At 66.7% G+C, this 53,049-nt stretch carries 61 protein-coding genes and 3 tRNA genes (1 of these 64 only partly in view); 42 read left to right on the forward strand and 22 right to left on the reverse strand.

Annotated elements, in window-relative coordinates:
* The first annotated feature begins 248 nt into the window (after window positions 1-248).
* Window positions 249-1,298, forward strand: a complete 1,050-nt coding sequence (locus tag GBZ48_RS05605; protein WP_174470140.1) for a glycosyltransferase family 2 protein — start codon at window positions 249-251, stop codon at window positions 1,296-1,298.
* On the opposite strand, the gene GBZ48_RS05610 is transcribed toward GBZ48_RS05605, so the two are convergent.
* From GBZ48_RS05610 to GBZ48_RS05620, 3 genes are read right to left on the reverse strand one after another with little or no spacing between them, the layout of a single operon-like run.
* On the reverse strand, window positions 1,260-2,099 hold the full coding sequence (locus GBZ48_RS05610; RefSeq protein WP_174470141.1) for a glycosyltransferase family 2 protein: 840 nt from the start codon (window positions 2,097-2,099) through the stop codon (window positions 1,260-1,262). The genes GBZ48_RS05605 and GBZ48_RS05610 overlap by 39 nt on opposite strands.
* Before the next feature lie 4 nt (window positions 2,100-2,103).
* A complete protein-coding gene (locus GBZ48_RS05615) occupies window positions 2,104-3,108 on the reverse strand; it encodes an MraY family glycosyltransferase (RefSeq protein ID WP_174470142.1) in 1,005 nt (334 codons plus the stop codon).
* 31 nt (window positions 3,109-3,139) lie between these two features.
* Window positions 3,140-4,123 (reverse strand): NAD-dependent epimerase/dehydratase family protein, encoded by a 984-nt coding sequence (locus GBZ48_RS05620; protein ID WP_174470143.1) that lies wholly within the window; start codon window positions 4,121-4,123, stop codon window positions 3,140-3,142.
* 168 nt (window positions 4,124-4,291) lie between these two features.
* Between GBZ48_RS05620 and GBZ48_RS05625 the strand changes: the two genes are divergently transcribed.
* On the forward strand, window positions 4,292-4,630 hold the full coding sequence (locus GBZ48_RS05625; RefSeq protein ID WP_109050879.1) for a hypothetical protein: 339 nt from the start codon (window positions 4,292-4,294) through the stop codon (window positions 4,628-4,630).
* Between the two features lie 22 nt (window positions 4,631-4,652).
* Window positions 4,653-4,799, forward strand: a complete 147-nt coding sequence (locus GBZ48_RS05630) for a hypothetical protein (RefSeq protein WP_174470144.1) — start codon at window positions 4,653-4,655, stop codon at window positions 4,797-4,799.
* 67 nt (window positions 4,800-4,866) lie between these two features.
* On the opposite strand, the gene GBZ48_RS05635 is transcribed toward GBZ48_RS05630, so the two are convergent.
* On the reverse strand, window positions 4,867-5,298 hold the full coding sequence (locus GBZ48_RS05635) for a GNAT family N-acetyltransferase (RefSeq protein ID WP_174470145.1): 432 nt from the start codon (window positions 5,296-5,298) through the stop codon (window positions 4,867-4,869).
* 165 nt (window positions 5,299-5,463) lie between these two features.
* On the opposite strand from GBZ48_RS05635, the gene dcd reads away from it, so the two are divergent.
* The 3 genes from dcd (at window position 5,464) to GBZ48_RS05650 (ending at window position 7,896) form a co-directional block, all read left to right on the forward strand.
* Window positions 5,464-6,018, forward strand: a complete 555-nt coding sequence (dcd, locus tag GBZ48_RS05640) for a dCTP deaminase (RefSeq protein ID WP_014248468.1) — start codon at window positions 5,464-5,466, stop codon at window positions 6,016-6,018.
* A 51-nt stretch (window positions 6,019-6,069) separates the two neighbouring features.
* Window positions 6,070-7,362 carry a UDP-N-acetylglucosamine 1-carboxyvinyltransferase gene (gene murA, locus GBZ48_RS05645; RefSeq protein WP_109050877.1) on the forward strand — a complete coding sequence of 431 codons (1,293 nt, stop codon included), beginning with the start codon at window positions 6,070-6,072 and terminating at the stop codon, window positions 7,360-7,362.
* Window positions 7,363-7,425: 63 nt separating this feature from the next.
* The gene (locus GBZ48_RS05650; protein ID WP_109050876.1) at window positions 7,426-7,896 is read left to right on the forward strand and encodes a DUF2948 family protein; all 471 of its coding nucleotides are present in this window, start codon (window positions 7,426-7,428) and stop codon (window positions 7,894-7,896) included.
* A gap of 31 nt (window positions 7,897-7,927) precedes the next feature.
* Here GBZ48_RS05650 and GBZ48_RS05655 read toward each other — a convergent pair whose 3' ends face one another.
* Complete coding sequence (locus GBZ48_RS05655) at window positions 7,928-8,284, reverse strand: hypothetical protein (protein ID WP_174470146.1); 357 nt, start codon at window positions 8,282-8,284, stop codon at window positions 7,928-7,930.
* Between the two features lie 133 nt (window positions 8,285-8,417).
* On the opposite strand from GBZ48_RS05655, the gene GBZ48_RS05660 reads away from it, so the two are divergent.
* The gene (locus GBZ48_RS05660; protein WP_174470147.1) at window positions 8,418-8,990 is read left to right on the forward strand and encodes a type 1 glutamine amidotransferase domain-containing protein; all 573 of its coding nucleotides are present in this window, start codon (window positions 8,418-8,420) and stop codon (window positions 8,988-8,990) included.
* Window positions 8,991-9,106: 116 nt separating this feature from the next.
* Here GBZ48_RS05660 and GBZ48_RS05665 read toward each other — a convergent pair whose 3' ends face one another.
* Window positions 9,107-9,775, reverse strand: coding sequence for a LuxR C-terminal-related transcriptional regulator (locus GBZ48_RS05665; protein ID WP_174470148.1), 669 nt, complete (start codon window positions 9,773-9,775; stop codon window positions 9,107-9,109).
* Between the two features lie 456 nt (window positions 9,776-10,231).
* Between GBZ48_RS05665 and GBZ48_RS35950 the strand changes: the two genes are divergently transcribed.
* From GBZ48_RS35950 to GBZ48_RS05730, 13 genes are all read left to right on the forward strand, one after another.
* Window positions 10,232-10,885: a LuxR C-terminal-related transcriptional regulator gene (locus tag GBZ48_RS35950; protein WP_343049312.1), complete on the forward strand. Its 654-nt coding sequence runs from the start codon at window positions 10,232-10,234 to the stop codon at window positions 10,883-10,885.
* An 81-nt stretch (window positions 10,886-10,966) separates the two neighbouring features.
* Complete coding sequence (locus GBZ48_RS05675) at window positions 10,967-11,848, forward strand: urease accessory protein UreD (RefSeq protein ID WP_343049361.1); 882 nt, start codon at window positions 10,967-10,969, stop codon at window positions 11,846-11,848.
* A gap of 125 nt (window positions 11,849-11,973) precedes the next feature.
* Window positions 11,974-12,276: an urease subunit gamma gene (locus GBZ48_RS05680; RefSeq protein WP_109050871.1), complete on the forward strand. Its 303-nt coding sequence runs from the start codon at window positions 11,974-11,976 to the stop codon at window positions 12,274-12,276.
* Between the two features lie 13 nt (window positions 12,277-12,289).
* A complete protein-coding gene (locus GBZ48_RS05685; protein ID WP_109050870.1) occupies window positions 12,290-12,595 on the forward strand; it encodes an urease subunit beta in 306 nt (101 codons plus the stop codon).
* Window positions 12,596-12,621: 26 nt separating this feature from the next.
* Window positions 12,622-14,331, forward strand: a complete 1,710-nt coding sequence (gene ureC / locus GBZ48_RS05690; protein ID WP_174470150.1) for an urease subunit alpha — start codon at window positions 12,622-12,624, stop codon at window positions 14,329-14,331.
* A gap of 158 nt (window positions 14,332-14,489) precedes the next feature.
* The gene (gene murI, locus GBZ48_RS05695; RefSeq protein ID WP_174470151.1) at window positions 14,490-15,332 is read left to right on the forward strand and encodes a glutamate racemase; all 843 of its coding nucleotides are present in this window, start codon (window positions 14,490-14,492) and stop codon (window positions 15,330-15,332) included.
* Window positions 15,332-15,814 carry an urease accessory protein UreE gene (locus GBZ48_RS05700; protein ID WP_174470152.1) on the forward strand — a complete coding sequence of 161 codons (483 nt, stop codon included), beginning with the start codon at window positions 15,332-15,334 and terminating at the stop codon, window positions 15,812-15,814. Before murI ends, GBZ48_RS05700 begins: the two co-directional genes overlap by 1 nt.
* The gene (locus tag GBZ48_RS05705) at window positions 15,771-16,517 is read left to right on the forward strand and encodes an urease accessory protein UreF (RefSeq protein ID WP_174470153.1); all 747 of its coding nucleotides are present in this window, start codon (window positions 15,771-15,773) and stop codon (window positions 16,515-16,517) included. The genes GBZ48_RS05700 and GBZ48_RS05705 overlap by 44 nt, the downstream gene beginning before the upstream one ends.
* The gene (gene ureG / locus GBZ48_RS05710) at window positions 16,514-17,158 is read left to right on the forward strand and encodes an urease accessory protein UreG (protein WP_098739331.1); all 645 of its coding nucleotides are present in this window, start codon (window positions 16,514-16,516) and stop codon (window positions 17,156-17,158) included. The genes GBZ48_RS05705 and ureG overlap by 4 nt, the downstream gene beginning before the upstream one ends.
* Before the next feature lie 111 nt (window positions 17,159-17,269).
* Window positions 17,270-18,172 carry a PRC-barrel domain-containing protein gene (locus GBZ48_RS05715; protein ID WP_246307001.1) on the forward strand — a complete coding sequence of 301 codons (903 nt, stop codon included), beginning with the start codon at window positions 17,270-17,272 and terminating at the stop codon, window positions 18,170-18,172.
* Window positions 18,173-18,247: 75 nt separating this feature from the next.
* A complete protein-coding gene (locus GBZ48_RS05720) occupies window positions 18,248-18,700 on the forward strand; it encodes a YgaP family membrane protein (RefSeq protein WP_174470155.1) in 453 nt (150 codons plus the stop codon).
* A gap of 320 nt (window positions 18,701-19,020) precedes the next feature.
* Window positions 19,021-19,806 carry an enoyl-ACP reductase FabI gene (gene fabI, locus GBZ48_RS05725; protein WP_109050864.1) on the forward strand — a complete coding sequence of 262 codons (786 nt, stop codon included), beginning with the start codon at window positions 19,021-19,023 and terminating at the stop codon, window positions 19,804-19,806.
* A 226-nt stretch (window positions 19,807-20,032) separates the two neighbouring features.
* Window positions 20,033-20,443, forward strand: coding sequence for a bacteriohemerythrin (locus GBZ48_RS05730; protein WP_098739335.1), 411 nt, complete (start codon window positions 20,033-20,035; stop codon window positions 20,441-20,443).
* A 21-nt stretch (window positions 20,444-20,464) separates the two neighbouring features.
* On the opposite strand, the gene serB is transcribed toward GBZ48_RS05730, so the two are convergent.
* Window positions 20,465-21,370: a phosphoserine phosphatase SerB gene (gene serB, locus GBZ48_RS05735; RefSeq protein ID WP_174470156.1), complete on the reverse strand. Its 906-nt coding sequence runs from the start codon at window positions 21,368-21,370 to the stop codon at window positions 20,465-20,467.
* A 133-nt stretch (window positions 21,371-21,503) separates the two neighbouring features.
* On the opposite strand from serB, the gene miaA reads away from it, so the two are divergent.
* The 5 genes from miaA (at window position 21,504) to ilvC (ending at window position 27,600) form a co-directional block, all read left to right on the forward strand.
* Window positions 21,504-22,532 (forward strand): tRNA (adenosine(37)-N6)-dimethylallyltransferase MiaA, encoded by a 1,029-nt coding sequence (gene miaA / locus GBZ48_RS05740; protein WP_174470157.1) that lies wholly within the window; start codon window positions 21,504-21,506, stop codon window positions 22,530-22,532.
* A 17-nt stretch (window positions 22,533-22,549) separates the two neighbouring features.
* A complete protein-coding gene (locus GBZ48_RS05745; RefSeq protein ID WP_209798481.1) occupies window positions 22,550-23,761 on the forward strand; it encodes an aminotransferase class I/II-fold pyridoxal phosphate-dependent enzyme in 1,212 nt (403 codons plus the stop codon).
* 328 nt (window positions 23,762-24,089) lie between these two features.
* The gene (locus GBZ48_RS05750) at window positions 24,090-25,853 is read left to right on the forward strand and encodes an acetolactate synthase 3 large subunit (RefSeq protein WP_174470158.1); all 1,764 of its coding nucleotides are present in this window, start codon (window positions 24,090-24,092) and stop codon (window positions 25,851-25,853) included.
* A 36-nt stretch (window positions 25,854-25,889) separates the two neighbouring features.
* Window positions 25,890-26,396 carry an acetolactate synthase small subunit gene (ilvN, locus tag GBZ48_RS05755; protein ID WP_109050858.1) on the forward strand — a complete coding sequence of 169 codons (507 nt, stop codon included), beginning with the start codon at window positions 25,890-25,892 and terminating at the stop codon, window positions 26,394-26,396.
* Window positions 26,397-26,580: 184 nt separating this feature from the next.
* Window positions 26,581-27,600: a ketol-acid reductoisomerase gene (gene ilvC, locus GBZ48_RS05760; RefSeq protein ID WP_098739341.1), complete on the forward strand. Its 1,020-nt coding sequence runs from the start codon at window positions 26,581-26,583 to the stop codon at window positions 27,598-27,600.
* Between the two features lie 55 nt (window positions 27,601-27,655).
* Here the strand turns inward: ilvC and GBZ48_RS05765 are convergent, their stop codons facing one another.
* Window positions 27,656-28,387 carry an ArsR/SmtB family transcription factor gene (locus GBZ48_RS05765; RefSeq protein WP_174470159.1) on the reverse strand — a complete coding sequence of 244 codons (732 nt, stop codon included), beginning with the start codon at window positions 28,385-28,387 and terminating at the stop codon, window positions 27,656-27,658.
* Window positions 28,388-28,512: 125 nt separating this feature from the next.
* Between GBZ48_RS05765 and GBZ48_RS05770 the strand changes: the two genes are divergently transcribed.
* Window positions 28,513-29,433 carry a DMT family transporter gene (locus GBZ48_RS05770; RefSeq protein ID WP_174470160.1) on the forward strand — a complete coding sequence of 307 codons (921 nt, stop codon included), beginning with the start codon at window positions 28,513-28,515 and terminating at the stop codon, window positions 29,431-29,433.
* 13 nt (window positions 29,434-29,446) lie between these two features.
* On the opposite strand, the gene mrdA is transcribed toward GBZ48_RS05770, so the two are convergent.
* The 5 genes from mrdA to GBZ48_RS05795 form a co-directional block, all read right to left on the reverse strand.
* Window positions 29,447-31,333: a penicillin-binding protein 2 gene (gene mrdA / locus GBZ48_RS05775; protein ID WP_098739343.1), complete on the reverse strand. Its 1,887-nt coding sequence runs from the start codon at window positions 31,331-31,333 to the stop codon at window positions 29,447-29,449.
* 16 nt (window positions 31,334-31,349) lie between these two features.
* On the reverse strand, window positions 31,350-31,862 hold the full coding sequence (gene mreD, locus GBZ48_RS05780; RefSeq protein ID WP_174470161.1) for a rod shape-determining protein MreD: 513 nt from the start codon (window positions 31,860-31,862) through the stop codon (window positions 31,350-31,352).
* A 71-nt stretch (window positions 31,863-31,933) separates the two neighbouring features.
* A complete protein-coding gene (gene mreC, locus GBZ48_RS05785; RefSeq protein WP_109050853.1) occupies window positions 31,934-32,803 on the reverse strand; it encodes a rod shape-determining protein MreC in 870 nt (289 codons plus the stop codon).
* Between the two features lie 93 nt (window positions 32,804-32,896).
* Entirely contained in the window at window positions 32,897-33,937 is a 1,041-nt protein-coding gene (locus GBZ48_RS05790) for a rod shape-determining protein (RefSeq protein ID WP_012974729.1), read from the reverse strand.
* 364 nt (window positions 33,938-34,301) lie between these two features.
* Window positions 34,302-34,853, reverse strand: coding sequence for a TIGR00645 family protein (locus tag GBZ48_RS05795; protein ID WP_174470162.1), 552 nt, complete (start codon window positions 34,851-34,853; stop codon window positions 34,302-34,304).
* A 200-nt stretch (window positions 34,854-35,053) separates the two neighbouring features.
* On the opposite strand from GBZ48_RS05795, the gene phoU reads away from it, so the two are divergent.
* Window positions 35,054-35,761, forward strand: a complete 708-nt coding sequence (phoU, locus tag GBZ48_RS05800) for a phosphate signaling complex protein PhoU (RefSeq protein ID WP_098739348.1) — start codon at window positions 35,054-35,056, stop codon at window positions 35,759-35,761.
* A 135-nt stretch (window positions 35,762-35,896) separates the two neighbouring features.
* A complete protein-coding gene (hisE, locus tag GBZ48_RS05805; protein WP_098739349.1) occupies window positions 35,897-36,223 on the forward strand; it encodes a phosphoribosyl-ATP diphosphatase in 327 nt (108 codons plus the stop codon).
* A gap of 42 nt (window positions 36,224-36,265) precedes the next feature.
* Here the strand turns inward: hisE and GBZ48_RS05810 are convergent, their stop codons facing one another.
* The gene (locus tag GBZ48_RS05810) at window positions 36,266-37,795 is read right to left on the reverse strand and encodes a class I SAM-dependent methyltransferase (RefSeq protein WP_174470163.1); all 1,530 of its coding nucleotides are present in this window, start codon (window positions 37,793-37,795) and stop codon (window positions 36,266-36,268) included.
* A 239-nt stretch (window positions 37,796-38,034) separates the two neighbouring features.
* Here GBZ48_RS05810 and GBZ48_RS05815 point away from each other — a divergent pair.
* Together GBZ48_RS05815 and GBZ48_RS05820 are read left to right on the forward strand one after the other, a co-directional pair.
* A tRNA-Lys gene (locus tag GBZ48_RS05815) sits at window positions 38,035-38,110 on the forward strand.
* Between the two features lie 23 nt (window positions 38,111-38,133).
* Window positions 38,134-38,209: transfer RNA gene (locus tag GBZ48_RS05820), tRNA-Lys, on the forward strand.
* A 100-nt stretch (window positions 38,210-38,309) separates the two neighbouring features.
* Here the strand turns inward: GBZ48_RS05820 and GBZ48_RS05825 are convergent.
* The 3 genes from GBZ48_RS05825 to GBZ48_RS05835 form a co-directional block, all read right to left on the reverse strand.
* The gene (locus tag GBZ48_RS05825; protein ID WP_174470164.1) at window positions 38,310-38,732 is read right to left on the reverse strand and encodes a bacteriohemerythrin; all 423 of its coding nucleotides are present in this window, start codon (window positions 38,730-38,732) and stop codon (window positions 38,310-38,312) included.
* A 106-nt stretch (window positions 38,733-38,838) separates the two neighbouring features.
* Window positions 38,839-40,653: a M3 family oligoendopeptidase gene (locus GBZ48_RS05830; RefSeq protein WP_174470165.1), complete on the reverse strand. Its 1,815-nt coding sequence runs from the start codon at window positions 40,651-40,653 to the stop codon at window positions 38,839-38,841.
* 60 nt (window positions 40,654-40,713) lie between these two features.
* Window positions 40,714-41,637 (reverse strand): LysR family transcriptional regulator ArgP, encoded by a 924-nt coding sequence (locus GBZ48_RS05835; protein WP_174470166.1) that lies wholly within the window; start codon window positions 41,635-41,637, stop codon window positions 40,714-40,716.
* Window positions 41,638-41,734: 97 nt separating this feature from the next.
* Between GBZ48_RS05835 and GBZ48_RS05840 the strand changes: the two genes are divergently transcribed.
* Window positions 41,735-42,361, forward strand: coding sequence for a LysE/ArgO family amino acid transporter (locus GBZ48_RS05840; protein ID WP_174470167.1), 627 nt, complete (start codon window positions 41,735-41,737; stop codon window positions 42,359-42,361).
* Here GBZ48_RS05840 and GBZ48_RS05845 read toward each other — a convergent pair.
* Window positions 42,358-43,290 (reverse strand): NAD(P)/FAD-dependent oxidoreductase, encoded by a 933-nt coding sequence (locus tag GBZ48_RS05845; protein WP_174470168.1) that lies wholly within the window; start codon window positions 43,288-43,290, stop codon window positions 42,358-42,360. The two genes, GBZ48_RS05840 and GBZ48_RS05845, sit on opposite strands and share 4 nt — an antisense overlap.
* A gap of 157 nt (window positions 43,291-43,447) precedes the next feature.
* Here GBZ48_RS05845 and GBZ48_RS05850 point away from each other — a divergent pair, with 157 nt between their 5' ends.
* On the forward strand, window positions 43,448-43,885 hold the full coding sequence (locus GBZ48_RS05850; RefSeq protein WP_174470169.1) for an Rrf2 family transcriptional regulator: 438 nt from the start codon (window positions 43,448-43,450) through the stop codon (window positions 43,883-43,885).
* 9 nt (window positions 43,886-43,894) lie between these two features.
* On the opposite strand, the gene GBZ48_RS05855 is transcribed toward GBZ48_RS05850, so the two are convergent.
* The gene (locus GBZ48_RS05855; RefSeq protein ID WP_174470170.1) at window positions 43,895-44,260 is read right to left on the reverse strand and encodes a hypothetical protein; all 366 of its coding nucleotides are present in this window, start codon (window positions 44,258-44,260) and stop codon (window positions 43,895-43,897) included.
* Window positions 44,261-44,353: 93 nt separating this feature from the next.
* Here GBZ48_RS05855 and GBZ48_RS05860 point away from each other — a divergent pair, with 93 nt between their 5' ends.
* On the forward strand, window positions 44,354-44,848 hold the full coding sequence (locus tag GBZ48_RS05860; protein ID WP_174470171.1) for a DUF3574 domain-containing protein: 495 nt from the start codon (window positions 44,354-44,356) through the stop codon (window positions 44,846-44,848).
* 186 nt (window positions 44,849-45,034) lie between these two features.
* Window positions 45,035-46,972, forward strand: coding sequence for a propionyl-CoA synthetase (locus GBZ48_RS05865; RefSeq protein WP_174470172.1), 1,938 nt, complete (start codon window positions 45,035-45,037; stop codon window positions 46,970-46,972).
* A gap of 58 nt (window positions 46,973-47,030) precedes the next feature.
* On the opposite strand, the gene GBZ48_RS05870 is transcribed toward GBZ48_RS05865, so the two are convergent.
* Window positions 47,031-47,684 carry a DsbA family oxidoreductase gene (locus tag GBZ48_RS05870; protein ID WP_174470173.1) on the reverse strand — a complete coding sequence of 218 codons (654 nt, stop codon included), beginning with the start codon at window positions 47,682-47,684 and terminating at the stop codon, window positions 47,031-47,033.
* Between the two features lie 173 nt (window positions 47,685-47,857).
* Between GBZ48_RS05870 and GBZ48_RS05875 the strand changes: the two genes are divergently transcribed.
* Window positions 47,858-48,325: a hypothetical protein gene (locus tag GBZ48_RS05875; RefSeq protein ID WP_174470174.1), complete on the forward strand. Its 468-nt coding sequence runs from the start codon at window positions 47,858-47,860 to the stop codon at window positions 48,323-48,325.
* Window positions 48,326-48,335: 10 nt separating this feature from the next.
* Here the strand turns inward: GBZ48_RS05875 and GBZ48_RS05880 are convergent, their stop codons facing one another.
* Both GBZ48_RS05880 and GBZ48_RS05885 read right to left on the reverse strand, forming a co-directional pair.
* Window positions 48,336-48,785 (reverse strand): hypothetical protein, encoded by a 450-nt coding sequence (locus tag GBZ48_RS05880; RefSeq protein WP_246307002.1) that lies wholly within the window; start codon window positions 48,783-48,785, stop codon window positions 48,336-48,338.
* A 96-nt stretch (window positions 48,786-48,881) separates the two neighbouring features.
* Window positions 48,882-49,166, reverse strand: coding sequence for a hypothetical protein (locus GBZ48_RS05885; protein WP_246307003.1), 285 nt, complete (start codon window positions 49,164-49,166; stop codon window positions 48,882-48,884).
* 162 nt (window positions 49,167-49,328) lie between these two features.
* Here GBZ48_RS05885 and GBZ48_RS05890 point away from each other — a divergent pair, with 162 nt between their 5' ends.
* The 7 genes from GBZ48_RS05890 to nuoE all read left to right on the forward strand — a co-directional run.
* Entirely contained in the window at window positions 49,329-49,556 is a 228-nt protein-coding gene (locus GBZ48_RS05890) for a hypothetical protein (protein WP_174470175.1), read from the forward strand.
* A 199-nt stretch (window positions 49,557-49,755) separates the two neighbouring features.
* Window positions 49,756-49,832, forward strand: a tRNA-Asp gene (locus tag GBZ48_RS05895).
* 314 nt (window positions 49,833-50,146) lie between these two features.
* Window positions 50,147-50,515 carry an NADH-quinone oxidoreductase subunit A gene (locus GBZ48_RS05900; protein WP_045580751.1) on the forward strand — a complete coding sequence of 123 codons (369 nt, stop codon included), beginning with the start codon at window positions 50,147-50,149 and terminating at the stop codon, window positions 50,513-50,515.
* The gene (locus GBZ48_RS05905; protein WP_174470176.1) at window positions 50,506-51,051 is read left to right on the forward strand and encodes a NuoB/complex I 20 kDa subunit family protein; all 546 of its coding nucleotides are present in this window, start codon (window positions 50,506-50,508) and stop codon (window positions 51,049-51,051) included. The genes GBZ48_RS05900 and GBZ48_RS05905 overlap by 10 nt, the downstream gene beginning before the upstream one ends.
* Window positions 51,052-51,138: 87 nt before the next feature.
* A complete protein-coding gene (locus GBZ48_RS05910) occupies window positions 51,139-51,768 on the forward strand; it encodes an NADH-quinone oxidoreductase subunit C (RefSeq protein ID WP_109052065.1) in 630 nt (209 codons plus the stop codon).
* 107 nt (window positions 51,769-51,875) lie between these two features.
* Window positions 51,876-53,024, forward strand: a complete 1,149-nt coding sequence (locus tag GBZ48_RS05915) for an NADH-quinone oxidoreductase subunit D (protein WP_244560922.1) — start codon at window positions 51,876-51,878, stop codon at window positions 53,022-53,024.
* Window positions 53,021-53,049, forward strand: partial view of an NADH-quinone oxidoreductase subunit NuoE gene (nuoE, locus tag GBZ48_RS05920; protein ID WP_174470178.1) — the 5' portion only. Its footprint extends 598 nt past the window's final position; only the first 29 of its 627 coding nucleotides appear in the window; the start codon lies at window positions 53,021-53,023; its stop codon lies off the right edge, out of view. Before GBZ48_RS05915 ends, nuoE begins: the two co-directional genes overlap by 4 nt.

Below are 53,049 nucleotides of genomic sequence, written 5' to 3' on the forward strand. Positions count from 1 at the left end.
GTTCAAGCCGCCCAAACTGCTCCACCGTCAACCAGAACTGACCGTCGCTCATCGCAAAGCCCCTTTCCAGGGCGTTGAATCACAACGGCTCACTGACGGAAAGGCTCTTTATGGGTCCGTACCCTAGTATCCGGTTTGGCCGGGTGGTGCCACGGCGCAAAGCCCCAAGACCCTTTTCCAGCTTTCGGTCGGGTGTCGGAATGGCTATAAGCTGGAGAGGGACGCGTGAATAAGGACGCTACCAAGACATGTCACATACCGTCGACGGTGCAAATGATCGGCACAGCCGGATCATCATCGTCAGCTTTAATTGCGCAGACTTCGTCAATCGCGTCATTGGCTGTCTGCTCGACCAGACCGATCCCGCCTTCGAGGTGGTGATCGTCGACAATGCCTCCAAGGATGTCGACGGCATCGCCCTGCCCGCCGATCCGCGCTTTCGCATGGTGCGGATGGACACGAATGTCGGCTTCGCCAAGGCCAACAACGTCGGCGCCGCCGGCGCCACCGTCCCCTGGATCGTCACGCTGAACCCCGACGCTTTCCCGCGCCGCGACTGGATGGAGCGGCTGCAGGCCGCCGCCCATGCGCAGCCCGATGTGGCGATGTTCGGCTCGACACAGCTTTTCTCGCACGATCCCCGGATGATCGACGGCGAGGGCGACCAGTATTCGATCTTCGGCTTCGCCTGGCGGGTCAACTACCGCCGCATGCTCAAGCCACCCTATTACAGCGGAGCGGTCTTCTCGCCCTGTGCGGCGGCGGCCATGTACCGGCGCGACTATTTCGAGGCGGTCGGCGGCTTCGACGAGGATTTCTTCTGCTATTGCGAGGATGTCGACCTCGGCTTCCGCATCCGGCTCAGCGGCGGACCGGCGGCGCAGGTCGGCGACGCGGTGGTGGAGCATGTCAGCAGCGGCGTGTCGAAGCAGTACGGCACCTTCGCCCAGTATCACGGCGTCCGCAATCTGGTGTGGACGATGGTGAAGAACATGCCGCTGCCGCTGCTGCCGCTGGCCTTCTTCGGCCATTCGCTGCTGGTGGTCTATCTGGTCTTCCGCAGCCTGGGCAGCGGGCGCACCGGCGCAATCGGCCGCGGCATCCGCGACGCGCTGCGCGGACTGCCGGGGATGATCGCCAAGCGCAGGGCCATCCAGCATGGCCGCAAGGCGACGCTTGGGCAGGTTGCCCGCATGATCGCCTGGAACCCGCTGCTGCTGAAGACGCGTGGCCGGCCGGGATGCCGGCTGTCGCGCCGGTCAGACCAGCCGCCAGCCGTGGGTATTGAAAAAGCGTAGGGCGGAACGGGCGAACATCCTGATGTGCGCGCCGCCCTTGCGCGCCGCCTTGCCGCCGAAATGCACCATGCGGACATCCGGCACGTAGGCAATCTCGCCCAGCGCTATCGCCCGGCGCGACAGGTCGAAATCCTCGAAATACAGGAAATAGCCGTCGTCGAAGCCGCCCAGCCGGGTCAGCGCGTCGCGCCGGAACAGCATGAAGGCGCCGCTGACCTGCTCCAGCCCGGTCACGACGGCGTCTCGGGTGACGTCGCGCATCTCGTAGCGGTCGAGCCGCTTGGCGAACATCCGCTTCACGGATCCGGGGGCGAAGGCGCGCAACCCCAGATCCAGCACGGTCGGCCGGCGCTTGCACAGGAATTCCTGCTCACCCGACGGGCCGAACACCTTGGGCGTCAGCAGCACGGTGCGCGGATGCGCCTCCATGTAGCGCCAGCCGGCCAGCAGCGCGTCCGGCTCCAGCAGGATGTCGTAATTCAGGATCAGGTGGTAGGGCGCGTCGCCCTGCCGGATCGCCAGATTGTGCCCGGCGCCATAGCCGACATTGCCGTGCCCGGCGATCAGCATCACCGGCGGGCGTCCGGCTGCCGCGTAGCTGTCGAGCAACGCCCGGAACGGATTGGAGCCTGAGTCGCTGCCCTTCGGTGCGCCATTGTCGACGATCCACAGCCGGGTCCGCACCCCGGCTCCCTCGGTCAGCCGGTCGGCGGCGGCACCGATGGTGTCGAGGGAGCGGGCCAGCAGCTCCGGGTCGGGATGATAGAGGACGACGGACAGGTCGAGGAAAGCGGCGCTCATCGGATCAGACCTTCGCCATGCGCGTCAGCGTCGCCAGCAGCAGCGCGACGGCGATCGCCCCCGGCGCCAGCGTCCAGGCGCCGAAGCTGCCGGCGGCCAGCGCGGCGGCGACGAGGATGAGGCTGTAGGCGATGATCGTCAGCACCACACGGTCATGCCGGCCCACGCCCTTGGCGGCCTTCTGATAGAAATGCTCGCGGTGGGCCTGCCAGATCTTCTCGCCGCGCAGCAGGCGGCGCAGCAGCGTGATGGTGGCATCGGTCAGGTAATAGGCCGGCAGGATCAGCGCGGCGGCCCAATCGCCGCGGGCCGCCAGCGAGGCCAGCAGGAAGGCCAGGATATGGCCGAGCGGAATGCTGCCGACATCGCCCATGAACATGCGGGCCGGCCGCCAATTGTGGGTCAGGAACCCCGCCGCCGCCCCGGCCAGCGCCGCTCCGGTGACCCCTATCAACCCGAAATCCCCCATCACCAGCGATACCAGAGCCACGCCGCCGCCGATCAGGACGGTTTCGCTGCCGGCCAGCCCGTCGATGCCGTCCATGAAATTGTAGAGGTTGACGAACCACAGCCACAGAAAGGCCGTCGCTGCCCGGTCCAGGCCCCAGGGCAGCCAGCCCTGCCAGACCAGCTGGTCCGCAGGCAGCGCCAGCAGTCCGAACGCCACCGCCAGCGCCTGCACCGCCAGCCGCAGCAGCGGTGACAGGGTGCGCCGGTCGTCCATCCAGGACACCCCCATCAACGCCAGCGTGCCCAGCAGAACGGCCCCGGTCGCCAGTGGCCGGCCCAGGACGAGTCCGGCGATGGCGAAGACCGGCACCACCGTCAGCATCACCGCCCATCCGCCGCCGCGCGGGGTCGGTGCCTGATGGCTCGACCGGTCGTTCGGGATGTCCATGATGCTGCTGGCGAGGAGATAGCGCAGCACCCGTGTCGACAGGTACCAGCCGACTGCCAGACATAGCAGGAAGACGCCGATCAGCGCGGTCGAATAGGCGGTGGAGGTCATGGCGGCTCGGATGGTGGAGGAGAGGGGAGGGTCAGAGCTTGTGATAGCCCTTGTACCACTCCACAAAGCGGGGCAGGCCGATCTCGATGGGGGTCCTCGGTTCGAAGCCCAGCAACTGGCGGCTCAGCTCTATGTCGGCGGCGGTCTCATGCACGTCGCCGGCCTGCATCGGCTCCATCACCTTCACCGCCTCGCGGCCCAAGGCCTGTTCCAGCACGCCGATGAAGCGCATCAGCTCCTCGCACCGGTTGTTGCCGAGGTTGAAGACGCGGTGCGGGGCGCCGGTCTCCTCGTCCACCGGTGCCGGGCGGTCGAGGGCGGCCAGCACGCCGGCAACAATATCGTCGATATAGGTGAAGTCGCGCTTCATCTTGCCGCCGTTGAAGACGCGAATCGGCCGGCCGGCGGTGATGGCGTCGGCGAACAGCCATGTCGCCATGTCCGGGCGGCTCCACGGGCCGTAGACCGTGAAGAATCGCAAGCCGGTCATCGGCAGCTGATAGAGGTGGCTGTAGGTGAAGGCCAGCATCTCCGCCGCCTTCTTGGTGGCGGCATAGACCGACACCGGACTGTCGACTCGGTCCTCCACCGAGAAGGGCATCTTGCGGTTGGCGCCATAGACCGACGAGGTCGAGGCGTAAACGAAATGCCGCAGGCCCGGCATGCGCCGCGCCGCCTCCAGCAGCGTCACCTGACCGGTGACGTTGGCGTCGACGTAGGCATAGGGGTTTTCGATGGAGTAGCGCACGCCCGGCTGCGCCGCCAAGTGGACGACACCCGTCACATCCTCGAACTGCGGCCACAACCCCTCCACCGTCGCGCGGTCGGAGATGTCGGCCTTGATGAAGCGGAAGCCGTCCCGGCCGGTCAGTCGGGCCAGCCGCGCTTCCTTCAGCGCCACGGCGTAATAGCCGTTCAGGTTGTCGATGCCGAGAACGCTCTCCCCGCGGTCCAGCAGTGCAGCCGCGACATGCGATCCGATGAAGCCGGCGGCCCCGGTGACGAGGATGGTCATGGTCCGACACCCTATGTGACGATGGTCCGCCGGTCTTATGCCCCAGCGGCGGTTGGGGCGCCAGCCTCCATCCACCAGCATCCACCGACCGGTTCGCATGCTTGACAGTCGATCCGCCCTGCCGGTCTACTGCGCGACCGCGACACATCAGGACCGATGGGACGATCGATGCCCCCGAAGAAGAATCCGCTGAATCTGAACCCGCTGCAGCTGCGCACCCTGACCCTGCTGCAGGAGATCGCCCGCCTGGAGAACAAGCCGGCCGAGGACGAGGAGGGTGGCTTCATGATCACCGGCCTGCCGCACGCCCACGGCAACCATTTCCATCTCGGCCATGCCGTCGTTGCCGCAAAGGACGCTACCGGCCTGCAGAACGACGCCGTGTGGACCATCCTGGAGCGCAAGGGCATCGTGAAGCGCACGCCCGCCGCCGCTATCCTGACGGCTACCGGCGTCGAATACGACACCGGCCTGCGCGACCAGATCCTGCACCATTCCGACCACTGACATCCGGGGCGGAGCCGCGCCGATGGACGACACCGCCGAAACCACGACCCCGCCGCCGGTTCCGGTGAAGCCGAAGCCGGCGGCATCGGGCCGCGACGAACGCCTTGCCACCCGCCTGCGCGAGAACCTGCGCAAGCGCAAGGAGCAGGCGCGGCAGCGTGGGGAATAGTGCCTCTTCCGGACCCGTCCCTCTCCCGAAATCGGGGGAGGGACGTGTTCGCTCACGCCAAACCGCTTTAGGCCAGATCCTTCCTGAACCAGATCTGCCTGTGCCCCGGCGGGTAGCCTTCCATCTCCGCCCATACCTCATAACCTTGCTTCGGGTAGAAGCCGGGCGCCTGGAAATCATAGGTGTAGAGCCGCGACCAGCGGCAGCCGCGGGCCTTCGCCTCCGCCTCCGCCGCGGCCAGCAACCGGCTGCCGAGACCGCTGCCGCGCGTGGAGTCGTCCACCCACAGCAGGTCGACATACAGCCACTCCCAGTTGGTGTAGCCGACCAGCCCACCCTTCAGCGCACCGTCCGCATCGCGGGCGGCGGCCACCAGATCGCGGCGGTCATAGGCCCGGCCCAGCGACGCCTCGTTGTAGGCGCGCAGGCCCTCGTAAATTCCAGCCAGGTCGGCCGGGGCGGGGGTGTCCGTCACGGACAGGATGAAGTTCTGGCTCATGGACGCCGAGCTTAGACGCCGCGGCGGCGAAGACCAGCGCCGTGATAAAGAACCGTCCATGCGCGCCAAGCGGTCCACCTTTCCTTGAGCGCCGCCGCGTGCTCGGTTACAAACCAGCCTTCACGACCCCTCCATCCAATCGATACGCCAAGGAGTACCCCCGCGATGGGCATCATGCCGGACAGCTGGATCCGCGAGATGGCCGAGACAAAGGGCATGATCGAGCCCTTCGTCGAGACCCAGAAGCGCGAAGGCGTGATTTCCTACGGCGTGTCGTCCTACGGCTACGACGCCCGGGTCGCCGATGAGTTCAAGATCTTCACCAACGTCGACAACGCCATCGTCGACCCGAAGCGCTTCGACGATTCGAGCTTCGTCGACCGCAAGACCGACGTCTGCATCATCCCGCCGAACAGCTTCGCGCTGGCCCGCACGGTGGAATATTTCCGCATCCCGCGCGACGTTCTGGTCATCTGCCTGGGCAAGAGCACCTATGCCCGCTGCGGTCTGATCGTGAACGTCACCCCGCTGGAGCCGGAGTGGGAAGGCCACGTCACGCTGGAGATCTCCAACACCACCCCGCTGCCCGCCAAGGTCTATGCGAACGAGGGGCTGTGCCAGTTCCTGTTCCTGAAGGGCGACAGCGTGTGCGAGGTGTCCTACGCCGACAAGTCCGGCAAATACATGGGGCAGAAGGGCGTCACGCTGCCCCGGCTCTGAGCGCTCCTCTCTGAACGCCTTCAAAAGCGTATCTGCGAAAGAAACAGGTCCATGGACAAGATCCGCATCCGCGGCGGCCGCCCGCTGAACGGCTCCATCACCGTTGGTGGCGCCAAGAACGCCGCCCTGCCGCTGATGACGGCGTCTCTTCTCACCGACGAGACGCTGACGCTGACCAACCTGCCGATCCTGGCCGACATCAACACGCTGTGCAATCTGCTGCTGCAGCACGGCGTGGCGATCCACATGGCCGGGGCGGGCGGCGATTGCGCCGGCCGCGCCGTGGACTTCACCGCGCGCGACATCACCAACACCACCGCCCCCTACGATCTGGTGCGCAAGATGCGCGCCAGCGTGCTGGTGCTGGGTCCGCTGCTGGCCCGCTGCGGCGAGGCCAAGGTGTCGCTGCCCGGCGGCTGCGCCATCGGCGCGCGTCCGGTGGACCTGCACATCAAGGGTCTGGAGGCGATGGGCGCCGACATCCGGATCGATGCCGGCTACATCGTCGCCAAGGCCCCGGCGGGCGGTCTGCGCGGTGCGGAATACGTCTTCCCCAAGGTGTCGGTCGGCGCGACCGAGAACCTGCTGATGGCGGCCACGCTCGCCAAGGGCACCACCATCCTTGTCAACGCCGCGCGCGAGCCGGAGGTGACCGACCTTGCCGAATGCTTGGTCAAGATGGGGGCGAAGATCACCGGCATCGGCACCGACCGGCTGGTGGTCGAGGGTGTCGACCGGTTGCACGGCGCCCGCCACATGGTGGTGGCCGACCGCATCGAGACCGGCACCTATGCCATGGCCGCCGCCATCACCGGTGGCCGTCTTGACATCATGAACACCCGTCTCGATTTGATCAAAGCGGCGGTCAAGGCGCTGGCTCCGGCCGGCGTCGCCTTCGAGGAGATCGAGAACGGGATCCGCGTGTCGCGCGCGAACGGTGAACTGCACGGCGTCGATGTGATGACCGAGCCGTTCCCCGGCTTCCCCACCGACCTTCAGGCCCAGATGATGGCCCTGATGTGCACGGCGACGGGTGCCGCGATGATCACGGAGACGATCTTCGAGAACCGGTTCATGCACGCGCCGGAGCTGACCCGCATGGGCGCGCGGATCACGGTCCACGGCTCGTCGGCCCTGGTGCGCGGCGTGGAGCGGCTGACCGGCGCGCCCGTGATGGCGACGGATCTGCGCGCTTCTGTGTCGCTGGTGCTCGCCGGGCTGGCGGCGGAGGGGGAGACGACGGTCAACCGCGTCTACCACCTCGACCGCGGCTATGAGCGGGTGGAGGAGAAGCTGGCCGCCTGCGGTGCGGAGATCGAACGCATCCACGGCGGCGACGAGTGAACGGCGGGGGTGCCCCTCCCGCCATCCCCTGAGGTTGGCCTTTCCCGAGAGGTGCCCCCGAACATGACGGCCCCAGCCATGACCCCGATCCGCCTGCGCGCCGAAGACGAGGAGGATCTGAAGGTCGTCTCCGCCTGCCTGCAGGACGCCATCCTGCCGGTCGGCGACATGTGCTTCCAGCCCGACGAGAAGCGGTTCGTCATGGTCGTCAACCGCTTCCGCTGGGAGGCCGCCGACGGCCCGCGTCCCGGGCCGTCCGCCGATGACGACGTTCTGGCCCCCTATGAGCGGGTCCATTGCGGCCTGAGGGTGGAGGGGGTCACCGGTGCCAAGCTGCGCGGCTTCGACCTGAAGGAACGCGGCCGCATCATGGAGCTGCTGTCGATGGAGACGGTGGAGGGCGGCGTCGCCCTGCATTTCGCCGGTGGCGGCTGTGTCCGCCTCGATGCGCCGTCCTGGCGCGTGATGGTGGAGGATCTGGGCGAGCCCTGGCCCACCGGCTGCAAACCCTGCCACCCCGACGAACCGGCCTGACCGCTTCGAGACGGGTCCGGAGCGCTGGCGATCAGCGCTCCGCAACCTGGGTGTCGGCGTGCAGGCGGCGGATCACGTCCTGCGCGGTCTTCTTGTAGGTCACCGTGTCCTCGTCCTCGCCCGGCGACAGTTGCGAGCGGCGGACGGTGAAGAAGCGGTGGCCGACATCCAGCATGCCGCTGGCCTCGACCAGGATGCTGATGTCCTTGCCGTCGGCGCTGGGCGACACGGAAACGATCTGGCCCAGCTCCTCGCCGAGCAGACCGGTCACTTCGAGCCCGACAAGGTCGTCACCGCCGCGCGGATCCGCGGCCTGTACCGACTCGATGTGGGCGAATGGCAGGGTTGCCGCCAGCGCAAGGCCGGCCAACAGGGTCTGGAACCTCATGATTTCGGCTCCCATCGCTGATGTGTGTCTCGTATGTCACAATCAACATGGGAATTGCGGGACAGTTCCCAGGGAACCATCCAGGGGTAATCCGGTTGCTGCGGGATGACCGACAGTGAAGGAGGCCCCCTCGATGGCTCAGAAACTCGATGGAAAGACCGTTGCCGTGCTCGCCACCGACGGCTTCGAACAGGTGGAACTGACCGAACCGGTGAAGGCGCTGATCGATGCCGGCGCCACCGTGCATGTGGTCGCCCCCAAGGGCGGGCGGATTCAAGGCTGGAATCACCATGACCGCGGCGACATGGTCGATGTCGACGTGACGCTCGACCAGGCCGATGCCGGGCGCTACGACGCGCTGCTGCTGCCCGGAGGGGTGATGAACCCGGATTCGCTGCGGCTGGAGCCGAAGGCGATCGAGTTCGTGAAGAGTTTCGTGGAGTCCGGCCGCCCCATCGCCGCGATCTGCCACGGCCCCTGGACGCTGATCGATGCCGGCGGCGTGCGCGGCAAACGCATGACCTCCTGGCCGTCCTTGCAGACCGACCTGCGCAACGCGGGCGCCAGTTGGGTGGACGAGCAGGTGGTGACCGACCATGGGCTGGTCACGTCGCGCAAACCGGACGACATTCCGGCCTTCTGCCGCAAGATGATCGAGGAGTTCTGCGAAGGCCGTCACGCCGGCCATCGCCACGCGGCGGAGTAAGGGCGCAGATTTGCTCCCTGCCTATCCCTCTCCCGCGAAGCGGGGGAGGGAGGAGGGCTATCGAATGTATTGGAGGGGAGGGGGCGCCCTTTCTGACGGAACCCTCTCGGCAGACCCTACGCCGTCACCAGCGGCGACAAGCCGTTCTGGATGGCCCACACCGCGGCCTGGGTGCGGTTCTGCGCGTTGATCTTCCGCATCACGTTCTTGAAATGCATCTTCACCGTCGATTCGGTGATGTGCAGGTTGCGCGCGATGGCCTTGTTCGACTGACCGGCCAGCAGGCAGCGCAGGATCTGCACCTCGCGCTTCGACAGGTCGCCGCTGGGCGGCATGGCAATCGGGGTGGGGGTGTGCTGCGGGCGTTCGTTGGCGGCGGCCATCAGCAGGCCGGCGACATGGGTGGGATAGACCACTTCGCCCAGCATCACCAGCCGAAGGGAGCGCAGCAGGCTCTCGCTCGACATGCTCTTGTTCAGATAGGCGTCGGCGCCGGCCTTCAGCGACTGCGACAGGCTGCGGTCGGCAATGGTGTCGGCGAGCACGGCGATCCGGGCGGAGGTGCCGTCGCGCAACCTCCGAATGCCGGCGATCTCCTCCGGCATGCCATCCTGCAGCGCCAGCACGATCAGGTCAGGTTCCTCGCCGTCGGCAATCAGGTCGAGCGCGTCGTCGGCGCTGGCCGCATGGGCGCTGACCCGGAAGGGGCCGCCGCCGATCAACGTTGCCAGTGCCGCAGAAAACAGCCGGTCGTGGTCAACCAGCATCACAGTCCATGTCGTCATCGATCATCCTCCGCTGAGCCGCCCTTTTTCCGGGCGGCGGCGATCCCCCCTTTTGTTCCGCGCCTGAAGGTCCAGGAAAAGGACCGGACCGGTTGGTCCGGTCCGCACGGACTCCGAACATAGAAAATTAGAACAATATTGTTCGGAACAGCGGGCTTTACGCTTCATGCTGGGATGATTTATACGGTTCATTAACCAACAGCGCAAGGTGAGAACAGGAAAGTCACAGCCAATAGATCGGATTTGCGGTGAAAATGATCGTGGATCCATTCATTCGATATTTAGGGGTAGCTGCGCCAAGGAGCGGCGCGAATGAACCGCTTTCCCGTTGGGGCTTTTTGGTGTTCTTGGCCCTACTGAGAGGCGGTCCGCTGAGAATAAGGGGACACGATGGAGTTCGAGCTTCAAGCGCGCGGTGGTTCGCGTAGCGCGGGCAATCCCACGCGGATTTTTCTGGTGGTCGACGAGCAGCCGATGGTCCGCCATGGCTTTGCGCTGTCCATCGGTGAGATCTGCCCTGGGACGCGCGTGCTGGAGGCCGGGTCGTTGGATGAAGCGCTGAACGTTGGCCGCCAGACTCCCGAGCTGGCCCTTGTTCTGTACGACCCCGGCCCACCGCGTGTGGATGAGGATGACGCGGGCGGCGGCGCCATCGCCGGGCTGCGCCGTCTGAAAGAGGCTCTTGGCGAGGTGCCGGTCCTGATCCTGACCAACTCGGACGAGGTGGCCGACATCGTCGACAGCGTTCGCATGGGCGCCCGCGGCTATGTGCTGAAGACCAGCCCGCCGGAGGTGCTGGAGCATGCCATCTCGCTGGCGCTCAGCGGCGACATCTTCCTGCCGCTGCCGCGTGCCGTGCTGAATGGGGCGCTGGCCGAGGGACCACGTGGCAACGACGACATTCTGGACCGGTTGACCGACCGCCAGCGCGACGTGTTCGAGCTTCTGCTGGCCGGCCATTCCAACAAGGAGATCGCCCGCGGCCTGGGCGTGCTGGAAGGCACGGTGAAGGTGCATGTGCGCGCGATCATGCAGAAGCTTGGCGTGCGCAACCGCACCCAGGTTGCGGTGGTCGCCGCCCGCAACGGCTGCTTCACTGGAGAGGGCTGAAGAGTCCGCATTGCCTGAACGGCCCCGCTTCCGGCAGACTGGCGCCCCTACGATCCAGTGAGGAGCGGGCGCTTGGTTCAGGTGGCGGTGGCCGGCAGGCCGGAAGAGTCGGCGGGCGGGCAAAAGGTGCGCGAGGAAAAGAAGGTCGCCGTCCATGGCGCCGCCACCGTCCGGTTTGAACGTCGCCACGGCCAGACCCGGCTGGCGACGCTTTACCACCATGACCCGCTGCGGGTGCTGATGCCGACGCCGCGCCGCGATGACCTTCCCATCGCGGTGCTCGCCACAACTTCGGGCGGAATGGTCGGTGGCGACCGCATGGACATCGCCCTGTCCGTCGGGGCAGGCGCCAAAGCGCTGATCAGCACCCAGGCGGCAGAGAAGGTCTATCGCTCCACCGGCGCCGACTGCCGCATCGACACCGCCCTGTCGGTGGAGGAGGGCGGCTGGCTGGAATGGATGCCGCAGGAAGCCATCGTCTTCGAAGGCTCCCGCCTGCGCCGCCTGACCCGGATCGACCTGTCGGGCGACGGCCGCGCCATCGCCGGCGAGATGCTGGTCTTCGGCCGCGCCGCCTTCGGCGAGACGGTCACCCGCGGCCTGATCCGCGACGCCTGGGAGGTTGCCCGCGACGGCCGCCTGGTCTGGGCCGACGCCCTGCATCTGGATGACGACATCGCCGAGGCGCTGGTCCATCCCGCCGGCTTCGGCGGTGCCGCCGCCTGCGCCACCCTTCTCCATGTCGCTCCCGACGCCGCCCGCCACCTCGATGCGGTCCGTGCACTGGCCGAGCCGATCGAGGGCGCCCGCATCGGCGCCACCGCGCTCGACGGCCTGCTGATCGTCCGCATCCTCGGCGGCGATGCCCGCGCCGTGCGGCGCGCCTATGCGGCACTGTGGTCGGGCCTGCGCGCCGAAGCCGCGGGCCTGCCCACCCGCCTGCCGCGGCTGTGGGAGGTCTGACGGCAACGTTCAGGCTCCGCTTGCCAGCACTTTCAACCCTCTACGTCATACGACGCACTTGGCGTGCCGCTCCGGCGTGGCATAATCGCCGGCAACGAACAGGGTGGCGAAAGGGCAATCCCCCGATGAACCTGACAGGGCGCGAGAAGGACAAGCTGCTCGTCGCGATGGCGGCTATGGTGGCGCGGCGGCGGTTGGAGCGTGGGGTCAAGCTGAACCACCCGGAGGCGGTCGCCCTCATCACCGATTACGTGGTGGAGGGTGCGCGCGACGGCCGCACGGTGGCAGAGCTGATGCGGGACGGCGCTACCGTGCTGACCCGCGAGCAGGTGATGGATGGCGTGGCCGACATGATCCACGACATCCAGGTCGAGGCGACCTTCCCCGACGGCACCAAGCTCGTCACCGTCCACCAGCCGATCCGTTGAGAGGGGATGCCCGATGAAACCCGGTGAAATCTTCCCGGCGGCCGGCGAGATCGTGCTGAACGATGGCCGTGCCACCGTCGAACTCGACGTCGCCAATGCCGGCGACCGCCCGATCCAGGTCGGCTCGCACTTCCACTTCTATGAAACCAACAGCGCGCTGACCTTCGACCGCGAGCAGGCCAGAGGCTTCCGGCTCGACATTCCCGCCGGGACGGCGGTGCGCTTCGAGCCCGGCCAGACCCGGCGCGTGACGCTGGTCGCCTATGGCGGCGACCGGGTGGTCATCGGCTTCAACCGCAAGGTCAACGGCGCCCTCTGACGGGCCGACAGGAAGGGCGAACGACAATGGCGCACCGCATCGACCGGGCCGAATATGCGGCTCTCTACGGCCCGACCACCGGCGACCGCATCCGGCTGGCCGACACCGACCTGATCGTCGAGGTCGAACGCGACCACACCGTCTATGGCGAAGAGGTGAAGTTCGGCGGCGGCAAGGTGATCCGCGACGGCATGGGGCAAAGCCAGCGCTCGCGCCACCAGGGAGCCGTCGACACCGTCATCACCAACGCCCTGATCATCGACCATTGGGGCATCGTCAAGGCCGACATCGGCATCACCGGCGGGCGCATCGCCGCCATCGGCAAGGCCGGCAACCCCGACATCCAGCCCGGCGTCGACATCATCATCGGTCCGGGCACCGAGGTGATCGCCGGCGAAGGCAAGATCGTCACCGCCGGCGGCATCGATGCCCACATCCATTTCATCTGCCCGCAGCAGGTGGACGAGGCGCTGAACAGCGGCGTCACCACCATGCTGGGCGGCGGCACCGGCCCGGCCGCCGGCACCTCGGCCACCACCTGCACGCCGGGGCCGTGGCACATGGAGCGGATGCTCCAGGCCGCCGAAGGGCTGCCGATCAACCTCGGCTTCTTCGGCAAGGGCAACACCAGCCGCCCCGACGCGCTGCTGGAGCAGGTCGCCGCCGGCGCCTGTGGCCTGAAGCTGCACGAGGATTGGGGCACCACACCCGACTCCATCGACACCTGCCTGACCGTGGCCGACCAGCTGGACGTCCAGGTGGCGATCCACACCGACACGCTGAACGAATCGGGCTTCGTCGAGGACACCATCGCGGCGTTCAAGGGCCGCACCATCCACACCTTCCACACCGAAGGGGCGGGCGGCGGACACGCGCCGGACATCATCCGGGTGGCCAGCCTCGCCAACGTGCTGCCCAGCTCGACCAACCCGACGCGGCCCTTCACCATCAACACGGTGGACGAGCATCTCGACATGCTGATGGTGTGCCATCACCTCAGCCCGCGCATCCCGGAGGACGTCGCCTTCGCCGAAAGCCGCATCCGGCGCGAGACCATCGCGGCGGAAGACATCCTGCACGATCTGGGCGTCTTCTCCATGATCTCGTCGGACAGCCAGGCGATGGGCCGGCTGGGCGAGGTGGTGATCCGCACCTGGCAGACCGCCCACAAGATGAAGCTGCAGCGCGGCCGGCTGCCGCAGGAGACCGGCGACAACGACAATTTCCGGGTCAAGCGCTACATCGCCAAATACACGATCAACCCGGCGCTGTCGCATGGCATCGCCCATGTCGTCGGTTCGGTCGAGGTCGGCAAGCTGGCCGATCTGGTGGTGTGGTCGCCGGCCTTCTTCGGCGTGAAGCCGGACATGGTGATCAAGTGCGGCACCATCGCTGCCGCGCTGATGGGCGATCCCAACGCCTCGATCCCAACGCCGCAGCCGGTGCATTACCGCCCGATGTTCGGCGCCTTCGGCCGGGCGATGCAGGCCAGCAGCGTGACCTTCGTCAGTGGCAAGGCACTGGAACTGGAGGTCGGCCGCCAGCTTGGTCTGCACCGCGAGCTGATCGCCGTCAAGGGCACCCGCACCGTCGGGAAGAAGGACATGATCCACAACGACGCCACCCCGCACATCGAGGTGGACCCGGAGACCTACGAGGTGCGGGCGGACGGACAGCTGCTGACCTGCGAACCAGCCGAGGTCTTGCCGATGGCGCAGCGCTATTTCCTGTTCTGAGGCGCAATTTTTAACTCCCTCTCCCCCCCGGGGAGAGGGTTAGGGTGAGGGGGGAACCGCTTCGAGGATCTCTTCGGCTGCGCCGAACCCCCTTATCCCAGCCTTCTCCCCTCTTAGAAAATGGGCGGGGGAGAAGGAGTCTTAGGCAGGGTCTATTCGTGATCGGTGTATTCGATTCAGGACATGGCGGATTGACGGTGCTGCGCGCCCTGGTGGACGCGGCACCCGGCCGGCCCTTCGTCTATCTCGGTGACCATGCCGCCGCTCCCTACGGGCCGCGCAGCGAGGACGACATCTACCGGCTGACCATCGCCGGGATGGACCGTCTGTTCGACCAGGGCTGCCGGCTGATCGTCATAGCCTGCAACACCGCCGCAGCCGTCGCGCTGCGCCGGCTCCAGCAGGAATGGCTGCCGTCGGCCCATCCCGGCCGCAACGTGCTGGGGGTGCTGGTGCCGATGGTGGAGGCGATCACCCGCGTGCCGTGGATGATCGATACCGTTCCGCCCGACCATCTCGCGGAGCCGCGCAGTGTCGGCATCTTCGCCACCGCGGCGACGGTCAACTCCGGCTCCTTCCCGCGGGAGATCGGCAAGCGCGCCCCGTCCGTCCGCGTTGTGCAGCAGGCCTGCCCCGACCTCGTGCCGCTGATCGAGCGTGGTGCGTCGGACGACGAAATCGAGCCGGCGGTGAACGGCTATGTCCGCGTCCTGCTGGACAAGATGGGCAGCCAGCCGCTGGACACCGTGGTGCTGGGCTGCACCCATTATCCGCTGGTCCGCCACCTGTTCGCCCGCGCGCTGCCGCCGGGGGTGGAGGTGTTGTGCCAGCCGACGCTGACCGCCCGCTCGCTGGAGCAGTATTTCGAGCGTCACCCCGAATACCGTCCTGACCCGGCCGAGCGGGACCTTCGCTTCTTCACCACCGGGGACGCGGCGCTGGTCAGCGAACTGGCCGGCCGCTTCTTCGGCCACCCGACCCCCTTCGAACGGCTTATCTGATGACCGATCCCGCCCGCCGCGCCACCCGAGTCCACGCCCGCGGCCATTGGCCGGTCGAGCAGGCGGCCGGCACCGTGACGCTCGCCTTCGACGACCGCTTCCGCCGCCGGATGGCGATGACTGACGATGCCGGCGGCGCCTTCCTGCTCGACCTGCCGCGGGCGGTGGCGCTAGACGACGGCGACGGGCTTGAGCTGAGCGACGGCAGCTTCCTCCGCGTGGTCGCCGCCCCGGAGGAGCTGATGGAGGTCCGCGTGCCCGGCCCGGTCGAGGCCTTCGCCCGCGTTGCCTGGCATCTCGGCAACCGTCACCTGCCGGTGCAGATCGTCGGCGACACCATCCGTCTGCGCCGCGACCATGTGATCGAAGACATGCTGCGCGGGCTGGGGGCCGAGGTGCGCGGCGTGACGGTGCCCTTCATGCCGGAAGGCGGCGCCTATGGCGGTCATTCGCATGGCGGCGGGCATGGACATTCGCACTGACGTGAGGGATGGCGTTTCCACCCACGCCCTGACACGCCTGCTGGCGTGGCTGTCGCCCAGCTTTCCGGTCGGCGGCTTTTCCTACAGCCATGGCATCGAGGCGGCGGTGGAGCAGGGGCTGGTGCGTGACCGGGCGACGATGATCGTCTGGCTCGACGGCATCCTGCGCCATGGTGCCGGGCGGACCGACGGCATGCTCTTCGCCGCCGCCCACCGCGCCGTGCTGGCCGGCGACGAGGCCGGTTTCGCCTGGGCGGTGGAGCGGGCCGACATCCTGCGTGCGTCGGCCGAGATGGGACTGGAATCGCGGGCGCAAGGGCAGGCCTTCCTGCTGGCGATCCGCGCCGCATGGCCGCTCGACGGGCTCGCGCGCTGGGATGCGGTGATCGCCTCCACCGGACGGCCGGTCGCCTATGCGGTGGCGGTGTCACTAGCCGCCGCGCTGATCGGCGTGGCGGAGGGGCCGGCGCTGACCGCCTACCTCCACGCCTTTTCGGCCAATCTGGTGTCGGCCGGCGTGCGGCTGGTGCCGCTCGGCCAGACCGATGGGCAGCGGGCGCTGGCCGCGCTCGACCCCATCACGCACCGGGCGGCCGACGCGGCGCTGGCGGCCCCGCTCGACGATCTCGGCGGCCGGGCGATGGCCGTCGACTGGACCTCGATGATCCACGAAACCCAATATACGAGGCTGTTCCGCTCATGAGCGCTCTCCCCGCTATCGAAAAGAGCCACGCCGGTCCGCTTCGCGTCGGCATCGGCGGTCCCGTCGGCTCCGGCAAGACCGCGCTGACCGACGCGCTGTGCAAGCGCATGCGCGAGGATTGGGAGGTCGCGGCGATCACCAACGACATCTACACCAAGGAGGACGCGGAGTTCCTCACCCGCTCCGGCGCCCTGAAGCCGGAACGGATCATGGGCGTGGAGACCGGCGGCTGCCCGCACACCGCGATCCGCGAGGATGCCTCGATCAACCTCGCCGCCGTCGACCAGATGAACGCGAAGTTCCCCAACCTCGATCTGATCTTCATCGAATCGGGTGGCGACAACCTCGCGGCGACCTTCTCGCCGGAGCTGGCGGACATCACCATCTACGTCATCGACGTGTCGGCCGGCGACAAGATCCCGCGCAAGGGCGGGCCGGGCATCACCCGCTCGGACCTACTGGTCATCAACAAAACCGATCTCGCCCCGATGGTCGGCGCCAGCCTGGAGGTGATGGACCGCGATGCCCGCAAGATGCGCGGCGACCGCCCCTTCGTCTTCGCCAACGTCAAGGCGGGCGAGGGGGTCGATGCCATCCAGTCCTTTATCGTCCAGCGCGGTGGATTGCCCCTTCCGGGCTGACCTTCCACAACTGGGGGAAGATCGGCGCCCGGGACTCTCTGGCTGATGGAACCTCCGGCTTGACAATGCTGTTCATGCAGCATGAGACGATTCAAGCCGGAGGATGCCCTGATGACGCGCCCCACCCCTGCAACGGCCCTGCTGCTGGCCGCGCTGGGAACACTGTCCTTCGCCGCGCCCGTGCTGGCGGCCGACGACTGCGCGGCCGGGCTTGACCGGCTGGGACAGCAGGCGGCGGCTCTCGAGGCTGCCGGCCCCGGCTCCGCCGCTCCGGTGACCCCGCAGGAAACCGCACAGCTGCGCGCGCTCCAGCAGGCGGCGCAGGCCGCTGCACAGAAGGGCAACGCTCCCGCCTGCCAAGCCATCCTGGGCGAGGCGACGGCGCTCCAGGATTCCATCGCCCATCCGCGCGCCATCGCCGCCGACGATCTTGAGAACGCCAAGCTGCGCAGCCCGGATGGCAAGGATCTCGGCAGCATCTCCGAACTGATCATCGATCCCGGCACCGGGCGTGTCGCCTATGCGGTGGTCGAACTGGGCGGCTTCCTCGGCATCGGCGAGGCCGACTTCGCGGTTCCGTGGGCGCTGTTCACCCCGTCGGGCGAGGGCTATGTCCTGAATGTGCCGAAGGACAAGCTGACCAACGCGCCGCGTTTCGACGACAAGAACCGCCCGAACATGAACGACCGCCAGTGGGCGATGGCGGTTCACACCTATTACGGCGTCGCCCCCTACTGGATGCGCGATTCGGCGACGCTGGCCGCCATCGCCGGTGCGGCTGGCGGAAACGGAGACGTCTCGGCGGCACCGCTGCGCCAGGAGGTGCAGCGCCTGTCTCAGGAAGTGGCGCGGCTGAACAGCGAATTGCAGCAGGCGCGCGGCGCCGCCGGCTCCAGCGGGACGACGCCCGGCGCAGGAATGGGGCAGGGCGGTGCGCCCCAGGCGGCGCCGGATGCCGCCGCGCAGACGCCATCCGGGAACGGCAGCCCCCAGCCGCCGGTTTCCCAACAGTGACGCGATAACGATCCGATGGCGGACGGTCCCTGATTGGGACCCGCCTGACCGGGATCCGCATTCAGGAGGACCGACATGGAACTCTCTTCGATCACCGATACGGCCCAGCGCAACCTGCGCGGCATAGCGGACCATATGGCCGACCGCTTGCCCGGCCCCACCGGCAGCTACGGCATTAACGTCGGCCACAATGAACGGCTGGCGTCGCTGGCCGGCGGCGTGGTTCTGGCGGTGCTGGGCCTGCGCCGGCCCAACTGGACCGGCGCCGCCATGGCGCTGGCCGGTGGCGCCCTGGTCGCGCGCGGCCTGACCGGCTATTGCCCCGGCAAGGCGATGCTGGCCGACTGGTCGCACAACGACCGGGCGGCCTTTCCGGCTCAGGATGTCGAACATGGCATCGACCCCTATTCCCGCCATCCCGGCGACATCTATCAGGAGAGCTGCGAGGAGGAGATCGTCGACGAGGCTTCCCAGGAATCCTTCCCGGCGAGCGATCCGCCCTCCTTCAGCCCGGGTGTTGCGCGGTAAGCGGGCAATCAGCCAAGCGGCCTGATGCCATAACAGAAATGCCATCAAGAAACGGCCTGCCGATCCCAGGCTGGCGGGCCGTTTTTGATATGGATCAATGAAAGTCAAAATTTGGAGGACTTCGGCTTTTACTGATCATGCCTGCGACAATGCTGCGCAATGATTGTAGCGCATGTGCGGTTCGCGCCCAATGCACGTTGCGGACCCGCGGCGGTTCGTTTATGGTGCACTGCACAAGGAACGCCGCGTCTGTGCACCCGGCGAAAGGCCGCCACCGTTGCGGCCGCTCCTCCCGTCACATCGACCGCAGGACAGTCCGCATGACCACGATCATTCCCGCCGCCGCCACGCTCGAAGGCAAGAAGGGGCTCGTTCTTGGCATCGCCAACGACCAGTCGATCGCCTGGGGCTGCGCCCGCGCCTTCCGCGCGATGGGTGCCGACCTCGCGGTCAGCTATCTGAACGACAAGGCCAAGAAGTTCGTCGAGCCGCTGGCCCAGCAGCTCGAGGCCGAGATCTTCGAACCGGTGGACGTCACCGGCGAGGGCGAACTGAAGGCCATCTTCGACAAGATCGGCGAGAAGTGGGGCAAGCTCGACTTCGCGCTGCACAGCATCGCCTTCGCCCCGAAGGAGGATCTGCACGGCCGCGTCGTCGATTGCTCGCGAGAGGGCTTCCAGCAGGCGATGGACGTCTCCTGCCATTCCTTCATCCGCATGGCCAAGTATGCCGAGCCGCTGATGAAGGACGGTGGGTCGCTGTTCACCATGTCCTATTTCGGCGCCAACCGCGTCATCGACAATTACGGCGTCATGGGTCCGGTCAAGGCCGCCCTGGAAGCCAGCGTTCGCTATCTGGCAGCCGAGCTGGGCCCGAAGGGCATCCGCGTCCACGCCATCTCCCCCGGCCCGATCAAGACCCGCGCCGCCTCCGGCATCGCCCATTTCGACGAGCTGATGAACAAGGCCGCCGAGCGTGCGCCGGAAGGCCGTCTGGTCACCATCGAAGAGGTCGGCTACACCACCGCCTTCCTCGCCACCGATGGCGCCAAGGGCATCACCGGCGACACCACCTATGTCGATTGCGGCTATTCGATCGTCGGCTGACGACGTCGGAACCTGATCCCGGCCCAATAACGGCGGGGCACAGGATGCGGAATGGGGCGGGTGCGGCGACGCATCCGCCCTGTTCCGTTCCCGGCCTTCCCCTCCGCCTGTCTCCTGGCGGGTGCGTCATATTGCCGTGTGACGCCGCCGGCTGTTTTGGCGCAATGGTAACACCAGCCATAATCCGGGCTAACGGGGTGCCGGCAAGGGGGGAGGCGGCAGGGTCATGGGCGCCATAACATGGCGACGGCAGTTGAGCGTCGGCCAACCGTCCATCGACGACGATCACAAGCATCTGATCGAGTATCTGAACGAACTCGACGCAGCACTGGCCGCTCAGCGGTTCCAGCCGGTCCGCGTCGCCAAGATCCTGGTCAAGCTGCTGGAATACACCAAGGAGCATTTCGCCCGCGAAGAGCGGATCATGCAGATCGTGCATTACCCGAAATTCGAGGAGCACGTCGCCATGCACCGCGCCGCGGTGAAGATGGTCAGCGAGCTGTCCAACCGCTTTTCAATCGACCCTACCCACGAGAATGCGGAGCAGCTCTACAAATTCACAGCCGACTGGCTGGTCCGCCACATCATCCTGATGGACACGCAGCTGACGCCCTATGTGCGTGGCGTGTGGGCGTGAGGGTATAGGGCCACCAGCCCCTTACCCCACGAACTCCGTCGCCCGGTAGCCCTGGGCGTAGAGCAGGGCGGTGAGGTCGCCATGGTCGACGCGGGCGCGGGCCTCGGCGGCGACCACCGCCTTGGCATGGAAGGCGACGCCCAGCCCGGCGGCCAGCAGCATCGGCAAGTCGTTGGCGCCGTCGCCAACGGCCATGGTCTCCGCCACCGGCACACGGTGCTCGCCGGCATAGGCCATCAGCGCCTGGAGCTTGCTGTCCTTGTCCAGGATCGGCTCGATCACCTTGCCGGTCATCACGCCGTCGACCACCTCCAGCTCGTTGCCGCGGTCGTCGTCGAAGCCGATCCAGCTGCGCACCCGGCCGGTGAAGCAGCGGAAGCCGCCCGACACCAGAACGCAGACGGCGCCGTTGGCGCGCATGGTGCCGATCAGCTGGGCGGCACCCGGCATCAGCGTGGCGCGCTGCCACACCTCGTCGATCACCGTCTCCTTCAAACCCTTCAACAGGGCGACCCGCTCGCGCACCGCGTCCTTGAAGTCGATCTCGCCGTTCATGGCGCGGGCGGTGATGTCGGCGATGTGGTCCTTCAGCCCGACATAATCGCCAAGCTCGTCCAGCATCTCCTGCTCGATGATCGTCGATTCCATGTCGGCGACCAGCAGCCGCTTGCGCCGCGTCGCTGCCGGCTGGGCGATGATGTCCAGCGCCACGCCGGCCCCATTCGCCGTCAGGGCATGGCGGATCGCCGCCTCCGCCTGTTCGGGCGCCAGATTGCCGAAAGGCAGGTCGCAGGCGGTGCCCGGCGCCAGCCAGTCCGGTGCGCCGGCATCGGCGCCCAGCCCGACCAGCGCCGCCTTGGCGGTCAGGACGGCAGCCTCGTCGAGCGTGGCGGTGCGGGGGGCGATCAGCGTGGCGACGGCGTTCATCGGCGGGTATCCCGAGGAAAAGAGGGCCTTTGCGCGCTGCCTACCACAGCCACGGGGCCGGGTCCAACGAAGCTTCGGCGTCGGCATGCGGTTGGGTGTTGCAAAGCGGGCGCCGGAACGCCATGCAAGGGCGATGAGCGACCTCACCACCCCTCTGACCAACCCTCTGGCCACCCCTCTGGCCGACGTCATCGTCATCGGCGGCCCCACCGCGTCGGGCAAGTCGGGGCTGGCGCTCGCCATCGCCGAGGCGTTCGGCGGCACCGTCATCAACGCCGACAGCATGCAGCTCTACGCCGACCTGGATGTGCTGACCGCCCGGCCGCCGGCCGAGGATCTGGCGCGGGCACCCCACCGGCTCTATGGCGTGCTGCCGGCGGCGGAACGCGGTTCGGCGGCGCGCTGGCGCGACATGGCGCTGGCGGAGATCACAGCCGCCAGGGTCGAGGGACGTCTGCCGGTGGTGGTCGGTGGCACCGGTCTCTATCTGCGCGCCCTGATGCAGGGGCTGAGCGAGGTGCCGCCCATCCCCGACGAGGTGCGTGCCGCCGCCCATGCCCGATTGGCCGCCATCGGCGGCGAGGCCTTCCGTGCCGAACTGGTCACCTGCGACCCGGCGTCGGCAAAGCTGAACCCCGGCGACACCACCCGCCTGACCCGCGCCTGGGAGGTGCTGCAGGCGACCGGCCATCCGCTGTCCCATTGGCAGAGCCGGACCGCACAGGGCGCGCCGGAGGATCTGCGCTTCACCATCCTTGTGCTCGATCCGCCGCGGGCCGACCTCTATGCCCAGTGCGACAGGCGCTTCGACCTGATGATGGAGCAGGGGGCGATGGAGGAGGTGCGGCGATTGGACGCTCTCGCTCGCGAACGGCCCCTCGCCCCCGACCTGCCGGTGCTGAAAGCGTTGGGAGTGCCCGAGCTGCGCCGCGTTCTGCACGGCGAAATCCCGCTCGACGAGGCCATTGCGCTGGCCCAGCAATCGACCCGCCGCTATGCCAAACGGCAGGTCACGTGGTTCCGACATCAGATTGTTGGCAAATCACCCGATATGCTGGTAAGTCATACAGGACAGCATAGCTGCCATACCATCGATCTGCCTTGTTCGCCTGCGGTACGAAATGCAATGCTCGACCGCCTGAGAACGATACTAAATTACTGATCCGAAGGAGAAGCACCGTGTCGGTTGATTGGGGTCATGTGTTCGCGGGCCGCGTGGGCGGCATGACGGCGTCCGAAATCCGGGAACTGCTGAAGCTGATCGATCGTCCGGAGATCATCTCCTTCGCCGGTGGCATCCCCGATCCGGACCTGTTCCCCAGCTCAGCCATCGCACGCGCCTACGAGAAGATCTTCCAGTCCAATTCCGGTGCCGGCGCCGCCCTGCAATATTCCATCACCGAAGGCTACACGCCGCTGCGGGAGTGGATCTGCGATTATATGGGCGGCAAGGGCGTCAACATCGGGCTGGACGGCGTTCTCATCACCAATGGCTCGCAGCAGGTGCTGGAGTTCGTCGGCAAGCTGCTGATCGGCCCCGGTGACAAGATCGTGGTGACCCGCCCGACCTATCTCGGCGCGCTCCAGGCCTTCTCGCCCTATGAGCCGACCTATCTCTCGATCCCGATGGACGAGGAAGGGCCGGAAATGACGGCGCTGATCGAGGCGCTGGCGCAGAAGCCGAAGTTCTTCTACCTCGTCCCCGATTTCCAAAACCCCAACGGCACCACGGTGACGCTGGCCCGCCGTCACGCCATCCTGGACGCCTGCGAGGCCGCCGGCGTGCCGGTGATCGAGGACACCGCCTATTGCGAACTGCGCTATGACGGCGAGCATCTGCCGCTGCTGGCGGCGCTGGATTGCGAGCGCAACGGCGGCAAGCTGACCAATGTCATCTTCGGCGGCACCTTCTCCAAGACGATGGTGCCGGCGATGCGCGTCGGCTGGGTCAACGCGGCGCCCGAGGTGGTGAACCGGCTGGTCCTGATGAAGCAGGCCGCCGACCTGCATGCCAGCACGATCAACCAGATCGTCATGCACGACGTCGTCTCGCAGATCTTCGACAGTCACCTCAAGCTGCTGCGCACCCAGTACAAGGAGCGCCGCGACGCCATGCTGGCGGCTCTCGAGGAATACGCCCCGCCGGGCGTCACCTGGACCAAGCCGGAAGGCGGCCTGTTCGTCTGGATCGAGGCGCCGGAGGGTGTCGACGGCACCGAACTGCTGGCCCGCGCCATCAAGGAGGCCAACGTGGCCTTCGTCCCCGGTTCGGCCTTCCACGCCGACCGGTCGGGCAAGAATACCCTGCGCCTGGCCTTTTCCGTCACCAAGCCAGCCCAGATCCGCGAGGGGATCCGCCGCCTGTGCGGGCTGTTGAAGACCGCCGCCTGACGGCTTCGGCTTTTCATCGTCGCCTCTTCGGAACGGCGGCCGCGCTTCGGTGCGGCCGCCGTTTCCGTATCCGGTGGAGCCAAGCGGTGCAGAGCCGATGTTGCAAAGCCAATGCGCAACATTTGGAAAAACTGCGGCAAAAAAACTTTGCGAACATTCGCAAAATGGGTTGACCTGCGACCGGGCTTTTGACTAATTTGCCGCTCCCGGCCCCCGCCATCGGGGCTAAGCCGTTGTTCCGGCGGCATAGCCCAGCAGCCTCGGCCGGTGACAAGTCCAAGGAACCGGGTGCCTTAGAGGAGGCGCCCACATGAGAAGGTCGTGAGCGATGTCCGAACAGAAGCTGACCGGCGCCCAGATCGTCATCAAGGCCCTGAAGGATCAGGGCGTTGACATCATCTTCGGCTATCCCGGCGGCGCCGTACTTCCCATCTACGACGCGCTGTTCCAGCAGAACGACCTGAAGCATGTCCTTGTACGCCACGAGCAGGCCGCGGTTCACGCGGCCGAAGGTTACGCGCGCTCGACCGGCAAGGTCGGCTGCGTGCTGGTGACATCCGGCCCCGGCGCCACCAACGCGGTGACCGGCCTGCTGGACGCGCTGTGCGACAGCATCCCGCTGGTCTGCCTGTCGGGTCAGGTGCCGACCCACCTGATCGGCAACGACGCCTTCCAGGAAGCCGACACCACCGGTATCACCCGTCCCTGCACCAAGCACAATTACCTGGTGAAGGACGTCGACAATCTGGCCCGTACCCTGCACGAGGCCTTCTATGTCGCGCGCAGCGGCCGTCCCGGCCCTGTGCTGGTCGACATCCCGAAGGACGTGCAGTTCGCCGACGGCACCTACGTCCCGCCGGCGGAGGTCAAGCACAAGACCTATCGTCCGCAGGTGAAGCCGGAGATCGCCCGCATCGAAGAGGCGATCGAGCTGATCGCCAACGCCAAGCGGCCGGTCTTCTACACCGGCGGCGGCGTGATCAACGCCGGCCCCTTCGCCGCCAAGTTGCTGACCCAGTTCGTCAAGACCACCGGTTTCCCGATCACCTCCACCCTGATGGGCCTGGGCGCCTTCCCGGCGTCCGAAAGCCAGTGGTTGGGCATGCTCGGCATGCACGGCACGTACGAGGCGAATCTCGCCATGTACGAGTGCGACGTCATGATCAACATCGGCGCCCGCTTCGACGACCGCGTGACCGGCAAGCTGTCGGCCTTCTCGCCGGGTTCCAAGAAGATCCACGTCGACATCGACCCCAGCTCGATCAACAAGAACGTCGCGGTCGACATTCCGATCGTCGGTGACTGCGGCGCCGTGCTGGAAGACATGCTGCGCATCTGGAAGGCGCGCGCCAAGTCGCCGGACAAGGCCGCGCTGAAGGAGTGGTGGGGCAAGATCGAGGGCTGGCGTGCCCGCAACTGCCTGAACTACAACCGCACCGAATCGGTCATCAAGCCGCAGTACGCACTGGAACGCCTGCGCGAGGCCCTGCGCGGCAAGGACCACTACATCACGACGGAAGTCGGCCAGCACCAGATGTGGGCCGCCCAGTTCCTGCCCTTCGACCAGCCGAACCGCTGGATGACCTCGGGCGGGCTCGGCACCATGGGCTACGGCCTGCCGGCCGCCATCGGCGCCCAGCTGGCCCACCCCGACGCCATCGTCGTCGACGTGTCGGGCGAGGCCAGCTTCCTGATGAACATGCAGGAGATCGGCACCGCCGTGCAGTACCGCGCGCCGGTCAAGATCTTCATCCTGAACAACCAGTATATGGGCATGGTGCGCCAGTGGCAGGAACTGCTGCACGGATCGCGCTATTCCCAGAGCTACTCCGAAGCCCTGCCGGACTTCGTGAAGCTGGCGGAATCCTGGGGTTGCGTCGGCCTGCGCGCCACCACGGTGGCCGAGGTCGATCAGGTGATCGAGAAGATGCTGGCGGTCACCGACCGTCCCTGCATCATCGACATCGCCGTCGATCCGAAGGAAAACTGCTTCCCGATGATCCCGGGCGGTAAGGCCCACAACGAGATCCTGTTCGGTCCGGACGACAGCCCGTCCGACGCCACGCCGGAAGACGGCATGGTGCTGGTCTGATCGGCTGACGACGAACGAACAGGAGGGACGGGTCTCATGGAAAACGCGATCGAAAAGCACACCATCGCCGTGCTGGTGGACAACGAGCCGGGCGTTCTCGCCCGCGTCATCGGGCTGTTCTCCGGCCGCGGCTACAACATCGAAAGCCTGACGGTGGCCGAGGTGAACAATGCCGACCACCTGTCGCGCATCACGCTCGTCACCTCCGGCACCCGGATGATCATCGAGCAGATCAAGGCGCAGCTGAGCCGGCTGGTTCCGGTCCACCGTGTCCATGACCTGACCGACGAGGGACCGGCGGTGGAGCGCGAACTGGCGCTGGTCAAGGTGGCCGGCACCGGTGACAAGCGGATCGAGGCGCTGCGCCTCGCCGACATCTTCAAGGCCAAGGTGGTGGACGCCACGCTCACCAGCTTCGTCTTCGAGCTGACCGGCACCACCGAGCAGGTCGACGACTTCGTCGGGCTGATGACCCAGCTCGGACTCGTGGAGGCCAGCCGCACCGGCGTGGTCGCCATGTCGAAGGGGCCGGCGGCCTTTTAAGGCGCCACTCCCCGCAGAACAGCATTCTGCGAAAGATTGGGGCGGCAAAAACGCAAGGAAGCTTTGCATTTTGCCGTTCCATCGAGCGATTGTTTCTCTTGACGCGCGGCTTTGCTCAATGGAGTAATCCGCCGCAGGAAACGCACTCTGTCTTCGTTCGTTGCGAATTCAAGGAATCATCTCCATGCGCGTCTATTACGATCGTGATGCCGACGTCAACCTGATCAAGGGCAAGAAGGTCGTCATCGTCGGCTACGGCAGCCAGGGCCACGCCCACGCCCACAACCTGCGTGACAGCGGCGTGAAGGACGTGCGGATCGCGCTCCGCCCGGGTTCGGCCACCATCAAGAAGGCCGAGACCGCCGGCTTCACCGTGATGACCCCGGCCGAAGCCGCCGCCTGGGCCGACGTCGTGATGGTTCTGACCCCGGACGAGCTGCAGGCCGACCTGTACAAGGACGATCTGGCCCCGAACATGAAGCAGGGCGCCGCCCTGGCCTTCGCGCACGGCCTGAACATCCACTTCAACCTGATCGAGGCCCGTGCCGACCTCGACGTGTTCATGATCGCGCCGAAAGGCCCCGGCCACACCGTGCGCAGCGAATACCAGCGTGGCGGCGGCGTGCCGTCGCTGGTCGCCGTGCACCAGAACGCCTCGGGCAATGCGCTGGACATCGCCCTGTCCTACGCCTCGGCCAATGGCGGCGGTCGCGCCGGCATCATCGAGACGACCTTCAAGGAAGAATGCGAGACCGACCTGTTCGGTGAGCAGGCCGTGCTCTGCGGCGGCCTGACCGAGCTGATCCGCGCCGGCTACGAGACGCTGGTCGAGGCGGGCTACGCCCCCGAGATGGCCTACTTCGAGTGCCTGCACGAAGTGAAGCTGATCGTCGACCTGATGTACGAGGGCGGCATGGCCAACATGCGCTACTCGATCTCCAACACGGCCGAATATGGCGACTACCGCACCGGCCCGCGCATCATCACGCCGGAGACCAAGGCCGAGATGAAGCGCGTCCTGACCGACATCCAGGAAGGCCGCTTCGTCCGCGACTGGATGCTGGAGTGCAAGGCCGGCCAGCCGTCCTTCAAGGCGATTCGCCGCCGCAACGCCGAGCACGAGATCGAGAAGGTCGGCGAGAAGCTGCGCGCCATGATGCCGTGGATCGCCGAGCGCCGTCTGGTCGACAAGTCGAAGAACTGATCCGGCGAAAGCCTGTCGGTTTGATGAGAAGCGCGTCCCTTCGGGGGCGCGCTTTTTATTTGGCGGCCAGATGCTCCGGCGTGATGCCGAAAATCGTTGCGAACTCCTTGCTGCCGGCCTCGGTGATCGCCACGGCGCGGCTGTCGGGACTGCGTGCGATCCAGCCGCGTTCCAGCGAACAGGTCAGCAGGGCCGCACCCAGCCGTCCGGCCAGATGGTGCCGCCGCTCGCTCCAGTCCAGGCAGACCCGGCACAGTGGCCTGCGGTGCCCGCCAGCGTCGGGAAATGCGAGGCCCAGACTGCCCAGGAAAGCGCGGCCGTCGTCCGTCACCAGGGCGCCGCCATCATCGAGGATCACGAACCCGCGCTCGTTCAGCCTGTCGGCCAGTTTTGTGCCGAGCCGTCCGGCGAGATGGTCGTAGCAGGTGCGGGCGGTCCGCAGCGCTTCGTCCTTCGGTCCGGGCGAACGGTGGCGCCGTGGGCTGGCGGCTGCAACCGCCATCAGGCTTTCCATCGCCTGGGCGATATCAGGGGAGGCCAGCCGGTAGTAGCGATGCCGGCCCTGGCGTTCCATCGCCAGCAATCCCGCCTCGCTCATTTTGGCAAGGTGACCGCTGGTGGTTGCCGCTCCGACACCGGCATGCCAGGACAATTCGCCGGCGGTCAGCGCCTGCCCACCCATCAGGGCGGAGAGGATGTTCGCCCGTGCCGGATCGCCGATCAAAGCGGCGATGGTGGCGATGCCATTGGCGGAGGCGAGGGGGAAGGGCGGGCTGGTCATGCCCATCAGTTTAGGCCCCTTCGCCGGCTCCGTCAGCCGCCGACGCTTCGTCCGCGGCCGAAGCGTTCGAGGCAGTCTTTCAAGGGCTTGGCTGTCATGGTGGGCCGCCCTGCAAGACCGACGGAGCCATCATGACCAGCCTTCCAGCCCCCGATGCACGCGCTTCGCGGCCCGATCTGCGTGTCGAGCTTGCCTTGCTGCTGGCCCTCGCGACTTTGTGGGGCGCGTCCTACAGCTTCATCCGGATCGGCGTGGAGACGATACCGCCGCTGACCTTCATTGCCGGCCGGACCCTTATCGCCGGGAGCATCCTGCTGGCGGTCATCCGCTGGCGCGGCCTGTCCCCGCCGCGGGAAGGGGCCGTGTGGAAGCGGTTTCTCCTACAGGCCTGTTTGAACAGCGTTCTCCCCTTTACCCTGATCGCCTGGGCCGAACAGACGGTCGATGCCGGGTCCGCAGCGATCCTCAACGCGACGACGCCGATCTTCGCCTTCCTCATCACCCTTCTGCTGACCCGGCACGAAGCCGTGGGCTGGCGGAAAGCGGTCGGTGTGCTTGCCGGTCTCGGTGGAACGGTGCTGATCATCGGGACGGGGGCTGTCGACGGCATCGGCCGCGATCTGCTGGCACAAGGAGCTATCGTTCTCGCCACCGTCTGCTATGCCGGAGCAGCCATCTTCGGCCGTGTGTTCAAGGGCCTGGATCCAATCATGCCGGCCGCCGGGTCGCTGCTGTGCGGAGCGGCGCTGTTGCTGCCGGTCAGTCTGGCGGTCGACCGTCCCTGGACCCTGTCGCCGTCGCCGGACTCGCTGCTGGCGCTTGCAGGACTCTCGGTCTTCTCGACCGCGCTGGCCTTCGTCCTCTATTTCCGGCTCGTTCACACCATCGGATCGGTTCCGACGACCGCACAAGCCTACCTGCGGGTGCCGATCGGGGTGGGAATCGGCGTGATGATGTTGGGCGAGACGCTGGAACCGACCATGCTTGCCGGCTGCGCCGCGGTCGTACTGGGAGTGGCGGCGATGACCATCCCGGCCCGCTCCCGCTCCTGACCCGATCCGCTTCTCAGCCCCGCGGCTCTCCGAAGCCGGTCGGCGGGGTTTCGGCGACGGCAGCGCGGCCGGGGTCGCGCTTCTGGGTTTCGAGCAGGATGTCGCGGGCAATCGGGGCCGCCGCTGTGGAGCCACCGCCGCCATGTTCGACGAACACCGCGCAGGCATAGCGCGGCGCCTGGATCGGCGCGAAGGCGACGAACAGCGCGTGGTCGCGCTCGCGCCAGGGCAGATCCTCGTTCTTCTTCACGCCGTTGTTGCGCTCGGCCATTGTGATGCGGCGGACCTGGGCGGAGCCGGTCTTGCCGGCCATCTCATAGCCGACCTCGGTGATCCGCGACTTGAAGGCGGTGCCGTTGGGAGCGTTGGTCACCTCGGTCATGCCGCGCAGCACGATGTCGAGGTTCTCCTTCTTCACGCCGATGCTGGGCCAGGCCGTCTGCTCGCCGCTGACCGTCTTGATCTGTTTGGTCAGGTGCGGCTTGACCGCATAGCCGCCATTGGCCAGCCGGCAGGTCATGACCGCCAGTTGCAGCGGCGTTGTTAGCACATAGCCCTGGCCGATGGAGGCGACCAGCGTCTCGCCCATGTCCCAATTCTTGCCCAGCGTCGCCTTCTTCCAGGCGATGGACGGAATCAGGCCGGCACGCTCGTGCGGCAGGTCGATGCCGGTGCGGCTGCCCAGGCCGAACCGGTTGGACATCTCGGCGATGCGGTCGATGCCGATCCGCCGCGACACGTCGTAGAAGAACACGTCGCAGGAATGGCGCAGCGCGCCGACGAAATCGATGGTGCCGTGCCCGCCGCGCTTCCAGCAGTGGAAACGATGGTCGCCCAGTTCCAGATGGCCGGGGCAGAACACCGTGTGACGGTTGCTGACCACCCCCGATTCCAGTGCCGCCAGCGCCGCCATCATCTTGAAGGTGGAGCCCGGCGGATATTGCCCGACCACCGCCTTGTTGTTGAGCGGCGTCGCCTGGTTGGACAGCAGCTCCTCCCACAGCTCGGCGCTGATGCCCATGGTGAACTGGTTGGGGTCGTAGCTGGGGTGCGAGCACAGGGCATAGATGCCGCCGGTGTGGACGTCCATCACCACGGCCGAGGCGCTGACCTCCTGCGACAGCCGCTCCTGCACGAAGCGTTGCAGGGCCATGTCGATGGTCAGCTGCACCTCGCGACCGGATTGGCCCTCGTCGCGCGACAGCTCGCGGATGACGCGGCCGACCGCATTGACCTCCAACTGGCTGGTGCCGGCGGTGCCGCGCAGCACCTTCTCGTGGAACTTCTCGATGCCGGCCTTGCCGATGCGGAAGCCGGGCAGGGAGAGCACCGGATCGCTGTTGCCGCTCAGCTCCGACTCCGACACGGCGCCGACATAGCCCAGGATATGGGCGGTCCAATCCGCCTGCGGGTAATAGCGCAGCTCGCCCACCTCGATCGACACGCCGGGCAGGTCGGGGGTGTTGGTCTCCAGCGTCGCCACTTGTTCCCAGGTCAGGTTCTCGCGCACGGTGACGGGAACGAAGCGGCGCTTGCGGTGCAGTTCGCGCAGCACGCGGCGGCGGTCGCCATCGGTCAGCGGCACGATGCGGGAGATCTTGTCGAGCGTCTCCTGGATGTTGTGGGTGCGCTCCGACACGACGACGACGCGGTAGTTCTGCTGGTTGACCGCCAGCGGCACGCCGAAGCGGTCGACGATGTTGCCGCGGGACGGGGCGATCAGCCGCAGGCTGATGCGGTTCTCCTCCGCCAGCATGGTGTAGCGCGCCGACTCGACCACCTGCAGGTAATAGAGCCGACCGACCAGCGCGGACAGGCCGGCCAGCTTGATACCGCCCAGCACCAGGGCGCGGCGCGCCAGCAGGCGGGAGCGGTCGGTGTCGCGATCGATCGAACTCATGAGACCCGTCGACCCTTTACCCGTTCAGGAACGCGCGATGGACGCGGATCAGCAGCCAACCCACCGCAGGAAACACCGCTACCGTCAGCAGGCCCTGGAACAGTGCCGGCAGGATCGACAGCGTGACGGCGTCGAGCACCGAAAAAGCCAGCCATTGCAGCAGGACGGCACCCGCCATCACCAGCGTGAAGCCGACCCACAGCAGGGCGAAGGTGCTGGCCAGGAACACCCGGCGCTGGTTCAGGACCGCCCATTGGGCGACGACCAGCAGCAGGGCATTGACGCCCAACGGTCCGCCGATCAGGAAATCCTGAAGCAGTCCGATGAGAAAGGCCACCCCCGGACGCATCAGGTCAGGCCTGTGGATCGTCCAGTAATAGACCGAGACCAGCGTCAGGTTCGGTGCGACCGGGGCATAGCCGGGGACCGGCAGCGGGATCATGCCGACCAGCACCATCATCACGGTGACGGCGAAGGGCGCCAGATTGCGCCCGGTCTTGTCCACCTTCTGCCAGAAGGTCGCCGTCATGACGGCAATCTCCCGGTCGGTGGACCGTCCGTCCGGCTCACGTCCAAAACCAGTTCACTTCCACATCCACTTCACTTCGAATCTGGCGACGGGTCCAGATCGGTGCTCGGCAGGCCGAAATCCACCAGACGCAGATGCTCCACGCGCGACAGGTCGGCGCTGGGCAGGACACGGATGCCGCGTTCGCTGACCGCGGTCACCACGCCCACCGGCAGGCCGGGCGGGAAGAGGCCGCCGTCGCCGGAGGTCACCACCCGCTCGCCCACCTGGATCGGCGAGTCCGGCGGCAGATAGAGAAGCTTGGCCTGATCAGAGTTGTCGCCAGCCAGGATCGAGCGCTGGCGCGTGTTCGACAGGATCACCGGAATGCGGGCGTTGATGTCGGTCAGCAGCAGGACGCGGGACGACCATTCGCCGACCTCGATCACCCGGCCGACCAGACCGGCGCCGGCGAGCGCCGCCTGCCCCTTGCGCACCCCGTCGCGCTTGCCGGCGGTGACCACCAGCGTGCGGACGAAGGAACTGCCGGGGGTGGCGATGACGCGGGCGGCGATGTAGTTGACCGACGGTTCCGGACGGACCCGCAGCAGGCTGCGCAGGCTGTTGTTTTCCGACTCCAGCCGCAACGCCGCCTGCTTCCATTGCAGAAGCCGGGCGTTCTCGGCCTTCAGCCGCTGGTTCTCGTCGAACGCGTTCTCAAGTTCCACCGCGGATTCGACCACGCGCGCCGCCGTGGCGGCGGGGCGGGAGATGGCGTCCAGGATGGGGGCGAAGGCATCGGTCACGCGTGCGCGTGCGCTGTCCACCGAGACGGACTCGATCTTACCGACCATCATCAGCGCGATGGAGGCCAGCACCAGCAGAAGGAAGGAGAATCGCTGCGCGAGAGCCCGCAAGGGGGCGGCAAGGCGGATGACGGAGCCGGATGAGCGTGGCTTCACAGGAAATTCCCGTCCAGATACGCGGTCCGTCTCCGGTCCTCACCGCCAGGGGTGGGCAGGGGACCGGAGGCCTTCCAACCAGGGATACACCAATCAGTAGGCGCTGACCAAGACGTTTCGCAGCGTCTTCATCTCCTCCAGCGCGCGGCCGGTGCCGAGCGCCACGCAGGAGAGGGGATCGTCCGCGATCGACACCGGCAGGCCGGTGGCGTGGCGCAGGACGAAGTCCAGGTTGCCCAGCAGGGCGCCGCCGCCGGTCAGCACGATGCCCTTGTCGACGATGTCGGCGGCCAGTTCCGGAGCGGTGTGCTCCAGCGCCACCTTCACCGCCTCGACGATGGCGGAGACGGGCTCTGCCAGCGACTCGGCGATCTGGCGCTCGGAAATGATCAGTTCCTTCGGCACGCCGTTCATCAGGTCGCGGCCCTTGATCTCCAGGATGCGGCCTTCACCGTCCTCGGGCGGACAGGCGGAGCCGATTTCCTTCTTGATCCGCTCGGCGGAGCCTTCGCCGACCAGCAGATTGTGGCTGCGGCGGATGTAGCCGATGATGGCCTCGTCCATCTTGTCGCCGCCGACGCGCACCGACCGCGAATAGACGATGCCGCCCAGCGACAGCACGGCCACCTCGGTGGTGCCGCCGCCGATGTCGACGACCATCGAGCCCGTCGGTTCGGTCACCGGCAGCCCGGCGCCGATTGCGGCGGCCATCGGTTCCTCGATCAGGAAGACGCGGCGGGCGCCTGCGGCCTCCGCCGATTCCTGGATCGCCCGGCGTTCCACCGCAGTCGAGCCCGACGGCACGCAGATGATGACCTGCGGGCTGGCGAAGCTGCGGCGGTTGTGAACCTTGCGGATGAAATGTTTGATCATTTCCTCCGCGACTTCGAAATCGGCGATGACGCCGTCGCGAAGCGGCCGGATGGCCTGGATGTTGCCGGGGGTGCGGCCAAGCATCATCTTCGCCTCGTCACCGACGGCGAGAACCTGCTTTTTGCCGCGCACGTTGGCGATGGCGACGACGGACGGTTCGTTCAGGACGATGCCGCGGCCCTTGACATAGACCAGGGTGTTGGCCGTCCCCAGATCGATCGCCATGTCGGCGGACAGCACGCCGAGCAGTTTGGAGAGCATGGAGCTGACGAACTCTATCAAAGCGGTTGAGACGGCCGAGCCGGCGGACTGGCATAGCATGCCCGCCAACGGTTCCATAGTCGAATGCGCCCGCACGCTCAAGCGGAGAGTGCGCCCGGCAGCCCTGATGCCTGCTGTGGACAGGGTCTCCGGCGAACCGGCGACCGCCGCGGCACGGCGTCTGGTGATGGGCACAGTGGCGGGTTAGGGTTAATAATCCGTCAACGGACCAAAGCCCTGCGGCAAAGCCCGTTCCGATCCGCTGAAAACCCTGCTGGCCGGCGTGACGGTGCAGTGTCTATCCCTGCCGTTGCTGCGCCGCAATAGACATTTGACAGACGAGACGAAGGAACACCGTGACTTATCAGTGATGATCCACCGCGGATTTCGCCCCGGCTTTCTCCGCGGGCTTGGCGGCATAGCCGTGATGACCTTCCAACCGGTCCATGCAGGCCAGCAGAACACCGGAAATCACGAAGGTCATGTGGATGATGACCAGCCACATCAGCTCGTCGCGCGAGGTCTGTGCCAGGTTCATGAAGGCCTTCAGCAGGTGGATGCCCGAGATGGCGACGATGGAGGCGATCAGTTTCAGCTTCAACCCGCCGAAATCGACCTTGCCCATCCAGTCTGGCCGGTCCTCATGATTGGCGACGTCAATCTTGGAGACGAAGTTCTCATATCCCGCGAAGATCACCATCAGCAGAAGGTTGCCGGCGAAGGACAGGTCGATGAGAGTCAGCACGCCCAGAAGCACGTCCTTTTCGCTCATCTCCAGCACATGCGGGATCATGTGCAGGATCTCCTGCGTGAACTTCACCAGCAGCGCAGCCAGCGAAACCACCAGCCCGAGATAGAAGGGCGCGAGCAGCCAGCGGCTGGCGAAGATGATCTGTTCAAAGCGGCGTTCGATCATGGCGGGTTCGGCACGTCGTTGGGGAGGGGGATAAGGACCATGTGTCGCAATGCTGCGCCGCAAAATCAATCGGGCAGTTTCTCCCGCATGTGCGAAGTGCGGGCCAGCCGCCATTGGTCATAGGTGCTGTCATCGTACCGTAACGTCCCGGCGCTATGGTGGCGGCTTGGAAAGAGACCGCCGGGAAGGGTTTGGCGACCATGAAGACCTCCGCTCCGCACATCGTGTCCGCGTTCGAGGACGCGCTGAAGCGGCTGAAATCCGCCATCGTGCAGATGGCCGGCGCTGCGGAGACGCAGATCGACCAGGCTCTGATCTGTCTGGCCCAGCGCAACCCCGAGCTTGCGCGGGAGATCGTGGAGTCGGATGCCCGACTCGACTCCTTCGAACATGACATCGAAGCCCACTGCATGCGCCTGCTGGCTCTGCGCCAGCCGGTCGCCGACGATCTGCGCGAGGTGATCGCGGCCTTGAAGATCGCCGGCAACCTTGAGCGCATCGGCGACCATGCTGCCAACACCGCCAAGCGCGCCGTCGCCATCTTCAGCCTGCCCGACTCCGGGTCGATGGCGGGTCTGCCGCAGCTCGGCCGGCTGGTGCGCGAACGGCTCAGCGCGGTGATCGACGCCTATGTCGACAATGACGGCGAGGCCGCCCTGCGGATCTGGCGCACCGACGACGAGGTGGATGCGCTCTACACCAGCCTCGTTGCGGAAGTGGAGCGGTCGGCCCTGGCGGCGCAGGACCAGTTCACGGCGCACATGCACCTGATGATGATCGCCAAGAACCTTGAGCGCATCGGCGATCACGCCACCAACATCGCCGAGGTCGTCTATTTCGTCAGCACCGGCCAGACCCTGCTCGAAGAGCGTCCCAAGGCCGATCATTCCTACGACCCGGTGGGCTGAAAGCGGTGCGCCGCATGGCATAAGGCCGTTGTGCGGCGCTCCACCGCGCCTATGGGGGATGGTAATTGCGTTGCGGAGTGATCACGTTAGCGTAACGATGCTTCCGTCACCCGCACACGAGACAATACCTCCCTGATGACCGACGACCTGCTCCGCCTCTATGCCGCCATCCTCGACCGCCAGCAGATGGACCCGGCGCACTCCAAGACCGCGCGGCTGATCGCCGCCGGGCCGAAGAAGATCGCCAAGAAAGTGGGCGAGGAGGCGGTCGAAGTGGCGCTGGACGCCATGAACGAGGACCGTCAGGGCGTCATCAACGAAAGCGCCGACCTGCTCTACAATCTTTCGGTCCTGTGGGCGACGCTGAACATCCATCCCGACGACGTGTTCGCAGAGATCCGCCGGCGCGAGGCGCTTTATGGGATCGCCGAGAAGCTGCCGAAGACGGCGCCGGAGCGCTGAGGGCCTTGTATTCGGCGCCTCCGCCGTCAGACCGCCTATCCGTCAAGCCACTCCAAGCCTTTCCAGCACCGGCAACCGCCGCTGCATGAAGGCCGCGTGCCGTCGCACCAGTTCCGCACGGTTGGCCTCATCCCCCTCGCAGCGTTCGCCGTCGCGCCCCAGCACGATGCCGTCGGCCGACAGATGACGCCAAACGAAGGCGGCGGGATCCTCGCCCAGACGAGCGGCAAGCAGGAACAGCGCCTCGATCCGAGACACCGGCACACCGGCACCCAGCAGCGGCGAGGCGAGCTGACCCGGCGTGTCGCCGAAGCGATGGCGCTCCAGGACCGCGGCGTTGAAGCGGTCACAGGAAACTTTCCGTTCGGCGCCCCCATCCTCGGGCATCGCCGGTGCCGCCAGCGACAGGCTGGTCAGCAGGATCAGCGCCCGCAGTACCGCGTCCTCGCCCTGTGCTGCCAGGGCCGGACGGGCGAGCAGCGCGTCCAGGCATTGCGGTCCTTCCGCCAGAGCCCCGCCCAGCGGTTGGTAGAGCGCCCGGGGGAAGGACAGGCGGCCGACGGGGGTGGATGCTCCTTCCGGCAGGTCGTCGGCGGCGACCAGAAGCGCGAAACGGGTCTGTCCCAGCAGGGCGCGCCGCTCGGCCCGGCCCAGACGCTCGCCGCCCTTCACGAACAGGTCGCGGCGGAAGCTGCGGTTGGTCATCACGTCGCGGAGGGTTTCGGCCTGGGCGGCGTCGCGTGCCTCGCCCGCGAGTGCCTGCTGGGCGGGGGAGAGGGTGAGATCGTCCAACTGCTCCATCGGGACGGCGGCACCGGCGAACTCCAGCTTGGCGGCCGCAAGCTCGCGCGTCACGTCGGCATGGTAAAAGGCGGTCCAGTCGCCGTTCAGATATTCGTGGGCGATGTAGTTCGGCGATTTGTGGCGAAGCTGTTCGATCCGCTCCACCACGCCGTCGATGTTGGCGAACCAACCGCCGCCCTGCGCCGCCATCCGTGCCGCGAACTCCACCGCAGCGGCGATGCGGTCGGGCAGGGGGCCGTCGCCTTCGGCGCAGCGCTCCACCAGAAGACGGCGCAGCGGCATGTGGGCCAGCGTGCCGGGCAGGGCGTTGTAGCTGACGAAGACGACGCCACCCGGCGCCAGCCGTCGGCGCAGCACCTCCAGCAGGATCGCCCGGTTCCCGGCGCTCACCCAGGACCAGACGCCGTGCAGCGCGACGGCATCCAGCATCGGCCCGTCGCGCCGGGCGTATTCGGCGAAGCTCTCTTCGAGGAACTCGGCATTGGCCAGCCCGGCATCGGCGGCCAGCCGGCGGACACCGGCGATGTGGGAGGGGTTGAAGTCCATCGCCTCGAACCGCGCCGCCGGGTGGGCGCCGGCCAGCAGGGCGCTGGTCAGGCCATGGCCGCAGCCGGGCTCCGCCATGGTGAAACTGCCGCGGCGCAGCGCCGCGGGCGGGCGCCAGCCGCGCAGCGTCAGGGCGAAGCAGAGCATGGCCGGCGACCAGTCGCGATAGACGGCGCGGATATAGTCGATGCCGCCGACATAGCCTTCGGTCCAGCCGCCCATCCCCGATCCCCTGTTCCGATGCCCCGTTTCGACAGCGCCGGTGTAGCCGCCGGGGCGGAGTCCGGCCACCGAAAAGCGCGCACCAAAAAATTCACATGGGGTGCGATTTTGCTATCGACAGGTCAAAAGCCCTTCGTTATAAACCGCGCCACACCGGCCGGGACAACGGCTTGGCCGGCGCGATGAACAGTCGGCTGGTTTCTGCAAGGGTATCAGTCAAGTTCACCGCCTCAAGAGATGGGCGCATAGCTCAGTTGGTAGAGCAGCTGACTCTTAATCAGCGGGTCCAAGGTTCGAGTCCTTGTGCGCCCACCATCTCTTGAACATTTCCTACGGATGGGCGCATAGCTCAGTTGGTAGAGCAGCTGACTCTTAATCAGCGGGTCCAAGGTTCGAGTCCTTGTGCGCCCACCATCTATAAGGGGCTGGAACCGAGCAGGTTCCGGCCCCTTTCCATTTCCGGAGTTTGGTTCGGTGTGGGAGAGGCGACTCCCGTAATGCCTCTCCCGGATCCTTACCCCTCCGCCTGTGCCAGAAAATCCGCAGTTACCCGGTCCATCGTCGCCAGATGGGTGTGGAACCAGTCGGGGAAATGCTCGGTCACATAGAGCCGGGCACGGTTCTCCTTCCCCTCCGCCAGATCGGCCTCCATCGTCGCGACCACGGTCAGGACGCGGGCGTGCTCCTCCGTGTGGCAATGCAGGGCGAAAAAGCCGTGCTGGGTCATCAGCGCGTTCTCGCGGGCGAAATGCTCGCGCAGATGCTTGGCGAAGGCGGCGAAGGGAGCCCGGAGCTCGCCGGCCGGGGCCTCGCAGGCCGCCTGCAGCAGCGCGACCGAATCGACATGGTCGCAGTCCATGACCGCATAGCCGAGCATGGGGACAGTGCTGGCGGCCGCAGGTGTGGCGGTGGCGGCGGGTGTGGTGGTCGCAAGCATGATGTTCGCTTCCAAAAAAGATGGCCTTCGGAGACGACGCTCCGAAGGCCAACCATACCCGCACAGCCGTCATGGTCTCTTGACGTTGGTCAAGCCATCCGGATCGTCAGGCCTTCGCCTCGCTCGCCTCCAGTTCATCGATGAAGCCGCGGATGACGCCGAGGCCCTTCTGCCAGAAGGCCGGGTCGGAGGCATCGAGGCCGAACGGGGCCAGCAGCTCCTTGTGACGCAGCGTGCCGCCCGCCGACAGCATCGCCAGATACTTTTCGGCAAAGCCCTGCTCTGCGTCCTGGTAGACCGCGTAGAGCGAGTTCACCAGGCAATCGCCGAAGGCATAGGCGTAGACATAAAAGGGCGAGTGGATGAAGTGGGGGATGTAGGACCAGAAATGGCGATAGCCCTCGTCGAAGCGCAGCGCCGGGCCCAGGCTTTCGGTCTGCACCGCCATCCAGATCTCGCCGATGCGGTCCGAGGTCAGTTCGCCTTCGCGCCGTTCGGTGTGGACGCGGCGTTCGAAGTCGAAGAAGGCGATCTGGCGGACCACCGTGTTCAACATGTCCTCGACCTTGCCGGCCAGCATGATGCGGCGGCGCTTCGGGTCGGTCTCCGCCGCCAGCAGCGCGCGGAAGGTCAGCATCTCGCCGAACACCGACGCGGTTTCCGCGAGCGTCAGCGGGGTATCGGACAGGAAATGGCCCTGTTTGCCGGCCAGGATCTGGTGGACGCCATGCCCCAGCTCATGGGCCAGCGTCATCACGTCGCGCGTCTTGCCCTGGTAGTTGACCAGCAGATAGGGGTGGACGCTGGGCACGGTCGGATGGGCGAAGGCGCCCGGCGCCTTGCCGGGACGGACCGGCGCGTCGATCCAGGGGTTGTCGAAAAAGCGCTTTCCCAGGTTTGCGAGATCGGGGGAGAAGCGGCCATAGGCGCCCAGGACGATGTCGCGCGCCTCGTTCCAGGGGATGCTGCGGTCGGCATCCTCCGGCAGGGGGGCGTTGCGGTCCCAGTAATCCAGATGGTCCTGCCCGAACCACTTGGCCTTCATCGTGTAATAGCGGTGCGACAGGTCCGGATAGGCGCCCTTGACGGCGGACACCAGCGCGTCGACCACCTCGTCCTCAACCCGGTTGGACAGGTTGCGGGCGGAGGTCGGCGTCGGATAGTTGCGCCACTCGTCCTCGATCTCCTTGTCCTTGGCCAGCGTGTTGGTGACCAGCGCGAACAGCCGCGCATTCTCGCCCAGCACCTTGCCCACCACCTCGCCGGCCTCGCGGCGGACGGCGGGGTTGCGGTCGGACAGGCGGTTCAGCGCCTCGGCACAGGTCAACTCCTTGCCGCCCATCGGGAAGCGCAGGCTGGCGATGGTCTCGTCGAACAGGCGGTTCCAGGCGGCGCGGCCGACTACATGCTTTTCGTGCAGCAACCGCTCGATTTCGTCGGACAGCTGGTGATCGCGGTAGAGGCGGACGTCGCGCAGCCACGGCTCGTAATGGCGCAGCGCCGTCGACGCCTTCTGCTTCGCCGTCAGATCCTTCTCGTCCAGCCGGTTGATCTCCAGCGTGAAGAAGATCAGGTGGGCGGAGATGTCGTTCACCCGCTCCTGCGCCGACTGGTAGAATTTGGCGACGGTCGGATCGACCATGTTGCCGTTGTAGACCAGCCCGGCATAGGACATGACGCGCGACAGCGTCTCGTCGATGTCCTCATACTGGTGGATCGCCGCGGCCAGATCGTCGCCGCTCAGCGCAGCCAGCTTGCCGGCATAGCGCTCGCGGAAGGCCTTGCATTCGCGTTCCATCCGGTCGAGGTCGGCCTTCAGTTCAGGCGACTCGGTGCCGGGGTAAAGGTCGCTCAGGTCCCAGGTGGGAAGCGCACCCAGATCGGGGGTGTCGTTTGCGGCCATGGCGGCGCTGCTGGTCATCGAATCCCTCCAGAGATTTGTCGAATCCATATAAGCGCGCACGCGGCGTGGGCAAAGTCCTCATGCGGCGGGCGGGCTTCCCATGCTTTCGACGATTGGGTGCAGCGCCTGCCGCCCGGAACGCAGGACCGCGCGCGACAGCTCGGCCAGTGCGGTGCCGGCGATGCGGCTCTGCTGCCAATGCAGCGGCACGTCGAGCGGCCGGCCGGGCACCAGTTCGACCAGACGGCCGGCTGCCAGATGGTCGGCGACCAGCGGGTCGGGATTCATTCCCCATCCCAGCCCCGCCAGCGCGCCATCGACGAAGGCATGGGTGGAGGGCAGCCAGTGGGTCGGCGGGGTGGGCACCGGTTCATGATCGCCCAGCACCAGACGGAGCCACTGCGCCTGTAGCCGATCCTTGCGGTTGAAGGTCAGGCAGGGTGCGGTGGCGAGGCATTCGGCCGTTACCCCATCGGGGAAATGGCGGCGCAGATAGTCCGGGTTGGCGGTGGCACGGTAACGCAGCGCGCCCAGCGGATGGCTGTTGCAGCCGGGGACCGGCACCGCGCTGGCGGTTACGGCGGCCAGCACCTCGCCTTTGCGCAGCCACTCGGCGCTGTGGTCCTGGTCGTCCAGCACCAGATCGAACAGGCAGCCGGGCAGTTCCGCCATCGCCGCGACGAACCATGTGGCGAGGCTGTCGGCATTCACGGCGATCCGCAGGGTGACCGGCCCGTCCGCCGGGCTGAGGCCGGGCAGGGCGCCGCGCAACTCGCTTTCCAGCAGGGCGACCTGTTCCACATGCTGGCACAGGCGCTGGCCGGCGGCGGTGCCGGTGCAGGGCTGGCCGCGCACCACCAGCACGGTGCCCAGCCGTTCTTCCAACAGCTTCACCCGCTGCGACACCGCGGAGGGGGTGACGTGCAGCTGCCGAGCGGCGCGCTCGAAACTGCCGGTGCGGATGACGGCTGCAAGGGCCGCCAGCAGCGGATAGTCCAGCATGAATTAGCTCTGCTTCATCGGCGCAAGGAGGATTAAGTACGGTAAATGAGGGTCCGGTGGTAGCGGATTGGCATCCACCGACTCCGGAACCGCCACGATGACCGAGCTTCCCACCGCTGTCCTGCTTCCCGCCTTTCTGCCGGGCCTGTTCCTCGGCTTCAGCCTGATCGTCGCCATCGGGGCGCAGAACGCGTTCGTGCTGCGCCAGGGCTTGCGCAACGAGCATGTGCTGGCGATCTGCGCCACCTGCGCCCTGTCGGATGCCGTGCTGATCCTGGTCGGGGTCAGCGGATTCGCCAGCGCCGGCGCGCGCTGGCCGTGGCTGGAGCCGTTGATGCGCTATGCCGGTGCCGCCTTCCTGCTGGTCTATGGCCTGCGCAGCGCCCGGTCGGCCTGGCAGGGCGGCAGCGGGCTGAACCCGGCGGACCGGGAGCCGGGCGGGCTGCTGCCGGCGCTGCTGACCTGTCTGGCGCTGACCTGGCTCAATCCGCACGTCTATCTGGACACGGTGGTGCTGGTCGGCTCCGTCTCCGCCCGCTTCGCCGATGCGCGGGGCGCCTTCGCCCTGGGGGCGATGACGGCGTCCTTCCTGTTCTTCTTTGCGCTCGGCTATGGCGCGCGGCTGCTGCGCCCGCTGTTCGCCCGGCCCGCCGCCTGGAGGGTGATGGACGGGGGCATCGCCCTGGTGATGTGGGCGATTGCGGTCGGCTTGCTGATCGGCTAGGCGCGGGCGAACAGGGCGTCGTCCTCGCAGAACAGCAGCGACCGGTGCAGCGCCGTTCCGGCAATCGTACCGGCGCCGACGGCCAGCGCCACTGATCCCGCGGCCCGTGCCGCGTCGCCGCAGGCGAAGACACCGGGGATGCTGGTCTCCTGCATCTCGTCGACGCGAATATGGGTGCCGAGCGGCCCGTCCTCGCTCACGCACCCAAGCTGTGCGGCCAGCGGGCTGGCAACCCGGCTTCTCGGCAGCACGAACAGGCCGGCAAAAGGCACTCGGCGTCCGTCGGCGAGCGTGACCTCCGGCGGGTCGCTGTCGATCCCCGTGATGAAGGCGGCCTCGACGGCGACTCCACGCCTCGCCAGATGGGCCGACTGGTCGGCATCCGGTTCAAAGGTGCCGTTCAGCAGCAGCGTCGTCGGTCCCCAATCCGGCAGCATCAGCGCGTGATGCATGGATTGTCCTGACACCGCTATGACGCCGATACGGCCCTGCATCAGCTCATAGCCATGGCAGTAGGGGCAATGGAAGACGGAGCGGCCCCAACGTTCTGCCAGACCGGGAATCGCCGGCAGTTCGTCAACCACGCCGACGGCGATCAGCAGCCGGCGCGCATGATGGGCGGTGCCATCCGAATCGGTGATCTCGAAGCCCTTGCTCGTCCTGGCGGCTTTTTCGGCCCGCCCGGTCATCCAGGTGACGGTCGGATAGCGCATCAGCTGGGTGCGGGCTTCGGCGGCGATGTCTCCCGGCGGACGGCCGTCCTGCCCGAGAAAGCCATGGGAGTGGCTGGCGAAGCGGTTGCGCCTTAGCCCTTCATCCATCACCAGCACCCGGCGGCGGGCGCGGGCGAGCTGCAGCGCCGCGGCGATGCCGGCGTAGCTGCCGCCGACAATGATGGCGTCATAGGTCGTCTTGTCGTTTCCGTTCATGCCTGTGCCTTTCCACGGATGGAGCGGACGCGCCATCCGCGCCCAGTTACGACACATGATAAGTTACATGAAAGCGCATGGTCAATGTGACATGTAACTTATGAAGTGGCCTGAGTTGGCCGCTCGCCCTGCGTACACCCGAAAGGACCGACCGCCGATGAGACAGGACAGCCGCCTTTCCCGCATGCTGCATGTGTTGATCCACATGGACCGGCATGACGGTGCGCTGACATCGGAGGCGATTGCCGAGATGCTGAGCACCAATCCGGTGGTCATCCGCCGGACCATGGCGGGGCTGCGCGAGGCCGGCCATGTGCGGTCGGAAAAGGGCCATGGCGGCGGCTGGCGGCTGGCACGGCCGCTCGACGGGATCACCCTGCTGGACATTCACCGCGCATTGGGGGAGCCGGGGATCTTCGCCATCGGTCCCACCGCGGATGAGCCGAGCTGTCTGGTCGAGCAGGCGGTGAATGCCGCCCTCGATGGGGCGCTGCGTGAGGCGGAGGCGGTACTCGTCCGCCATCTCGGCCAGGTGACGCTCGCCGATCTCGCTGCCGATTTCGACCGGCGCATGAAGGCGCTGGGGAAGGGCTGAACGCGGAGCCTAGCCCAGTTTGGGCGTCTCCCCCTCCTGCGCCCGCCGGATCGCCGCCTCGACGCATTGCAGGTGCAGTTTCTTGCGGGCGAGCAGGCGGGCGCGGCGTTCCTCCAGGTCGGTGGTCGCCATCGCCTCGATGGCGCAGCCGCGCCATCCGTTGGCGTCGAGCGCGCGGGCGACCTCGGCATAGCCGAAATAGCCCTTCTCCGGCTGCTCCCAGGGCGGGCGGAAGTCGGCCCGGCGCAGGACGAAGCGGTTGGACTGGCTGCCGCCGCCCAGGTTGGTGAGTCGGGCCACGATCAGCCGCTCGCCGTTGCCGTGAACGACGGTCAGGATCGGGCGGATTCCGGTGATGGGTGGATCGACGGCCATGATCCATGCATAACGGTCCAGGGGCGTCCTGACCAGAGCGTCGCTGACCGCACTGCCGCACGCACCCTCTCCCGTCCGAATGGAGAAACGCCGATGCGCCCCGTCACCATGCCTGTCACATGGCCCCTCACGCGGATTGTCCCGAGCCTTTCCTCCGCCGCGCTTTTGCTCTTTCTGCTGGCCGGTCCCGCCGCGGCCCAGCTGGCACCCGCCCCCACGGCGACGGCGACGGCACCGGCGCTCGTTTGTGAGGCCTATGCCGCTGGTGCGATGATCGAGGCGCAATTGTTCTTTGGTCGGAACATCGGCAACGAGATCGGCGTCAGCGAGCGCGACTGGACCGATTTCCTGAACGGCGAGGTGACACCGCGCTTTCCCAACGGCCTGACCGTCACCGACGGGTCGGGTCACTGGCGCGACATCGAGACCGGGCGGCTGGTGCGCGAGCCCAGCAAAATCCTCACGCTGCTGGCCGATAGCGACCCGGCGACGCTGGGCCTGATCCGCGAAATCGTCGATCTGTACAAGGGGCGCTTCCACCAACAATCGGTCGCGCTGGTCGTTCGGCCGGTCTGTGTTTCCTTTTGAATTCCAGCTTTCGGAACAGCGTTTCGCCGATCCGGAATGCGACAGCCCGTCGCACCCCCGACCTTCTGACATTTGCCTGCACTTATGCTTTTGTCGCAGATTGTGGAGGTCGCGAAACGGATCGTTTCGCGGCCGAGAGGAAATGCGCACCGAATAGTACCAAAATAGAACGAGGGACGCCCTGCCATGAGCCCGACCGCCAGCACCACAACTGCCGAGCTTTTCGACCAGATGCATGCCCGCTCCCTGTCGGACCCAGCAGGGTTCTGGGGCGAGGCGGCGAAGGACATCTCCTGGTTCAAGCCGTGGGACAAGGTGCTGGACGACAGCAACGCGCCCTTCTACCGCTGGTTCACCGGCGGGGAGCTGAACACCTGCTACAACGCGGTGGACCGCCATGTCGAAGGCGGGCGCGGCGCCCAGGCCGCGATCATCTATGACAGCCCGGTCACCCAGGCCGTCCAGACCATCACCTATGCCGAACTTCAGGATCAGGTCGCCCGCTTCGCCGGTGTTCTGCGCGCCCAGGGCGTGGAGAAGGGCGACCGCGTCCTCCTCTACATGCCGATGATCCCGCAGTCGCTGGTCGCCATGCTGGCCTGCTCCCGTCTAGGTGCGGTCCATTCCGTGGTGTTCGGCGGCTTCGCCCCGCACGAACTGGCGACCCGCATCGACGACGCCAAGCCGAAGGCGATCGTTTCGGCCTCCTGCGGCATCGAGCCGAACCGCATCGTCAAGTACAAACCGATGCTGGACGCCGCCATTGAGCAGTCGGCCCACAAGCCGTCCAGCGTCATCGTCTGGCAGCGCCCGCAGGAGACGGCGGCACTGATCGCCGGCCGCGACGTCGATTGGGCCGAAGCGGTGGCGACGGCCGAGCCGGCGGAGTGCGTGCCCGTCAAGGCGACCGATCCGCTCTACATCCTCTACACCTCCGGCACGACCGGCCAGCCCAAGGGCGTGGTGCGCGACAATGGCGGCCATGCCGTGGCGCTGCGCTGGACCATGACCAACATTTACAACGTCAAGCCGGGCGAGGTGTATTGGGCGGCGTCGGACGTGGGCTGGGTTGTCGGCCACTCTTACATCGTCTACGCGCCGCTGCTGACCGGCTGCACCACCGTAGTCTTCGAAGGCAAGCCGGTCGGCACCCCCGATCCGGGCACCTTCTGGCGCGTGATCGAGCAGCACAAGGTCGGCACGCTCTTCACCGCCCCCACCGCCTTCCGCGCCATCAAGCGCGAGGATCCGGACGCCAATTACCTGAAGAAGTACGACCTGTCGCACTTCCGCGCTCTGTTCCTGGCCGGCGAACGGTCGGACCCCGACACGCTGCACTGGGCCGAGGACAATCTGAACGTCCCGGTGATCGACCACTGGTGGCAGACGGAGACCGGCTGGGCGATTTCCGGCAACCCGCTGGGCGTCCACCTGTTCCCGATCAAGTACGGTTCCGCCACCCGCCCGATGCCGGGCTGGGACGTGCGGGTGCTGAATGCCGAGCTGAAGGAGGTTCCGCGCGGCGACATCGGCGCCATCTGCGTCAAGCTGCCGCTGCCTCCGGGCACGCTGCCGACGCTGTGGAATGCCGACGAGCGCTTCAAGAAGTCCTACCTCGCCGACTACCCGGGCTATTACCAGACCGGCGACGCCGGCTTCATCGACGATGACGGCTATGTCTATGTCATGGCCCGCACCGACGACATCATCAACGTCGCCGGCCACCGTCTCTCCACCGGAGCCATGGAGGAGGTGCTGTCGAGCCACAGGGACGTCGCCGAATGCGCGGTGATCGGCGTGGCCGACGACCTGAAGGGGCAGGTGCCGCTGGGCTTCGTCTGCCTCAAGGCCGGCGTCACCCGACCGCATGAGGAGATCGTCAAGGAGGTGGTCCAGCTGGTGCGCGAGCAGATCGGCCCGGTCGCCGATTTCAAGCGCGCCCTGGTGGTCGACCGCCTGCCGAAGACGCGGTCGGGCAAGATCCTGCGCGGCACCATGCAGAAGATCGCCGACAGCCAGGACTACAAGATGCCGGCGACTATCGACGATCCGGGCATCCTGCCGGAGATCGCCGACGCTCTGAAGACGCTGGGCTACGCCAAGACCAGCAGCACGCCGGCCTGAGGTGCCGAACAGGGACGGGGCGGCCTCCGGGCCGCCCTTTTCCGTTCCGCTTGCCGGATCAGCCGGCGACGACCGACAGGTTTTCCGGTTCCTCGCTGCCGAGGTCGAGCAGCGGCAGGAAGCTTGCCGGTTCCTGTGCGCCGGACAGGGCGTAGCGGCGGTTGAAGATGTAGCAGGGCACCGCCTGCAATCCCATTTGGCGGGCCAGGGCGTCGGCGGCGAGCACCGCGGCCGATTCGGCGTCGCTCGACAGCTGGCGCCGCGTCTCGACGAAATCCATCCCCAGCCCGGCGGCGACGCTGGCCAGCGCATCCGGGTCGCCGATGTCGACGCCTTCGACAAAATAGGCGGCGAACAGCGCGTCGGCCATGGCGTTGCCCAGCCCCTGGCGTCCGGCGATGCGGACCAGCCTGTGTGCGTCGAAGCTGTTGGGTGTGCGCTGGATGCGGTCGAGCGCCAGCGGCAGCCCGTCGCGTGCCGCCGTGTCCTCCACGACCCGATGAATCTGCCGCGCCCGTTCCGATCCGCCGAACTTGGCGGCGAGATAGTCCTCGCGCGACATCCCGCCCCGCGGCATGTCAGGGTTCAGCTGGAAGGGCTGCCAGCGCAGTTCCGGGCGGAGGTTGGGCCGCTGCATCAGCGCCCGGTCGAGCCGGCGCTTGCCGATGTAGCACCAGGGGCAGATCAGGTCGGCGAAGGTTTCGATCAGCATCCCGCCACTATCGGCGCCTGCCCTGGATCGGGCAACCGCTTCTTCCATGCCGTCCCGCCATCATCGGCCTCTTCCGGCCCGCAACCGTTTGTTAACCGAGTTGGTCCGACAGTCCGGAGTGGCTCCGCCCGTCATTCTGCGGCCGGCGGACATATCCCGATGGGCGATTCCCGATGAGCAATTCCTACGTCGACGGCAAGGTGCGCGAAGCGATCCTGGCGGCCAAGGGCAGCCGGATGAATGCGCAGAAGCTCCTGATGGCCTGGGCCGTCGAGGATCCTGACCTGTTGCGCGGCATTGCCCAGCCTTTCCTGAAGGCCATCGCCGCCGCCGCCATCGAACGTGCCGGCCGTCCGGCCAGCAGCAGGCCGGTCGCGCGCCCGGCTGCCGCGGGTGGTGCGGGGGGAGGGCGGCCGTCCGCCTCCGGTCTCAGCCGCGATGCGCTTGAGAATTTGCTGAACCAGCTGGGCCGCGAACCGGACGAGCAGCAGGCCCCGCAACGGACCGCCCCTGCCGGCAAGTCTGCCGGGCCGGGCGCTGCGAAGGGGGCCACGATCCACGATGCCCCGGCGGGCGGGCCGAATCATGAAAAGGCGATGATGGCGATTGCCAAGGCCTTCGTTGCGAAGAAGGTGCGCTGAGGCGAGCCCCTTACGAACCGCTGTTGGGGGCATAGGGCGCTGCGTCGTCGAACCAGCCCTTCTTGTGCGGCAGGGTGCGGATGTCCGGCGGCGGGCTGGCGAGCGCGGTGTTGCCGTTGCGGTAGGGATCGGGGATGTGGTGGCACTCGACGTCTGCCAGCGTGCGGTAGCAGTAGACGCGGGACCGGTCGACCTCGACCTTGTCCGGGCAATAGTCGCCAGTCTTCTCGAAACTCAGGATCGAGCAATCGCGTCCCGTGGCGGCCGACACGATATGGTCGCCGATGGTCTTCTTGGTGGCGTTCAGCGTCACGACATCCGCACCGGCCGCCGCCAGCCCGAGCGGGGAGGTGCAGCCGGCAAGAGCCAGTGCCGGAATTGCAAGGGAAACGGCGATCCAACCCCACATCCCGCCAATTCGCGTCGCGCCCAACCCTGCGACCATGCCCGTGCCCACCATCCAGCAGTTCCCATCGCTACGCATGTGCCGCGACCGATCCCGTACAGTGCACGCGGACGCGGTTAACAAGCGGTGAATTCACCGCTGGGGCGGGCCTCACCGCAACAGGGTGCAGATACGCGAGCGGCATTGCACGACGACGAAGGCATCCTTGTCCTCCGTGCAGCCGACCTTGAAGGTGGTCGCTCCCTCCCGTCCCACAGTGTAGCGCAGCACCTCCACCTTCGCCGGCGTGCAGTTGCCCATCGATTTAGCGATCTCCTTGGCCTCCGACTGGGCGGCGGAGACATTCGCGGCGGCCATCGCCGGTCCCGCGGCGAACAGGACGAGTGACGGCAGCAGGGCAGTCAGTCGTAGACGGGGCGAGCTGTGGATCGGCATGGCGCGACTATCGCACGGGGTGGGGCACTCCGGAAGGGCTGCCTCCGAAATGTCGCAGCGATGCGAATCACTCCGCGCAGCCGGGCCTAAGCTGGTATGGTCGAGGCAACGTGACCGGGGTGGCGCCTTGCCGCGCGGTTCAGGACCAGGGTGGGGAAACGCATGACTTCGAATGATCGGCGGCTGGGCGACCGCATTCTCGCCGCACTGGAACTGGCGTTGGAGCAGGAGCATCTGGATGTCGCCGAACATCTGGCCCGCGCGTTGGAGGAAACGCTGACCCGCTTCGGTGGACCCGATGCCGTCGACCACCGCGAACTCTCGGCCGGTATGCTGCAGGCCTTCGACCGGCTCGATGAACTGCGCCGCGCCGCCCATCGCCTGCCCTGAGGGCGCCGCTGAAGCGCCCGCGAACTGCAGGCCTCGCCGGAGAGGAATTTTTTGCAATTTGGTGATTGACAGGCAGCGGCCCGGGCGACTACAAACCGCCCACCGAACGACGGGGGCCTCAACGGCTCCGGTGAAAAACACCAAGCGAAACAAGCCTTTGGCTCAGTGACGATCCGGTGTTTCGAACAAGTCGCTCTGCGCGGGTGTAGCTCAGTTGGTTAGAGCGCCGGCCTGTCACGCCGGAGGCCGCGGGTTCAAGTCCCGTCACTCGCGCCACTTTCTTTTTCAAATTCGGCGTCAAGCGCCAGTATGATCCAAGGACTCGCAAATTGCGGGTCCTTTTTCGCATGCATATTGTCTTCCCTTTCCCCTTTTTTAAAAACGTGGTATTACCAGGGTCTGGCGCGGGGGCTGGCTTGTCCTTCCGCGTGGTGAAAAGCGATTCAAAGCGCTTTCCTTGCCCACGGTCTCGGCATATATTCCGGCCCGTCTGATGGGCTAATCCAAGGCATGGCTGCCACGGCTTTGCGCTTCCGCCGATTTCCCGGCCGGAACGGCGCCCGTGGTCGTGGGCTTATGGGAGGAACGCGGTGTCGACTCCGCTGATCATTGAGTATCTTCCGATCCTGGTGTTTCTGCTGATCGGCATCGCGCTGGCCGCGGTGATGGTGGGGGCATCCTACGTCATCAGCCCGAAGAACCCGGACGCCGAGAAGGTCTCCCCCTACGAATGCGGCTTCGAGCCGTTCGAGGACGCGCGCACCAAGTTCGACGTGCGGTTCTACCTGGTCTCGATCCTGTTCATCATCTTCGACCTGGAAGTCGCCTTCCTGTTCCCGTGGGCGGTCGCGCTCGGTGACATCGGGCTGTTCGGCTTCTGGTCGATGATGCTGTTCCTCGGCATCCTGACCATCGGCTTCATTTACGAGTGGAAGAAAGGAGCTCTGGAATGGGAGTAGAGGTCGCCAAGCCGCTGGCGCCGATTCCGCCCGGACCGGAACAGGACGCCTACATCCGCGCGGTCTCCGACGAGATCCAGGACAAGGGCTTCGTGCTGGCGAAGTACGAGGACCTGCTGGCCTGGGCCCGGACCGGCTCGCTGTGGCCGATGACCTTCGGTCTGGCCTGCTGCGCGGTGGAGATGATCCACGCCTATATGAGCCGGTACGACCTGGACCGCTTCGGCGTCATTCCGCGTCCCAGCCCGCGCCAGTCCGACTGCATGATCGTCGCCGGCACCCTGACCAACAAGATGGCCCCGGCGCTCCGCAAGGTCTACGACCAGATGCCGGAGCCGCGCTGGGTCATCTCGATGGGGTCCTGCGCCAACGGCGGCGGCTACTACCACTATTCCTACGCGGTGGTGCGTGGCTGCGACCGGATCGTGCCGGTGGACATCTATGTGCCGGGCTGCCCCCCGACGGCGGAGGCGCTGATTTACGGCATCCTCCAGCTCCAGAAGAAGATCAAGCGCGGCAATCGCATCGCCCGCTGACCACGGCGTACCGTCCCGCCTCCGGCCTCCGGAGGCGGGACGAACGACAAGCGCGCTGAAGACAAGTAGGAAGGCAGGGTCCCACCCATGTCCGAACAGGCGTTGAAGGAACTCGGGGACGTCATCGCCGCCAAGATCGGCGGCGACGTCCTCAAGGTCGAGGTGAAGCTCGGCGAACTGATGGTGACGGTCAAGCGGCCGGCCATCCTGGCGGTGCTGACCGCGCTGCGCGACGACCCGGACACCCGGTTCGAGCAGCTGACCGACATCACCGCGGTCGATTACCCCGACCGCGCGGAGCGGTTCGAGGTCGTCTACCAGCTGCTCAGCTACACCCACAACCGGCGCATGCGCGTGAAGCTGGCCACCGACGAGGACACGCCCGTCCCGTCGGCCGTTTCCGTCTTCAGCGCCGCGAACTGGTTCGAGCGCGAGGCGTGGGACCTGTTCGGCGTCTTCTTCGAGAACCATCCGGACCTGCGCCGCATCCTCACCGACTACGGGTTCGAGGGGCACCCCTTCCGCAAGGACTTCCCGCTGACCGGCTACGTCGAAGCCCGCTACGACGAGGACCAGAAGCGCGTGATCTATGAGCCGGTCCGTCTGACCCAGGATTTCCGCGCCTTCGACTTCCTCAGCCCGTGGGAAGGCATGACCAACGTCATGCTGCCCGGCGATGAAAAGGCGGCCCTCCAGGACGGGAGCAAGAAGCCGTGAGCATGACCGTTTCGACCGAATCGGCGACCGGCGTCGTCACGACTGGTCCCGGCGCGCCGATCAGCGCCTCCGGTCCGGAGACCAAGACGCAGATCAAGCCCTACACGATGAATTTCGGGCCGCAGCATCCGGCCGCCCACGGCGTGCTCCGTCTGGTGATGGAGCTGAACGGCGAGGTGGTGGAGCGTTGCGATCCGCACATCGGCCTGCTGCACCGCGGTACCGAGAAGCTGATCGAGTACAAGACCTACATCCAGGCCGTGCCGTATTTCGACCGCCTGGACTATGTCAGCCCGATGTGCATGGAGCACGCCTATGTGCTCGGCATCGAGAACCTGCTGCAGATCAAGGCGCCGCTGCGTGCCCAGTACATCCGCGTGCTGTTCTCGGAAATCACGCGCATCCTGAACCACATCCTGTCGATCACGACCGGTGCGCTGGACGTCGGCGCGATCACCCCGGCGCTGTGGGGCTTCGAGGAACGCGAAATCCTCATGGAGTTCTACGAGCGCGTGTCGGGTGCCCGCCTGCACGCCAACTATTTCCGGCCGGGCGGCGTCGCCTGGGACATTCCAGACGGTCTGCTCGACGACATCTGGGCCTTCACCGAGCGTTTTCCGAAGTTCATGGACGACCTCGAGAGTCTGCTGACCGAGAACCGCATCTTCAAGCAGCGCACGGTCGACATCGGCATCGTCACCAAGGAACAGGCGCTCGACTGGGCCTTCACCGGTCCGATGCTGCGCGGCTCCGGCGTCGCCTGGGATCTGCGCAAGTCGCAGCCCTACGAGGTCTATGACCGCATGGAGTTCGACGTCCCGGTCGGCCTGACCGGCGATTGCTGGGCGCGTTATCTGGTCCGCATGGAGGAGATGAAGCAGTCGCTGCGCATCATCCGCCAGTGCTGCAAGGAGATGCCGGCCGGTCCGTACAAGATCGAGGACCGCAAGGTCTCCCCACCGCCGCGCGGTGAGATGAAGCGCTCGATGGAAGCGCTGATCCACCACTTCAAGCTCTTCACCGAGGGTTTCCACGTTCCCGCCGGCGAGACCTACACCGCCATCGAGGCGCCCAAGGGCGAGTTTGGCGTGTATCTGGTGTCCGACGGCACCAACAAGCCCTACCGCTGCAAGATCCGCGCGCCGGGCTTTGCCCATCTTCAGGGCCTGGACTTCATGTCGAAGGGTCACATGCTGGCCGACGCCGTCGCCAACATCGCCTCGATGGACATCGTTTTCGGAGAAATCGATCGATGAGCGCGCCCGCTTCCGATCACGGCCA

Source organism: Azospirillum melinis (genome assembly GCF_013340935.1).
Classification (GTDB): domain Bacteria; phylum Pseudomonadota; class Alphaproteobacteria; order Azospirillales; family Azospirillaceae; genus Azospirillum; species Azospirillum melinis.

What these genes read in the sequence shown, in the direction of transcription:
- GBZ48_RS05605 (WP_174470140.1), top strand. Translation starts at nt 249, where the DNA reads ATGTCACATACCGTCGACGGTGCAAATGATCGGCACAGCCGGATCATC.
- GBZ48_RS05610 (WP_174470141.1), bottom strand. Translation starts at nt 2,099, where the DNA reads ATGAGCGCCGCTTTCCTCGACCTGTCCGTCGTCCTCTATCATCCCGAC.
- GBZ48_RS05615 (WP_174470142.1), bottom strand. Translation starts at nt 3,108, where the DNA reads ATGACCTCCACCGCCTATTCGACCGCGCTGATCGGCGTCTTCCTGCTA.
- GBZ48_RS05620 (WP_174470143.1), bottom strand. Translation starts at nt 4,123, where the DNA reads ATGACCATCCTCGTCACCGGGGCCGCCGGCTTCATCGGATCGCATGTC.
- GBZ48_RS05625 (WP_109050879.1), top strand. Translation starts at nt 4,292, where the DNA reads ATGCCCCCGAAGAAGAATCCGCTGAATCTGAACCCGCTGCAGCTGCGC.
- GBZ48_RS05630 (WP_174470144.1), top strand. Translation starts at nt 4,653, where the DNA reads ATGGACGACACCGCCGAAACCACGACCCCGCCGCCGGTTCCGGTGAAG.
- GBZ48_RS05635 (WP_174470145.1), bottom strand. Translation starts at nt 5,298, where the DNA reads ATGAGCCAGAACTTCATCCTGTCCGTGACGGACACCCCCGCCCCGGCC.
- dcd (WP_014248468.1), top strand. Translation starts at nt 5,464, where the DNA reads ATGGGCATCATGCCGGACAGCTGGATCCGCGAGATGGCCGAGACAAAG.
- murA (WP_109050877.1), top strand. Translation starts at nt 6,070, where the DNA reads ATGGACAAGATCCGCATCCGCGGCGGCCGCCCGCTGAACGGCTCCATC.
- GBZ48_RS05650 (WP_109050876.1), top strand. Translation starts at nt 7,426, where the DNA reads ATGACGGCCCCAGCCATGACCCCGATCCGCCTGCGCGCCGAAGACGAG.
- GBZ48_RS05655 (WP_174470146.1), bottom strand. Translation starts at nt 8,284, where the DNA reads ATGAGGTTCCAGACCCTGTTGGCCGGCCTTGCGCTGGCGGCAACCCTG.
- GBZ48_RS05660 (WP_174470147.1), top strand. Translation starts at nt 8,418, where the DNA reads ATGGCTCAGAAACTCGATGGAAAGACCGTTGCCGTGCTCGCCACCGAC.
- GBZ48_RS05665 (WP_174470148.1), bottom strand. Translation starts at nt 9,775, where the DNA reads ATGACGACATGGACTGTGATGCTGGTTGACCACGACCGGCTGTTTTCT.
- GBZ48_RS05680 (WP_109050871.1), top strand. Translation starts at nt 11,974, where the DNA reads ATGAACCTGACAGGGCGCGAGAAGGACAAGCTGCTCGTCGCGATGGCG.
- GBZ48_RS05685 (WP_109050870.1), top strand. Translation starts at nt 12,290, where the DNA reads ATGAAACCCGGTGAAATCTTCCCGGCGGCCGGCGAGATCGTGCTGAAC.
- ureC (WP_174470150.1), top strand. Translation starts at nt 12,622, where the DNA reads ATGGCGCACCGCATCGACCGGGCCGAATATGCGGCTCTCTACGGCCCG.
- GBZ48_RS05700 (WP_174470152.1), top strand. Translation starts at nt 15,332, where the DNA reads ATGACCGATCCCGCCCGCCGCGCCACCCGAGTCCACGCCCGCGGCCAT.
- GBZ48_RS05705 (WP_174470153.1), top strand. Translation starts at nt 15,771, where the DNA reads ATGGCGGTCATTCGCATGGCGGCGGGCATGGACATTCGCACTGACGTG.
- ureG (WP_098739331.1), top strand. Translation starts at nt 16,514, where the DNA reads ATGAGCGCTCTCCCCGCTATCGAAAAGAGCCACGCCGGTCCGCTTCGC.
- GBZ48_RS05715 (WP_246307001.1), top strand. Translation starts at nt 17,270, where the DNA reads ATGACGCGCCCCACCCCTGCAACGGCCCTGCTGCTGGCCGCGCTGGGA.
- GBZ48_RS05720 (WP_174470155.1), top strand. Translation starts at nt 18,248, where the DNA reads ATGGAACTCTCTTCGATCACCGATACGGCCCAGCGCAACCTGCGCGGC.
- fabI (WP_109050864.1), top strand. Translation starts at nt 19,021, where the DNA reads ATGACCACGATCATTCCCGCCGCCGCCACGCTCGAAGGCAAGAAGGGG.
- GBZ48_RS05730 (WP_098739335.1), top strand. Translation starts at nt 20,033, where the DNA reads ATGGGCGCCATAACATGGCGACGGCAGTTGAGCGTCGGCCAACCGTCC.
- serB (WP_174470156.1), bottom strand. Translation starts at nt 21,370, where the DNA reads ATGAACGCCGTCGCCACGCTGATCGCCCCCCGCACCGCCACGCTCGAC.
- miaA (WP_174470157.1), top strand. Translation starts at nt 21,504, where the DNA reads ATGAGCGACCTCACCACCCCTCTGACCAACCCTCTGGCCACCCCTCTG.
- GBZ48_RS05750 (WP_174470158.1), top strand. Translation starts at nt 24,090, where the DNA reads ATGTCCGAACAGAAGCTGACCGGCGCCCAGATCGTCATCAAGGCCCTG.
- ilvN (WP_109050858.1), top strand. Translation starts at nt 25,890, where the DNA reads ATGGAAAACGCGATCGAAAAGCACACCATCGCCGTGCTGGTGGACAAC.
- ilvC (WP_098739341.1), top strand. Translation starts at nt 26,581, where the DNA reads ATGCGCGTCTATTACGATCGTGATGCCGACGTCAACCTGATCAAGGGC.
- GBZ48_RS05765 (WP_174470159.1), bottom strand. Translation starts at nt 28,387, where the DNA reads ATGGGCATGACCAGCCCGCCCTTCCCCCTCGCCTCCGCCAATGGCATC.
- GBZ48_RS05770 (WP_174470160.1), top strand. Translation starts at nt 28,513, where the DNA reads ATGACCAGCCTTCCAGCCCCCGATGCACGCGCTTCGCGGCCCGATCTG.
- mrdA (WP_098739343.1), bottom strand. Translation starts at nt 31,333, where the DNA reads ATGAGTTCGATCGATCGCGACACCGACCGCTCCCGCCTGCTGGCGCGC.
- mreD (WP_174470161.1), bottom strand. Translation starts at nt 31,862, where the DNA reads ATGACGGCGACCTTCTGGCAGAAGGTGGACAAGACCGGGCGCAATCTG.
- GBZ48_RS05790 (WP_012974729.1), bottom strand. Translation starts at nt 33,937, where the DNA reads ATGCTCTCCAAACTGCTCGGCGTGCTGTCCGCCGACATGGCGATCGAT.
- GBZ48_RS05795 (WP_174470162.1), bottom strand. Translation starts at nt 34,853, where the DNA reads ATGATCGAACGCCGCTTTGAACAGATCATCTTCGCCAGCCGCTGGCTG.
- phoU (WP_098739348.1), top strand. Translation starts at nt 35,054, where the DNA reads ATGAAGACCTCCGCTCCGCACATCGTGTCCGCGTTCGAGGACGCGCTG.
- hisE (WP_098739349.1), top strand. Translation starts at nt 35,897, where the DNA reads ATGACCGACGACCTGCTCCGCCTCTATGCCGCCATCCTCGACCGCCAG.
- GBZ48_RS05810 (WP_174470163.1), bottom strand. Translation starts at nt 37,795, where the DNA reads ATGGGCGGCTGGACCGAAGGCTATGTCGGCGGCATCGACTATATCCGC.
- GBZ48_RS05825 (WP_174470164.1), bottom strand. Translation starts at nt 38,732, where the DNA reads ATGCTTGCGACCACCACACCCGCCGCCACCGCCACACCTGCGGCCGCC.
- GBZ48_RS05830 (WP_174470165.1), bottom strand. Translation starts at nt 40,653, where the DNA reads ATGACCAGCAGCGCCGCCATGGCCGCAAACGACACCCCCGATCTGGGT.
- GBZ48_RS05835 (WP_174470166.1), bottom strand. Translation starts at nt 41,637, where the DNA reads ATGCTGGACTATCCGCTGCTGGCGGCCCTTGCAGCCGTCATCCGCACC.
- GBZ48_RS05840 (WP_174470167.1), top strand. Translation starts at nt 41,735, where the DNA reads ATGACCGAGCTTCCCACCGCTGTCCTGCTTCCCGCCTTTCTGCCGGGC.
- GBZ48_RS05845 (WP_174470168.1), bottom strand. Translation starts at nt 43,290, where the DNA reads ATGAACGGAAACGACAAGACGACCTATGACGCCATCATTGTCGGCGGC.
- GBZ48_RS05850 (WP_174470169.1), top strand. Translation starts at nt 43,448, where the DNA reads ATGAGACAGGACAGCCGCCTTTCCCGCATGCTGCATGTGTTGATCCAC.
- GBZ48_RS05855 (WP_174470170.1), bottom strand. Translation starts at nt 44,260, where the DNA reads ATGGCCGTCGATCCACCCATCACCGGAATCCGCCCGATCCTGACCGTC.
- GBZ48_RS05860 (WP_174470171.1), top strand. Translation starts at nt 44,354, where the DNA reads ATGCGCCCCGTCACCATGCCTGTCACATGGCCCCTCACGCGGATTGTC.
- GBZ48_RS05865 (WP_174470172.1), top strand. Translation starts at nt 45,035, where the DNA reads ATGAGCCCGACCGCCAGCACCACAACTGCCGAGCTTTTCGACCAGATG.
- GBZ48_RS05870 (WP_174470173.1), bottom strand. Translation starts at nt 47,684, where the DNA reads ATGCTGATCGAAACCTTCGCCGACCTGATCTGCCCCTGGTGCTACATC.
- GBZ48_RS05875 (WP_174470174.1), top strand. Translation starts at nt 47,858, where the DNA reads ATGAGCAATTCCTACGTCGACGGCAAGGTGCGCGAAGCGATCCTGGCG.
- GBZ48_RS05880 (WP_246307002.1), bottom strand. Translation starts at nt 48,785, where the DNA reads ATGGTGGGCACGGGCATGGTCGCAGGGTTGGGCGCGACGCGAATTGGC.
- GBZ48_RS05885 (WP_246307003.1), bottom strand. Translation starts at nt 49,166, where the DNA reads ATGCCGATCCACAGCTCGCCCCGTCTACGACTGACTGCCCTGCTGCCG.
- GBZ48_RS05890 (WP_174470175.1), top strand. Translation starts at nt 49,329, where the DNA reads ATGACTTCGAATGATCGGCGGCTGGGCGACCGCATTCTCGCCGCACTG.
- GBZ48_RS05905 (WP_174470176.1), top strand. Translation starts at nt 50,506, where the DNA reads ATGGGAGTAGAGGTCGCCAAGCCGCTGGCGCCGATTCCGCCCGGACCG.
- GBZ48_RS05910 (WP_109052065.1), top strand. Translation starts at nt 51,139, where the DNA reads ATGTCCGAACAGGCGTTGAAGGAACTCGGGGACGTCATCGCCGCCAAG.
- GBZ48_RS05915 (WP_244560922.1), top strand. Translation starts at nt 51,876, where the DNA reads ATGAATTTCGGGCCGCAGCATCCGGCCGCCCACGGCGTGCTCCGTCTG.